This is a genomic window from Erwinia sp. PsM31 (assembly GCF_030433775.1).
GTDB lineage: Bacteria > Pseudomonadota > Gammaproteobacteria > Enterobacterales > Enterobacteriaceae > Erwinia > Erwinia aeris.
Genome location: NZ_JARUWZ010000028.1, coordinates 1 through 57671 on the forward strand (window position 1 = coordinate 1; position 57671 = coordinate 57671).

At 52.7% G+C, this 57671-nt stretch carries 44 protein-coding genes and 2 pseudogenes (1 of these 46 running past the window's edge); 21 read left to right on the forward strand and 25 right to left on the reverse strand.

Annotation, left to right across the window (positions count from 1 at the left end; translation table 11 throughout):
- Window positions 1-501 precede the first annotated feature (501 nt).
- Window positions 502-819 (reverse strand): hypothetical protein, encoded by a 318-nt coding sequence (locus QCD69_RS18075; RefSeq protein ID WP_301253001.1) that lies wholly within the window; start codon window positions 817-819, stop codon window positions 502-504.
- Window positions 820-1562: 743 nt separating this feature from the next.
- On the opposite strand from QCD69_RS18075, the gene QCD69_RS18080 reads away from it, so the two are divergent.
- On the forward strand, window positions 1563-2177 hold the full coding sequence (locus QCD69_RS18080) for a response regulator transcription factor (protein WP_301253003.1): 615 nt from the start codon (window positions 1563-1565) through the stop codon (window positions 2175-2177).
- A gap of 52 nt (window positions 2178-2229) precedes the next feature.
- Here the strand turns inward: QCD69_RS18080 and QCD69_RS18085 are convergent, their stop codons facing one another.
- From QCD69_RS18085 to QCD69_RS18105, 5 genes are read right to left on the reverse strand one after another with little or no spacing between them, the layout of a single operon-like run.
- Complete coding sequence (locus tag QCD69_RS18085; RefSeq protein ID WP_301253004.1) at window positions 2230-7791, reverse strand: ATP-binding sensor histidine kinase; 5562 nt, start codon at window positions 7789-7791, stop codon at window positions 2230-2232.
- Window positions 7788-8174 (reverse strand): response regulator, encoded by a 387-nt coding sequence (locus QCD69_RS18090; RefSeq protein ID WP_253461381.1) that lies wholly within the window; start codon window positions 8172-8174, stop codon window positions 7788-7790. The genes QCD69_RS18085 and QCD69_RS18090 overlap by 4 nt, the downstream gene beginning before the upstream one ends.
- Before the next feature lie 52 nt (window positions 8175-8226).
- Window positions 8227-8472: a DUF1427 family protein gene (locus QCD69_RS18095; RefSeq protein WP_253461383.1), complete on the reverse strand. Its 246-nt coding sequence runs from the start codon at window positions 8470-8472 to the stop codon at window positions 8227-8229.
- A 1-nt stretch (window position 8473) separates the two neighbouring features.
- Entirely contained in the window at window positions 8474-8725 is a 252-nt protein-coding gene (locus QCD69_RS18100) for a DUF1427 family protein (RefSeq protein ID WP_301253005.1), read from the reverse strand.
- 54 nt (window positions 8726-8779) lie between these two features.
- Window positions 8780-9472, reverse strand: a complete 693-nt coding sequence (locus QCD69_RS18105) for a hydrolase (protein ID WP_253461387.1) — start codon at window positions 9470-9472, stop codon at window positions 8780-8782.
- 303 nt (window positions 9473-9775) lie between these two features.
- On the opposite strand from QCD69_RS18105, the gene QCD69_RS18110 reads away from it, so the two are divergent.
- The 4 genes from QCD69_RS18110 to QCD69_RS18125 are packed head-to-tail and all read left to right on the forward strand — an operon-like array spanning window position 9776 to window position 14555.
- The gene (locus QCD69_RS18110) at window positions 9776-11653 is read left to right on the forward strand and encodes an amidohydrolase (protein ID WP_253461389.1); all 1878 of its coding nucleotides are present in this window, start codon (window positions 9776-9778) and stop codon (window positions 11651-11653) included.
- A gap of 2 nt (window positions 11654-11655) precedes the next feature.
- Window positions 11656-12081: a DoxX family protein gene (locus QCD69_RS18115; protein ID WP_369896913.1), complete on the forward strand. Its 426-nt coding sequence runs from the start codon at window positions 11656-11658 to the stop codon at window positions 12079-12081.
- Complete coding sequence (locus QCD69_RS18120) at window positions 12068-13696, forward strand: MFS transporter (RefSeq protein WP_301253007.1); 1629 nt, start codon at window positions 12068-12070, stop codon at window positions 13694-13696. Before QCD69_RS18115 ends, QCD69_RS18120 begins: the two co-directional genes overlap by 14 nt.
- A gap of 37 nt (window positions 13697-13733) precedes the next feature.
- Window positions 13734-14555 carry an alpha/beta fold hydrolase gene (locus tag QCD69_RS18125; protein ID WP_301253008.1) on the forward strand — a complete coding sequence of 274 codons (822 nt, stop codon included), beginning with the start codon at window positions 13734-13736 and terminating at the stop codon, window positions 14553-14555.
- 171 nt (window positions 14556-14726) lie between these two features.
- Here QCD69_RS18125 and QCD69_RS18130 read toward each other — a convergent pair whose 3' ends face one another.
- Entirely contained in the window at window positions 14727-15215 is a 489-nt protein-coding gene (locus QCD69_RS18130; protein WP_301253010.1) for a GNAT family N-acetyltransferase, read from the reverse strand.
- Between the two features lie 94 nt (window positions 15216-15309).
- Between QCD69_RS18130 and QCD69_RS18135 the strand changes: the two genes are divergently transcribed.
- Both QCD69_RS18135 and QCD69_RS18140 read left to right on the forward strand, forming a co-directional pair.
- Window positions 15310-16221, forward strand: a complete 912-nt coding sequence (locus tag QCD69_RS18135; RefSeq protein WP_301253012.1) for a LysR family transcriptional regulator — start codon at window positions 15310-15312, stop codon at window positions 16219-16221.
- A 425-nt stretch (window positions 16222-16646) separates the two neighbouring features.
- A complete protein-coding gene (locus QCD69_RS18140; RefSeq protein ID WP_301253013.1) occupies window positions 16647-16871 on the forward strand; it encodes a hypothetical protein in 225 nt (74 codons plus the stop codon).
- A 240-nt stretch (window positions 16872-17111) separates the two neighbouring features.
- Here QCD69_RS18140 and QCD69_RS18145 read toward each other — a convergent pair whose 3' ends face one another.
- Both QCD69_RS18145 and QCD69_RS18150 read right to left on the reverse strand, forming a co-directional pair.
- Window positions 17112-18623, reverse strand: a complete 1512-nt coding sequence (locus QCD69_RS18145) for a putative bifunctional diguanylate cyclase/phosphodiesterase (protein WP_301253014.1) — start codon at window positions 18621-18623, stop codon at window positions 17112-17114.
- A gap of 659 nt (window positions 18624-19282) precedes the next feature.
- The gene (locus tag QCD69_RS18150) at window positions 19283-19963 is read right to left on the reverse strand and encodes a haloacid dehalogenase type II (protein ID WP_301253016.1); all 681 of its coding nucleotides are present in this window, start codon (window positions 19961-19963) and stop codon (window positions 19283-19285) included.
- A 1397-nt stretch (window positions 19964-21360) separates the two neighbouring features.
- Here QCD69_RS18150 and QCD69_RS18155 point away from each other — a divergent pair.
- Both QCD69_RS18155 and QCD69_RS18160 read left to right on the forward strand, forming a co-directional pair.
- Window positions 21361-22386 (forward strand): tyrosine-type recombinase/integrase, encoded by a 1026-nt coding sequence (locus QCD69_RS18155; RefSeq protein ID WP_253461405.1) that lies wholly within the window; start codon window positions 21361-21363, stop codon window positions 22384-22386.
- Window positions 22387-22739: 353 nt separating this feature from the next.
- Window positions 22740-23723, forward strand: coding sequence for an Rpn family recombination-promoting nuclease/putative transposase (locus QCD69_RS18160; protein WP_253461407.1), 984 nt, complete (start codon window positions 22740-22742; stop codon window positions 23721-23723).
- Between the two features lie 335 nt (window positions 23724-24058).
- Here the strand turns inward: QCD69_RS18160 and QCD69_RS18165 are convergent, their stop codons facing one another.
- From QCD69_RS18165 to QCD69_RS18195, 7 genes are all read right to left on the reverse strand, one after another.
- Window positions 24059-24808, reverse strand: coding sequence for a DeoR/GlpR family DNA-binding transcription regulator (locus tag QCD69_RS18165; RefSeq protein WP_253461409.1), 750 nt, complete (start codon window positions 24806-24808; stop codon window positions 24059-24061).
- Between the two features lie 92 nt (window positions 24809-24900).
- Window positions 24901-26163, reverse strand: coding sequence for a YbiU family protein (locus tag QCD69_RS18170; protein ID WP_301253018.1), 1263 nt, complete (start codon window positions 26161-26163; stop codon window positions 24901-24903).
- Between the two features lie 644 nt (window positions 26164-26807).
- On the reverse strand, window positions 26808-27377 hold the full coding sequence (locus QCD69_RS18175; RefSeq protein WP_253461413.1) for a C40 family peptidase: 570 nt from the start codon (window positions 27375-27377) through the stop codon (window positions 26808-26810).
- A 235-nt stretch (window positions 27378-27612) separates the two neighbouring features.
- On the reverse strand, window positions 27613-27858 hold the full coding sequence (locus QCD69_RS18180) for a YmjA family protein (RefSeq protein WP_253461415.1): 246 nt from the start codon (window positions 27856-27858) through the stop codon (window positions 27613-27615).
- Between the two features lie 399 nt (window positions 27859-28257).
- Window positions 28258-29802: a methyl-accepting chemotaxis protein gene (locus QCD69_RS18185; protein WP_301253020.1), complete on the reverse strand. Its 1545-nt coding sequence runs from the start codon at window positions 29800-29802 to the stop codon at window positions 28258-28260.
- 266 nt (window positions 29803-30068) lie between these two features.
- Window positions 30069-31100: a methionine synthase gene (locus QCD69_RS18190; protein ID WP_253461419.1), complete on the reverse strand. Its 1032-nt coding sequence runs from the start codon at window positions 31098-31100 to the stop codon at window positions 30069-30071.
- Window positions 31101-31127: 27 nt separating this feature from the next.
- Window positions 31128-32105, reverse strand: coding sequence for a DUF1852 domain-containing protein (locus QCD69_RS18195; protein ID WP_253461421.1), 978 nt, complete (start codon window positions 32103-32105; stop codon window positions 31128-31130).
- Between the two features lie 449 nt (window positions 32106-32554).
- Here QCD69_RS18195 and QCD69_RS18200 point away from each other — a divergent pair.
- Window positions 32555-32704 (forward strand): annotated as a pseudogene (locus tag QCD69_RS18200) (GrpB family protein); the annotation flags it as partial.
- A gap of 129 nt (window positions 32705-32833) precedes the next feature.
- Window positions 32834-33847 carry a zinc-dependent alcohol dehydrogenase family protein gene (locus tag QCD69_RS18205; RefSeq protein ID WP_301253021.1) on the forward strand — a complete coding sequence of 338 codons (1014 nt, stop codon included), beginning with the start codon at window positions 32834-32836 and terminating at the stop codon, window positions 33845-33847.
- A gap of 312 nt (window positions 33848-34159) precedes the next feature.
- Here QCD69_RS18205 and QCD69_RS18210 read toward each other — a convergent pair whose 3' ends face one another.
- Both QCD69_RS18210 and QCD69_RS18215 read right to left on the reverse strand, forming a co-directional pair.
- Window positions 34160-34483, reverse strand: coding sequence for an SMR family transporter (locus tag QCD69_RS18210; RefSeq protein WP_301253022.1), 324 nt, complete (start codon window positions 34481-34483; stop codon window positions 34160-34162).
- Window positions 34484-34819 (reverse strand): DMT family transporter, encoded by a 336-nt coding sequence (locus QCD69_RS18215; protein WP_301253023.1) that lies wholly within the window; start codon window positions 34817-34819, stop codon window positions 34484-34486.
- A gap of 448 nt (window positions 34820-35267) precedes the next feature.
- Here QCD69_RS18215 and QCD69_RS18220 point away from each other — a divergent pair, with 448 nt between their 5' ends.
- On the forward strand, window positions 35268-37109 hold the full coding sequence (locus tag QCD69_RS18220; RefSeq protein ID WP_301253024.1) for a hypothetical protein: 1842 nt from the start codon (window positions 35268-35270) through the stop codon (window positions 37107-37109).
- A 165-nt stretch (window positions 37110-37274) separates the two neighbouring features.
- On the opposite strand, the gene QCD69_RS18225 is transcribed toward QCD69_RS18220, so the two are convergent.
- Window positions 37275-38204, reverse strand: a complete 930-nt coding sequence (locus QCD69_RS18225) for a LysR family transcriptional regulator (protein ID WP_253461429.1) — start codon at window positions 38202-38204, stop codon at window positions 37275-37277.
- 123 nt (window positions 38205-38327) lie between these two features.
- Between QCD69_RS18225 and QCD69_RS18230 the strand changes: the two genes are divergently transcribed.
- Together QCD69_RS18230 and QCD69_RS18235 are read left to right on the forward strand one after the other, a co-directional pair.
- Entirely contained in the window at window positions 38328-38894 is a 567-nt protein-coding gene (locus QCD69_RS18230; RefSeq protein WP_301253026.1) for an NADPH-dependent FMN reductase, read from the forward strand.
- A gap of 41 nt (window positions 38895-38935) precedes the next feature.
- Window positions 38936-39460, forward strand: coding sequence for a VOC family protein (locus QCD69_RS18235; RefSeq protein ID WP_253461432.1), 525 nt, complete (start codon window positions 38936-38938; stop codon window positions 39458-39460).
- 263 nt (window positions 39461-39723) lie between these two features.
- Here the strand turns inward: QCD69_RS18235 and QCD69_RS18240 are convergent, their stop codons facing one another.
- Both QCD69_RS18240 and QCD69_RS18245 read right to left on the reverse strand, forming a co-directional pair.
- The gene (locus QCD69_RS18240; protein ID WP_253461434.1) at window positions 39724-40338 is read right to left on the reverse strand and encodes a TetR/AcrR family transcriptional regulator; all 615 of its coding nucleotides are present in this window, start codon (window positions 40336-40338) and stop codon (window positions 39724-39726) included.
- A gap of 150 nt (window positions 40339-40488) precedes the next feature.
- The gene (locus QCD69_RS18245; RefSeq protein WP_301253027.1) at window positions 40489-42465 is read right to left on the reverse strand and encodes a sigma-54-dependent Fis family transcriptional regulator; all 1977 of its coding nucleotides are present in this window, start codon (window positions 42463-42465) and stop codon (window positions 40489-40491) included.
- A gap of 184 nt (window positions 42466-42649) precedes the next feature.
- On the opposite strand from QCD69_RS18245, the gene QCD69_RS18250 reads away from it, so the two are divergent.
- The 3 genes from QCD69_RS18250 to QCD69_RS18260 are packed head-to-tail and all read left to right on the forward strand — an operon-like array spanning window position 42650 to window position 45902.
- Window positions 42650-44098 carry a sugar porter family MFS transporter gene (locus QCD69_RS18250; RefSeq protein WP_301253029.1) on the forward strand — a complete coding sequence of 483 codons (1449 nt, stop codon included), beginning with the start codon at window positions 42650-42652 and terminating at the stop codon, window positions 44096-44098.
- A 14-nt stretch (window positions 44099-44112) separates the two neighbouring features.
- Window positions 44113-45123 carry a Gfo/Idh/MocA family oxidoreductase gene (locus tag QCD69_RS18255; RefSeq protein ID WP_253461354.1) on the forward strand — a complete coding sequence of 337 codons (1011 nt, stop codon included), beginning with the start codon at window positions 44113-44115 and terminating at the stop codon, window positions 45121-45123.
- Window positions 45123-45902, forward strand: coding sequence for a TIM barrel protein (locus QCD69_RS18260; protein WP_301253030.1), 780 nt, complete (start codon window positions 45123-45125; stop codon window positions 45900-45902). Before QCD69_RS18255 ends, QCD69_RS18260 begins: the two co-directional genes overlap by 1 nt.
- 79 nt (window positions 45903-45981) lie before the next feature.
- Here the strand turns inward: QCD69_RS18260 and QCD69_RS18265 are convergent, their stop codons facing one another.
- Together QCD69_RS18265 and QCD69_RS18270 are read right to left on the reverse strand one after the other, a co-directional pair.
- Window positions 45982-46968, reverse strand: a complete 987-nt coding sequence (locus QCD69_RS18265; RefSeq protein WP_253461358.1) for an SDR family oxidoreductase — start codon at window positions 46966-46968, stop codon at window positions 45982-45984.
- A gap of 660 nt (window positions 46969-47628) precedes the next feature.
- On the reverse strand, window positions 47629-48642 hold the full coding sequence (locus tag QCD69_RS18270; protein WP_301253031.1) for a RepB family plasmid replication initiator protein: 1014 nt from the start codon (window positions 48640-48642) through the stop codon (window positions 47629-47631).
- A gap of 1058 nt (window positions 48643-49700) precedes the next feature.
- Here QCD69_RS18270 and QCD69_RS18275 point away from each other — a divergent pair.
- The 4 genes from QCD69_RS18275 (at window position 49701) to QCD69_RS18290 (ending at window position 54482) form a co-directional block, all read left to right on the forward strand.
- Window positions 49701-50297 carry a DUF1349 domain-containing protein gene (locus QCD69_RS18275; RefSeq protein WP_301253033.1) on the forward strand — a complete coding sequence of 199 codons (597 nt, stop codon included), beginning with the start codon at window positions 49701-49703 and terminating at the stop codon, window positions 50295-50297.
- Between the two features lie 775 nt (window positions 50298-51072).
- Complete coding sequence (locus QCD69_RS18280; protein WP_301253039.1) at window positions 51073-52278, forward strand: AAA family ATPase; 1206 nt, start codon at window positions 51073-51075, stop codon at window positions 52276-52278.
- The gene (locus QCD69_RS18285; protein WP_253461366.1) at window positions 52275-53240 is read left to right on the forward strand and encodes a ParB family protein; all 966 of its coding nucleotides are present in this window, start codon (window positions 52275-52277) and stop codon (window positions 53238-53240) included. Before QCD69_RS18280 ends, QCD69_RS18285 begins: the two co-directional genes overlap by 4 nt.
- Window positions 53241-54023: 783 nt before the next feature.
- On the forward strand, window positions 54024-54482 hold the full coding sequence (locus QCD69_RS18290; protein WP_301253034.1) for a hypothetical protein: 459 nt from the start codon (window positions 54024-54026) through the stop codon (window positions 54480-54482).
- A gap of 1030 nt (window positions 54483-55512) precedes the next feature.
- On the opposite strand, the pseudogene QCD69_RS22995 reads toward QCD69_RS18290, so the two are convergent.
- Window positions 55513-55625: pseudogene (locus tag QCD69_RS22995) on the reverse strand (hypothetical protein); the annotation flags it as partial.
- Between the two features lie 87 nt (window positions 55626-55712).
- Window positions 55713-57671, reverse strand: partial view of an efflux RND transporter permease subunit gene (locus QCD69_RS18295; RefSeq protein ID WP_301253035.1) — the 3' portion only. It continues 1137 nt past the right edge of the window; 1959 of the gene's 3096 nt are visible here — the last part of the coding sequence; the start codon falls outside the window, past its right edge; its stop codon occupies window positions 55713-55715.

A 57671-nucleotide genomic window follows, 5' to 3' on the forward strand; every position in this document is an offset into this window, starting at 1 on the left:
TGAGTACGTGGATCGCTGGCGTCGGAAGGCTCGCCGCAGGCCACAAGGGCAAGCGGCAACAGGCATACGGCAAAGGTGGCAGGTTTAAGCCTGTGCATGGGTTCCCTTTTTGATTTAACAGGACGGTGACGGCATTCTCAGACTAGTGACTATTAATGTCAATAGTCACAAAATCAGGGGGCAGGCTTCTCAGTATCAGTGATGGCGGGAGCGCAGCAGCAGCCGGCGTCTTTTAGGGCTGAACCGGACAGATATAAGGCCGCATGACCGGATATATTGCATGTGCAGCCTCGTCCGGCAGCGTTATTCGTTAAAAATCTCCCGCCTGCCGCCCGTTAGCCATGATGCGCTCATTCAGTGGCCGCAGACGTGCTCAGTGTTTGCAATGCGGGCGCCTGACAGAAGATATTACTGGCCGACTGCTACTCAACGGATTAAGGATTACGTGGAATATGCAGACTATAAGGATCCTGCCGGCCTGGGTGAGCTGGCGAAAAAATTTTATTGTTCTGGCATTTCAAACCGGAGGGACTGGTAATTCTTGCGCAGATGCAGGCTCTGATACCCTGGCATAACGCCTCTGATTTCCTTAATCACAAAGCCGCTACTTATCCCGAAAGTCAGGCAGAGAATAAATTTCTTTGCAGGACTGGCGGGATCACAATTAAGACGTTTAATGACGATATAAAACCCTTCACGGATTTTCTCGTCTGGGCTTCTCAGCCATCGGCTAAAAGAGATGAAACGGTTCAGGCCCTGGCCGGCAGCCATGAGTTCTGGAAGCATGATTTCAGCATTGCAGAAGACAGCAAAACGCATGAGCCTCTTTTAATTATTACCCGGGATCCGGGGCTTTATCTTCCGGTTAAAATTCATGCAATGAACAAAAAGAGGTGGCAGAGGTAATTCTTTACGCCTTTAATATCAAAACCAGGTACGAAAAAGGCATTAAAAATAAAAGTGATTATGACGATACTGGATTTTAAACAGGCCTCGAACGTACCAGCAGGACGGAAATACTATCAGCGATTTGTAGGATTTATGGTTATTTTCCGTTCCTGCTGTTCAGTCAGACCGGGGTTAAATTACGCCGGCGTATCTTACGGCTGGCCTGTTTTTTTCTGGTATTGTGCCATTAAATATTTCTGCTATTCCGGAAAGATGGCAAATGAGCATCATGTTCGCTTTCCGTGATGGTTCCCGTTCCGCTGCTGGAGGCAGTTGCACCAGTAGTCAGGCCCGACAAGGCCATACCGGGATTATCTCATTACGCTACTCTGGCAGGCTTTTTTCAGGATTGCCCATCACCATTGCGACGACCAGCCGTACCGCATCTTATAGCGAATAGCGTTTCCGCCTGTGACAGTGAATTAAGCACTAATGCCTGTAAACCCTACAGCAATGTACTTTACGGCTACATTTATGCACCGCGTAACGACAGGCAATAAGGAAAAACCTGAATCGAAACGAACTATAAGTAAGGCTGATTCTACGGTTCATCATTTCATGTTATGTTGCATTGCCTGCAAAAACAGAATTCGTAAGAATCAAAATGGATCTTTATGGATAAAACAATTTATCTTGTCGACGACGATGAATCCGTCATTAGCTCGCTGCAAAATCTTCTCAGGTCGGAAGGCTATCTGATCTCGGCCTTTACCCGCCCGTCAGATTTCCTTGAGCAGAGAGATTATCCTACGCCTTGTTGTCTGATAGTGGATTTGAATATGCCCGGATTTGACGGTTTTGATGTTTCCGTGCACCTTAACGCTCGCGGCCACGTTATCCCCACCATTTTCCTGACCGGCTACGGCACTATTCCGCTCACGGTCAGGGCAATGAAGGCCGGCGCGTTTGAATTCCTGACCAAGCCCGTTATGCCGGACGATTTACTGCGGGTGGTTGCTGACGCGCTTGCGCTGTCTGAAAAAAGCGCGGTTATCTCCCAGGAAAAGCTGGAAATTACCGGTCGATACGCTTCGCTTACTCCCCGTGAAAAAGAGCTGATGCAGTTTGTTCTTCTGGGGCTGCTGAATAAACAGATTGCCGCGGAAATGGGCATCAGTGAAATAACGGCAAAAGTGCATAAGCGCAGGGTAATGGAGAAAATGAAAGTCCGGTCGGTCTCAGAACTTGTCAGAACGGCGGAAAAGCTGGGGCTGCTGCAGGAGATGTAGTCATCCCGGCCCTCTTAAGACGCTCCCGCACGGGGCGGGAGAATATTGAGGCTTACACACCCCCCTCAACCGGCAGGGTAAACCAGAACAGACACCCGCCATCCAGGCGGTTTTCCGCCCGTAGCTCTCCTCCGTGGCGTTTAATTATCTCTTTGCTGATAGTCAGCCCCATTCCCATTCCTTCCGCTTTCGTGGTGTAAAAAGAATCGAAAATCTTTCCTGTTACTTCTTCAGACAGGCCGATTCCGTTATCGGCAACCTCAATACGGATAAGATCGCTGGCGGGATGGGAAGAGGCGATCCGTAAAGTACGCGCGCCGGCATTATTGGCCATCGCTTCAATAGCGTTGATAACCAGGTTAAGCAATACCTGCTGAATTTGTACGCTCTCGCAAAAAACCTCGTCATTTCTGGCAGTCAGATCCAGCTCCAGGGAGACGAAACGGCGTTCAAGCTCGAGCCGGGAGAGAACAATAATGTCTCGCGTAAGGCGATGCATTTTTGCTGGCGCAAACTTTGCAACCTGATTACGCGTGAGCGCCTGAAGACCGTGAATAATATCACCGGCCCTGCGGCCTTCACGGATGATTTCATCAAGGCTTTTGCTGGCGTTTTCCAGATTAGCGGGGTCGCGTTTAAGCCACCGCTGGCTGGCACCGGCGTTGGCCACGATAGACATCAGCGGCTGGTTGATTTCATGTGCGATAGAAGAGGTTAGTTGCCCAACGGTGGTTGCGCGTGCGACGCGCGCCAGTTCCGCCTGAGCGATCCTGACCGCATCCTCTGACTGGCGCTGTGCGGTAATATCCGTAAGCGTGCCGAAATACTCCGCTACTTCCGGCCAGTTTTCATTCGGCTCGCCGATCCCTTTAATGTAACGGCACTCCCCATCATCGCGGACAATCCGAAACTCTGCCTGCATGGTAACGCCTTCACGCACGCTGGTTTCGATCAGCTCTCTGAGGCAGGCAATATCATCCGGATGTACGCGCCGCTGGAACTCGGCCATGGAGGTCGCGACCTGCTCCGCAGGCAGCCCCATGATGCGTTTATATTCATCAGAGATGTACTGGATATCGGGCTCCAGATGCCAGTGCCAGGTGCCGGTATGGCTGATTTTTTCCCCGAGCATCAGCGAGGTCTGGCTGGCGCGAAGCTGCTTTTCAATTTTGCGGCGCTGAATGTTTTCATCGACCAGTTCAGCGTACAGACGGGCCGTTTCCAGCGATACCGCAGCCTGTGCCCCGAGCATGGCAACGATCCTTGAGTGATCGGCGGTGAACACGTCGGGCATTAACCGATTTTCCAGATAAAGCACGCCTACCATCTGCGCCTGTCTGAACATTGGTACGCACATGACCGCCGCGCCGGACGCCACCAGATAGTTATCCTGGCTGAACGGGCTGAACACTTCTGGCTTACCGGTACGGATTTCCTGGCCGGTACGGATCACGGCAGAAAGCACCGAAAGCGGAAGGTCGGTTGCTACGGGCAGCTCCCGCACGATTTTAACCTTAACCCCTTCCGTGGTCGTGGAGGCTCTTGCCTGAATCTCGGGCACATTGCCGTCAATCAGGCGGATCAGCATGCAATGCTGCGCCCCGGCACGCTCCACCAGCATCATCATCAGGATATGGATAAGCCGATCCAGATTGATTTCTTCTGTGAGGGCCCGCATTACGGTCACCATGCTCTGCAAATCGCTTGTGACCGCACTCTGTTCAAAAGATACGGTGCTCAGCGCAGTCCGGGACGTGTGGCTGGCGAGGGCCGGATACTGCGCTTCCAGCTGGCGAACTTTGGCGCCTGCTCCCCAATGCTCCCAGGCCGCCATGGCGCCTTTAATATAGGCATCACCGGCAAACGCCATCTCCCGGGCATACGCCATACGCGCGGCCAGTTCGCAGGCAAGGCCGTTGATATGATGAAATTGCCCCTCATGGGACAGCGTGATAGCTCGTTCAAACTGCTCCGATGCCCGCGCCGTTTCACCTTCAAGGCGAAGCAGCTCCGCGCGCAGCAGCGCCTCCTTGTCTGAAAACGTTTTCGCGTTTTCATTTGACCATGTCACGATCCTGTCGAGGTGCTTCCCTAACTGTAGCCGTAACGCGTCGGTCACAGAGCCGGAGCTGAGCGGTATCGTGACCGAAAGCGCGCTGTAAAGATGAAAATCGAGCATATGCACATGCCCCGGGATCAGCGCGGTAAACGGCTCGGCCTCTTTAAACCACCGTTGTGCGTCGGCGTATTCGTTCGCAAAAAAATGCGCCATCGCTTTATAAAGACGCAACCAGAACTGCATCAGATACATGGGTTCAACAGCATTTTCAGGTTTAACCACCGCCAGCACCGGCGTGACGAAATGATTACCGGTGAAGAGGCCGTCCCTGGGCTTACGCAGAAAAAGAACGTAGTCCAGCTGCATCCCGAGGATCACTTCAACGTCTTTATACTGCGCCTTTCTGACAAACAGCAGTCCGCGCGTAATTGACGTATGCACCCCGTCAAGATGGTCGCCGCGGGCAAGATAGTTCATGATGAGATGGCGCAACGCCAGGCAGGCAGATGTGCGATCGCCCGTTTCCACCCCAACGTCGAAAGCGGCTTTTGCCCGTTCAATGGCATAGGTCAGCGGCATCGTCCAGACGCTGACCTGATCCAGCGGCAGCAGCGTACGGGCTTTAAAACTGACGAAGTCATGCTTATAGACCAGCTCCCGCGCCAGAAGCGTGCTGGCAAAGCCACGACTGTATTCATCATAGCGATCGCCACACACCACTCCGTACCAGGAGAGGGCCAGCGTCGAAGCTCCGCTCAGGCCGTGCGCCATCGACAAATGCAGCAGCCTGCACAGGATTATAAAATGCAGCCGCGGATTAATGAAGGCGGCAAAGGTGCTGGCGCTGGCCAGCAGATCCATCACGGCTTCCGTGTTTTTGCAGGTAACCAGCGGCAGAGAACGGAAACGGGTATAGGGATTTTTCCCTACGTCCTCCTTCAGGACGATCCTTGCTTCATCACACTCTTCCTGAGCCGGGTTGCGGTTCAGCTGGATGCCAAACACCGCAAGCCAGGCGAGCGCCGTTTCCAGCGCAAGCTTGCTGTCCGACTGGCGCATATGAATTTCGGCAATCAGGCAGGCGGCCTCCGCTTTGTCCGCGACTTCACCAGGCGAAGCGTGGATCGCCGCGCTTAATTTCAGCGCGGCTGGCAGATTACCGTTCAGGAACTCACACTCCGCTTCTTCAAGCAAAAATTCGCCGCTTTCTGCCTTACCCGCGCCCTGGTTAAGCAAACGAGCGGTTTGCAGGTAGCGCAGCGCTGAAATATAGTCGCCCATGGTTTTGGCGCGCCTGCCGGCTTTAAGCAGCAGCTGACAGAACCGCGCTGCATCTGGCGTAAGAAGAGAAAGCGTTTTGACAGCAAGCAGATGATGCGCCGCCCGGAAAAGCAAAGCGTTGGTAACATCAAGGCTGGATTCGTGAATGTAATAAAGCGCAGCAGCGCAATGGAAGCTGTCTTTATCTTCATCGTTCAGAAGATTAAGCGCCGCCTCGTGCATGGTGTCATGCATAAAGGCATATCCCGCCTCATTCAGCGTTATCAGCCGGGCCGTGACGGCCGGCAGAAGCGTTCGTTCTATTTCCGAAACGGGAACAGTGATAATCCTGCTCAACACGTCCAGCCCGCCAGCGCTGCCCAGCGACGCCAGCCTGCCCAGAAGATGCCGGGTCGGCAGCGGCAACGAGGTCAGATGCCGCAATACGCTGGCTGCAACGTTCGCCGTATAGTGGCAGTTTCTGAGGGCCTGCGGATCGCAGCTCCATTTTAATGGCGCATGATGGGTAATCAGCCCGTCCCGAACGGCCTGACGAAAAAATCCTCGGGTAGCGAGCGGATTACCGGCCGTTTTTTCGTGGATCACCCGGGCCAGTTCGCTTGTTGCCGAGCTGCGGGTATGAAAAAGTCCCGCAAGCCAGTCGGCGATGTTTTTTTCGGAAAGCGGTTCCGGCGTGATATCGGTAATGCGGACCGCACAGGCCCGTATACGATTCAGGTTGCCGGCGATGGTAGGACAGGGCAGCGAGACGCTGTCACGATAGGTAATCACCAGCAGCAGGGGAATATCTTCGCTTAAGCTCAGCAGATTCTGTAACAGGAGCAGCGTAGCCCGATCGGCCCAGTGCACATCGTCGATAAGCATGACCAGCGGCCGCCCGGAAGCCGTAAACGCCTTGACCAGGCTGCAGGCTACAAGATTGAAGCGATCTTTTGCATCAAGGGGATGCGAGTGCATCTGAACGGCGGCTTTCTGGTTGAGAAGGATGCCCAGCTCGGGAACCAGGTTAACAGCCAGGCCGGCATATTCTCCCAGCAGGCGCGTAATGTGGGTTTTCCAGCGCGTCATTTCCTGGGTGGGAAGGCCCAGCACATGGAGAGTCAGCGTCCTGAATGCGGCAGTAAAAACGGCATAAGGCAGGACAGGCGAATGCTGGTCTGCCTTCACGACGGTAAGCAGCGCTTTCTTATGGCGTAGTAATTTCAGCGCAGATCCGATTAGCGACGATTTCCCTGCGCCGGGCACCCCGCTTATCGCCACCAGACTGTGCTTGCCGCTGCTGCTGACCTCATCAAAAGCCGCCAGAATATCGGTTGCCTGCGGATGATCTGTACACAGGCTATCGGGTGAATAGTCCGCCGGCTGTGAATCTTGTAGCCCGAGCGTAAAAGATGCAATCATGCCGCCCGGCATCAGCGTGGCCGCACACCGGCCGAGATCGGCGAGGACGCCCTCAGCCGTCTGATAACGGTATTCCGGCGATTTGGCCAGCAGCCTGAGAATAATTGATGACAGAATAAGCGGGACGTCAGGACGAATAAGGTGGGGCGGTAACGCTTCCGAGGCAATATGGTGATGCACCCATTCGGCGTGCCTGCCTTCAGCGCTGCCGTAGGGCAGCCTGCCGGTCAGCAACTCATAAAGCACGATCCCCAGACTGTACAGGTCGCTTACCCGACTGACGGGATGGGCAGAGCGGGAAGTGTGTTCCGGGGACATGTACGCCAGCGTTCCACCTGCCACCGGCAGACGAGGATGCTGAAGTAGATCGTTGTCGATGAATGACAGCCCAAACCCGCCAAGATAAACGGTTCCGTTATCGTTATAAAAAAAGTTTGCCGGCTTGATGTCGCCGTGCACCAGCCCCTGCTGATGCATGCTGCCCAGCGTATGGCAGAGCATTGCGGCGCTGCCAAGAAAGTCGGGAATGCCGCCGGGCGGCATACACAGCATATCCGCCAGGGTACGATAATTAAACGTCCTGTAGATCAACGCATAGCGGCCCTTAAAAAGGGTATGCCGCTGGGGCTTCAAAGCCCAGCTTTCCGCCAGGCTGGCGCGAAGGGCATACTCGTTTTTAAGCAGCTGTGTGACGTGGAAAACCGCCTCTTCACTGGCTGCCGTGGCCAGCACAAAGGTTTCGCCGGTGGTGGCGTGTCGGCACAAAAGCCAGTCGATATTGCCCTCCTGCGCCAGCTGGCTAAAAGCAATATCCTCTGACAGCATCACTTCATCGCTTTCTGCGGCATTCAACTCCTGCGGATCCATACTCATTGAGGGGCAGCCTTTGAGGAGAACTCCTGACGGATGTGTTCAAACAACGTATCAATTTCGATGGGCTTTGGCAAAAACGCGATGGCGCCCAGATGAACCGCATACCGCAGCATGTTTTCATCGCCGCTGCCGGAAATGATAATACCCGGCGGCTTTTCCAGCCGCCGGGTAAGATTGATAAAAAGCTCAAAACCATCCATGCCCTGCAGTTGCACATCGATAATAAAAAGCGCGGCAGTCGCCATCGCTGCTTCATCGCCAAGAAGAGATTCTGCCGACTCGAAGGCATCGGTAAGATAACCTTCAGACTGAAGCAGGTTGGTCAGGCCATTGCGGACAGAACGTTCATCATCGACGACGACGATGCGCTGCGGCAGCTGCATGCTATGTTCCTTTATAAAGCTAAGGCCTTGGTGAGGCGCTTCCCTGGAAGGTTTAGTCGCCCGAAGACGGTGGGTTGTCGCCAATTTTATGGTGATACTCATGGCGAAACCAGCGCAGGTTAACGGGCTGACGGCTAAGCAGACGTTTTATCAACGGGATAATATGTTCGCCGATCTGCATGCCTGCCAGGCCTGCCAGCGCAACGAACGGCGGCGCCGGAGAGCTCACGTCCAGAACGGCGTAAATAACGCCTGCCAGAACGCCGACCGCCAGCGAAACAGAATAGGTCTTTAACATATCAGCCTGCCTGTTTTGCGATAAGGGATGGCGATACCGAGCTTTTCTCGGTGACGGCCTGGATGTGTAAGCCAGAGGGTGCCCGGGCTATTGGTACATTGTTCAGCAGCTTTCCGCCCAGCGTGCTGCCGATGACCATGCCCAACAACCCGACAAGCGCCACGGCAGGCGGAGCAGGAGAGCGGACTTTGAGCAGCGAATAAACCAGCCCGATCAGCGCGCCCGCGCCCAGAGAAATGATTAAAGGACTCACAGATCCTCCTTTCCAGGATAGCCGGCCAGCCCGGTAAGGGGCCAGCCGGATCGATTAACGTACCGGTGCGTGTACTGGCGCCAGGGTACGGTGCTCGCTCTTCTGACGAGAAGGCGCTTTGTGCACCATGGTGTAGGCGTAGTCGACGCCGATGCCGTAAGCGCCTGAATGCTCTTTGGCAATGTCCATAACGGCGTTGTAAGTGTCTTTGTGCGCCCAGTCACGCTGCCACTCCAGCATCACCTGCTGCCAGGTCACCGGGATCACGCCAGCCTGGATCATGCGCTGCATCGCATAGTCGTGCGCTTCTTTAGTGGTGCCGCCGGAGGCATCAGCCACCATATAAATTTCGTAATCGCCTTCCAGCATGGCGCACAGCGCAAAAGTGTTGTTACAGACTTCGGTCCACAGGCCGGAAACCACAATCTTCTGCTTGCCGTTGGCCGCCAGCGCATCACGAACTTTCTGGTCATCCCATGAGTTCATTGAGGTGCGCTCAAGAATGTCCTGGCCCGGCAGCGCGTCCAGCAGTTCCGGGAAGGTATGGCCGGAGAAGCTTTCGGTCTCAACGGTGGTCAGTACGGTCGGAATGTTGAAAACTTTGGCCGCTTTAGCCAGCGCAACGACGTTGTTTTTCAGCACCTGACGATCGATCGACTGGACGCCAAAGGCCATCTGGGGCTGCTGGTCGATAAAGATAATCTGGCAGTTCTGCGGCGTCAGTACTTCAAGTTTACGGTTAGTCATGTTTTGGCCCATTGAGGTGAGTGTTCCGAAGGAAATACGGCGGTTAATCAACGGCCCTGAAAACGTTATCAAATGCCGTCGTTACGCCGGGTAACTGTCTGCTCGCAGTGTAAGAACCTTTTTATTTTCAAACTATTATCTATAGGTATAACTATACGAACGTATACTTATCCCTTTGTATAACTAGACGCTCTCCTGGCCTCCTGAACATAATCCAGCCATCCCACCAGCCTGCTTTACGGCAGGAAAATTCTCTGTCCGCAGTGGTTACCGCCGCTTCGGCACTCTCATTCAGGAGCTTTTATGGTTACCCTTGGTAAAGCCGACGTCATTCTCACTAACGGCCGATTTCACACCGTCGATCGCGAAAATCCTGTTGCCGATGCCGTGGCCATCCGCGACGGTAAGTTTCTGGAAGCAGGCAGCCTGGCGGAAGTCATGCAGCATCACTGCGAAGGCACCAAAGTCATCGACCTGAAGGGCCACGTTGCCGTGCCGGGCCTGAACGACTCGCATCTGCACCTGATCCGCGGCGGCCTGAACTACAACCTTGAGCTGCGTTGGGAAGGCGTGCCTTCCGTTTTTGACGCGCTTCGTATGCTTAAAGAGCAGGCGCTGCGCACGCCGTCGCCTCAGTGGGTACGCGTAATAGGCGGCTGGACCGAGTTCCAGTTTGCCGAGCGCCGCATGCCAACGCTGGATGAAATTAACGAAGCGGCGCCCGATACGCCGGTATTCGTTCTGCACCTGTATGACCGCGCGCTGCTCAACCGCGCCGCGCTAAAAGTCGTGGGCTATACCAAAGAGACGCCGAACCCGCCGGGCGGTGAGATCCAACGCGACAGCAACGGTAACCCGACAGGAATGCTGATCGCCCGCCCTAACGCCATGATCCTTTACGCCACGCTGGCAAAAGGGCCAAAGCTGCCTTTAGAGCAGCAGGTAAACTCAACCCGCCAGTTTATGCGTGAGCTGAACCGGCTTGGCCTCACCAGCGCTATCGATGCGGGCGGCGGTTTCCAGAACTATCCGGAAGATTATGCAGTGATCGCCGAGCTGCATGAGAAGCAGCAGATGACCATTCGCATCGCCTATAACCTTTTCACTCAGCGTCCGGGACACGAGCTGGAGGATTTTGAAAAGTGGACGGACATGCTTACGCCGGGCCAGGGCAGCGACTATTTCCGCCACAACGGCGCGGGTGAAATGCTGGTTTTCTCTGCGGCCGACTTCGAAGACTTCCTGGAGCCGCGTCCGGATCTGGCGCCGGGCATGGAGGATGAGCTGGAGCGCGTGGTTCGTCATCTGGTGGAGCACCGCTGGCCGTTCCGCCTGCATGCCACCTATGACGAGTCGATCGGCCGCATGCTGGACGTCTTCGAGAAGGTCAACCGCGACATTCCGTTTAATGGCCTGCACTGGTTCTTCGACCATGCCGAAACCGTCACCCAACGCAATATTGACCGTATTAAGGAGCTGGGCGGCGGTATCGCGGTACAGCATCGCATGGCGTTCCAGGGAGAATACTTTGCCGAACGTTACGGCATCGAGGCTACCCGGCATACGCCGCCGGTGGCGCGCATGCTGGAAACCGGCGTGCCGGTCGGTCTTGGCACCGACGCCACGCGCGTCGCCAGCTATAACCCCTGGACCGCGCTCTACTGGCTGGTCTCTGGTCGCACCGTGGGCGGGATGCAGATGTATGACGTCAATGCCCGGCTGGATCGCGACACCGCGTTAATGTTGTGGACACAGGGCAGCGCCTGGTTTTCTAACGAACAGAATAAAAAAGGCCAGATCAAAGCCGGCCAGCTGGCCGACCTGGTGGTACTGAGCAAGGATTACTTCAGCGTGCCGGATGAAGAGATCAAGGGCATTGAGTCGGTACTGACCGTAGTCGATGGCAAAATCGTTTACGCTGCCGGCGCTTTCAGCAGCGAAGCGCCGCCGTCGATACCGGTATTGCCCGAATGGTCGCCGGTGGTAAAGGTGCCGGGCCACTATCGCAGCGCGCCGCCAGCCACGACAGCGCGTGTGGGAATGCAGCAGATGCCTCATCAGTGCAGCGGCCCGTGCGGCGTGCACAGCCACTCGCACGGTATCGCCCGTGGCGCTAACCTGCCGGTATCCGAGGAAAACGCCTTCTGGGGGGCGCTCGGCTGCAGCTGCTTTGCGTTCTGATAATGATGAAACCTTTATTTTCTCAGCCGCCCCGCATCGATGCGGGGCTGTTCTTCCTGCGCCTTACCGGCTGCCTGCTGTTGCTGTATGTACACGGCCTGCCAAAGGTATTCCATTTCAGCGAAGAACTGACGCGTATCGAGGATCCCTTTGGCCTCGGTCCTTATATGAGCCTGCTGCCGGCTATTTTTGCCGAAGTGATTTGCCCGCTATTTATCCTGGCCGGCGTATTCACACTCCCAGCCTGCCTGTCCGTTATCGGCGTGCTGCTGGTCGCCATGGTGTTTGTTCATCCTGACTGGAGCATGGTGGAAGGTCAGTTTGGCTGGCTGCTGTTGATTATCTTCACCACGCTGGCCATAACCGGCCCGGGACGGTGGCGGCTCGGTGGCGGTACGCGAAGAGAGGTACGTTATGGCGCAGGTTAACGATATTAACGATGTGACCGGGAGCGAGGAGATCGCTCCCGCTCCGGCGATCGCGTCCCCCTGGCAGCCGCTGCGTCAGCCGGTGTTTCGCATGCTGTGGCTCGCCACGGTTGTCTCCAATATTGGCTCATGGATGAACGATGTGGGCGTCAACTGGACTATGCTGACGCTCAGCGCCGATCCGCTGAGCGTGGCGCTGGTTCAGGCGGCAAGCAGCCTGCCTATGTTCCTGTTCGCGCTGCCTTCCGGCGTGCTGGCCGACATTATCGATCGCCGTAAATACCTGCTGTTTTCTCAGCTCTGGGTATTCATCGCGGCAGCGGGTCTGACAGTGCTTTCGTTTACAGGGCACGTCACCCCACTGGTGCTGCTGATCGCCGCCTTCCTGATGAGCATGGGCGCCGCCATGAGTTCGCCGCCTTTTCAGGCCATCGTGCCGGATCTGGTGAAAAAGGCGGAGCTGGGGCCGGCTATCGCGCTGAACTCGCTGGGTATTAACATCAGCCGCGCCATCGGCCCGGCGCTCGGCGGGCTGATCCTGTCTTTTGCGGGGCCGTGGATGGTGTTCCTGCTCAACGCCCTCTCCGTGCTGGGCGTCGCCTGGGTGCTTTACCGCTGGAAAGAATCCCCCAACGTGCAGCGCCTGCCGCCGGAGCATTTCTTTTCGGCGGTGCGCGCGGGCCTGCGCTACGTGCATGCTGCGCCGGTGCTGCGTAACGTGCTGGTCCGCACCGTGGCGTTTTTTGTGTTTGGCAGCGCCGGTTGGGCTTTGCTGCCGCTGGTTGCCCGTCGCGAACTCGGTCTGGGACCCGGCGGCTACGGCATTATGCTGGCCTTTATCGGCGTAGGCGCCATCTGCGGGGCGGTGCTGCTGCCTCGCCTGCGCAAGCATTTCAGCGCCGATCGGCTGATGGTGCTGGCCAGCCTGCTGTTTGCCATGACCCTGCTGGCGCTGGCGTTTATCCGCCATTTCTGGCTGCTCAACGCCTTTGAGTTCTTTACCGGCTTTGCCTGGATCACCGTGCTCTCCACCCTGAATCTGGGGGCGCAGCGCAGTGCGGCAAGATGGGTTAAAGCGCGTGCGCTGGCTGTTTATCTGACCGTGTTCTTTGGCTCGATGACCGTGGGCAGCGCGGTCTGGGGGCAGCTGGCTTCGCGCTACGGCATTCCGCTTTCGCTGTGCACCGCAATGCTGGGGATGGTGCTGGCCAGCCTTACCGTGCTGCGCTGGCGACTGGATAAGGATCCGGATCTGAATCTGGACGTCAGCGAGCTCAGCGAGCCGGTTCCGACGCTGAACATTCATCACGATCGCGGGCCGGTCAGGGTGAGCTACGAATATCAGATCCGCGCAGAAGACGCGCACGCGTTTACGGTCTGTATGCAGGACATGAGGCGCGTTCGCCGTCGCGGCGGCGCCATAAACTGGGCGCTTTATGAAGATATCTTCCAGCCCGGCATTTTCGTTGAAACCTTTGTGGTCGGGTCCTGGATGGAGCAACTGCGGCAGCTTGAGCGCTACACCATGAACGATCGCAAAATTCAGAGCCGTGTTTACGCATTTCACCAGGCCGAACAGACGCCCGTTGTACGGTATCTGATTGCGCCTGAATAACCGCTGCTTTTTCATTCAACATCGCAAGGAAAAGACAATGAGCACGATTAAAACTGCTGACGGTACGCAAATTTACTTTAAAGACTGGGGCAAGGGTAAGCCGGTGCTGTTCAGTCACGGCTGGCCGCTGGACGCGGATATGTGGGACAACCAGCTGAACTTTCTGGCTGAAAACGGCTATCGCGTCATCGCTTTCGATCGCCGCGGCTTTGGCCGTTCGGATCAGCCGTGGACCGGCTACGATTACGATACTTTCGCCTCGGATATCAACGAGCTCATCACCAGCCTTGATTTGCAGAAGGTGACGCTGGTCGGCTTTTCGATGGGCGGTGGCGACGTTGCGCGTTATATCAACAACTACGGCACCGCGCGCGTGGATGGCCTGGTGCTGCTTGGCGCGGTAACGCCCGCCTTCGGTAAGTCCGATGATTTCCCGCAGGGCGTCGACCAGTCCGTTTTTGCCGGCATCCTGGCGGGATTGCGCCAGGATCGCGCGCAGTTCATCAGTGATTTTGCCGTACCGTTTTACGGCACTAATGCCGGCCAGACGGTTTCAGAAGGCGTACTGACCCAGACGCTGAATATTGCGCTGCTGGCTTCGCTCAAGGGCACGCTGGACTGCGTTAAGGCATTTTCCACCACCGACTTCCGTCCGGATATGGCGAAAATCGACGTGCCCGCGCTGGTTATTCATGGCAGTAACGATCAGGTGGTGCCGTTTGAATCAACCGGCAAGCTTGCCGCGGAGATGATTACAGGCGCGCAGCTGAAAGTGTATGACAATGCGCCGCATGGCTTTGCGGTCACCCATTCCGACCAGCTGAACGTGGATCTTCTGGCATTCCTGAAATCCCTTTAAGGACAGCGTAAGGCCTTGGTTTTAGGCTTATACAGGAGCACAGACCGGCTTTTCAGCCGGTTTTTTGCTTCGTGCTTCTCTTGCACGGGCAGCTGCAGACCTGCAGTCGGAAACCGGCACATCCGGAAGGAAATCACCTGCAATAACGTTCAAAGTCGGCCTCGCGCTGGCTCAGAGAGCTTCCTGCGAAGCGAATCTCTCCAGGGCCGGGCCGTCAAGCCGGTATCGAACCCATTCGCTCAGAGGAAGCGCATCAATACTGCGGTAGAAATCTTTGGCTGACTTATCCCACTCCAGAACGTTCCATTCGATCCGGTTACAGCGGCGGCTAACGGCCAGCTGAGCGATATACTGCAACATGGCTTTTCCTGCGCCTCGTCCCCGGTAATCAGGAGTCGAATAGAGGTCTTCCACGTTAAGGCTGTAGCGACCTGGCCAGGTTGAATAGCCCAACGAGATAACCGCATAGCCGGCAATATCCCCCTCAATCTCGCAGAGATAGGCCTCCGCTGCGGTATCGGCAGAAAACAGGAACGTTCGGATTTCGTCAACATCTGGCATAGCCTCCGGCGGGCTTTCGCGGTAAACGGATAAGCCATTTATCATATTACAGATAGCATCCATATCTTCCGGACCGGCCTGCCGAATAATAACGCTCATAAACTTTCTCTCACCAATATAGTTTGCTGCCTGCAAGGATAATCGGTATTGTTCGATGAAATAAGTGCAATAAAATCAATGGCAGGTGAATTTCATGCATCATGTACTACGGCGTCTTGATCTCAACCTGTTGCCGGTTTTCGATGCTGTTTACCGACACCGCTCGGTCAGGCTTGCCGCCGCTGAACTTGCCATGAGCACTTCAGCGCTGAGCCATGCTTTGACGCGCCTGCGTGAATTTCTCAAGGACCCGCTATTTTATCGTGAGGGGCATAAGATGTGCCCCAGCGTATTTGCCTGCCAGCTGGCGCCTTATATAGCGGGATCGTTATCCACGCTCAATCAACACCTCAGCCCGTTACAGCCCTTCGATCCGCTTGCAAGCACGGAAACGTTCAGAATTGCCGTGACGGATTACACCGCCTTTTGCATATTTCCCGGGTTAATGAAGGAAACAGAAAAAATGGCGCCGGACATTACTTTCGAGTTGTGCCATTTGCCATATAACCCAGCGCTAAAGGAACTGCTGGCAGGCGAAATTGACCTCGCGTTGAGTTTCAGCGAAGCGAATGAGGGTAAACATCAGGATTTAGAGGAGGTTGATTTATTTAGCGATGAGTTTGTCGTTATCAGTAATGTTAATCGACTCAGCATGACGCTGGAGGAGTACCTGTCAGCAGGGCACGTAGTGGTCACCCCGTGGAATGAGAAAAAAGGTTTACTGGATGCACACCTCGCGCGTCTGGGGCTGGAACGCAGGATCTCCCTGAGAACGCCATCGATGCTTGCTTCGCCACATATTATTGCTGAGAGCGATCTGTTGATGGCCATTCCTGCCTTTGTAGCCAGCAAGATTGCCGAGCTGGCCAGTATTAAAACCTTTCCCTTACCTTTTTATGCGCCTCCTTTTACGGTAAAAATATATTCTCACAAACGAAGCGGTAAAAAATCATCTACCGACTGGCTTAAAAAAGTTATTTTGCAAAGCATAAAAGAGAAAAAATAGCTTAAAACCTTCCATACGAGGTTGATGGTTTAGCATTACCCTGACTTAATTTTAAGAGCCTGCTCTGATATCTTTTTCCCCGAGGCGGCGGAGTTAGTAGCAAGGTAAGGGTTTTCATTCCAGCAATAAACCTGGGGAATAGTGTATTACAGGAAAAACGGCCTGATTTTTATTACTATCCACCGTAAAACACCGGCCGTTTTTTTTGCTTCTCTTTATTTAGAGGGCACCCGGGTTTTCTACGCAGATAGACGAATAATTAAGCCATGCGCATAAAACAACGTCAATCCGGTTTTGTTTGCTGCGCAAAAGCGTAACGGCAGGTAAGCAAGTTTTAGATTTATGCATTTTGACGACGCGGCGTGCGCGGATTGACTATGCTCAGAAGCGTTCAGGCTTCCTCCACTTACTCCAGGAAAAATATTATGAAAAAATTATCTGTAATCGCCATCACTGCCGGAATGCTTTTGGTTATGAGTTCACAGGCTGATGCAAAAGGGTGCCTGAAAGGAGCCGCTGCTGGAGGCGTGGCAGGCCACGTTGCCCATCATGGCGTAGCTGGTGCAGCAGCAGGCTGTGCGGTTGGCCATCATATGGCTAAAAAGAAAGAAAAAGAAAAAGAGGCAAACAGCAAGCAGGAGCAGAAATAACAGCCAGGCCGATCAGATGTTTTTCGCCATTCGGCGGCGATCGCATAACAACCGCGCCACAGCGGTGGCATTATCCGTCGCTTTCAGGCAACGGGTAATGCCAATGACATCCGAACCGACGCGTAGTTAGCTAATGCTGACGGCTATCTGTCAGAGCTGCTTTGACACAGCAGCCAGACCGCCTTCTTTTCGATCCAGGGCGTCAGGGAAAAGGCTGCCCGCTCTGGGGGGAGGCCCGTCTTATGGCGCAGATATCAGCTTATCGGTAAAACATGCCTGAACACTCGCTGTGGTAAGCAGAGCGGCGGCCCGATCTGCCGGTACGGGCCGGCTGAAAAGATAGCCCTGGCCGTAATCACAGCGTCGTTTTTGCAGCCACTCGAGAGTAATAGCGTCTTCAATTCCTTCTGCCGTCACCGTTACCTTCAGCTCCTGACACAGCGCCAGCAGGGTTTCCACTACCTTTTGCTGCTGCGAGACGCTCACAACGGTGGAGATAAACGAGCGGTCAATCTTGATCCGGGTAATACCAAGGCCCAGCAGAACCGACATATTGGAGTAACCAGTGCCGAAATCATCCAGCACCACGCCAATACCGTCGTCCCGCAGGGCACGAATAGCTCGTCTGGCCTCTTCTGAAATGGTCATCACGTTCTGCTCCGTCACCTCCAGCTCCAGCTGTACCAGTGCCGCTTGCCGCATAATGCCGGACAGGCGGTCCGTCAGCACCGGGTTGAGCAGCTGCTCCGGCGTGATATTCAAAGACAGATGCAAACCTGCCGGCCAGCCTGAGGTGATGCGAACGACGGCCTGCAGCAGTTCAACAGTCAGAGTGTCCATCAGGCCCAGCTTTTCCACTACGGGAATAAACACCGCAGGTGCAATAACCTTACCGGGGCCGGGTATCCAGCGCGCCAGGATCTCGAATCCGGTAATGCGGCCCGTTTGCAGGGAGACAATAGGCTGCAAAAAAGGGACGATGGTATGGCTTTTGATAGCCTCGGTAACGTCGTGCTCGAGCTTTTCCCTCTGGAGAAATCGTTGCTCCATATCCGGTGAGAAATGGACCAGATGCAGCGTTTTGTCCCGTTTCGCTTCGTACATGGCCAGGTCCGCCGCCCGCACCACGCCAGAGCTTCCGCTACAGGTTGAGCAGGCTACGCCTACCGACAGGCCCAACATGGTATCAGGCCCGGTCCGGATCTCCGCAGCGCGCTGACGGAGGGTTGCAGCAGTTCTGACCGCCTCTTCAGGCTGCCCGCCCCCTGAAGTCATAGCAAATTCATCACCGCCGATGCGGAATACATGGGTTTCCGGGCCGGCAGCTTCTGCCAGCAGGCCTGCCAGAGAAATCAGCGTGGCATCCCCCTGATGATGCCCGTTCAGGTCGTTGATGCTTTTAAAGTCGTTTATGTCGAGTAATGTCAGAAAATAAGGCTGCCCGACCGCTTCAAGCTGGGCAATACGAGCGCTGAATGCTCTCCGGTTACCCACGCCGGTCAGCTCATCGGTGTCGGCCAGCCGAAGGGCATTTTTTTCAGCGGCAAGCATTTTGCGTATGAGCCTGCCGATCAGCAGGCCAGGAATGATCATGGCCAGCAGAGCAAAGGCAGAGGACGTCAGGATAAACCTGAGCCTTTCGCTGGTTTCAAAATCGGCGCTATAGCCCAGACCGAGCAGCACGGAAATCTGCGCCTCAAGTCCGTACTCCCATAAGGTGGAAAGCAAAAATATGGTTACAATATTAAGCATTGCTAACCATAAAAGTTTCAGGTGCATCCGAGAACCCCGGCAATATAATTAGTTGAATATTCAGTAGTTATCACTAAAAAACGCAATTTAATTCCGCATAATATTGATGGCATGCCGGAAATCATGTTATTTATAATGAAATAAATCTATTGGAATAAGCATTTACCTCTGGCAAGTTGCAGACGCCCTGCCCATCCTTTGCCAGGCGCGATAAAAGAAACCCGATCCTATATCGGCAGAATTTGCCAAATTAACAGACCATGTCGGTAAATTTTATTCACTATTGCAGATTGGTGCTGTAAATTTGCCTTATCAGGCGAAACGGCCATAGAAAAAGTCAGGCTATTGTCGTGAAGAAAATAACCGCTACCGATGACTTTTTCGGTTTCTGTTTCAGGTCCCGAGAAGGCGATCGGGTAAATATGCTGATGTAATCCGCACAGAGTTATAATGATTATGATTTATAACTCAAGAGACTGCTTAGATTTACCTTTAAAATGTCGATAAAATAAAAAGCAAAGGCCACCCATTACCAGGTGGTTTTAGAAAAACTTATCTTACTTCACCTAAGGGAATATTTAATTCTTGTTCAGGTCCTGAAATCCGCAATCCATTTTCAGGCCAGATTACGGATCCCACGCTTAAGCGGCCAATGCCATTTACTCTGGCCTATCAATAATGATGATGCGATGAGCAACGGCGATAAGATCTTTTTCAACAATATCAGGCTGTTTGCCAACGCGTAATACCGCATTGCCCGGACGAGCAACCAGTGCACCTTTCCAGCCGCAGGCTGTTGCGCCCAGGATATCCCAGGTATGCGCAGCGACAAGCCGCAACAAATCGGCATTCACGCCGAGCCTCTGTGCCACGCTGGTGTAATTCTCCGTGGCCGGTTTGAAACGTTTGATCTCTTCAACCGAGAACTGCTTTTCAAAAAAGTGAGCAAGGCCCGATTGTTCCAGCACCTTCTCGCCAGCCTGAGTGGATGAATTGGTGAGCGTCACCAGACGAAATCCGGCTGCCCGCAGCATTTCCAGCGCGGGCAACGCATCCGGGTGAGCAGGAAGCGTCGCCAGACGCTTCCGGAATTCATTTATGTCTTGCTCTGAAAGTATGGTACCTCTTATCTCAGCCACCATTTGCAACACGGCTACAGCAAGCTCGCCAAAGGGCATGTAACTGCCGCTGAGAGTAAGCGACTGGGAATAAATGATTAATTCAGAGAACCATTGGCGCAAAATTCGTTCGTCACCAAATACCCTTTCAAAAATGGGGTTCAGCGCCCCTGTATCCAGAAGCGTTTCATTGACATCAAAAACTATTATCTTATTGCACATTATTTCCCCCTCTGATTAAAGGTTAAGTGTAGATGCAGATTGCGTGATGGCAATATTTTGGAAGTATTGTATCGGTTGACAGGGAGCACTTTCCGCTTAAAAATATAAGTCACCCTTCCAGTTTTCACTAAACATATATTAAGGATGTGTTTATAAATTATATTGTAGTTATTTTTATTTGGAAAATTACATCTGAACGAAGAAAGCGTTAATACCTATGGACGTGATTATCCTTTCCTGTTTGTTCAGAAAACCGGACATCCTGAATACAATGGTTTTATGTAAATCACCATAGAGATTTATTATTTTCAGGCATTTAAAATTTCTCATTTTACCTGTTAGCGGCTGCTCAAAAAAAGCAACACCGACTGTTGATATTTACAGGAATGCGCTGACAGATAACGGGATTATAAATCCGTTAGTTAACGGCATTGCCAGCATGGTGGAATCAAGAGCAGAGGGTAAAGCGCTATTACCTCCATTTAACTCTCCTGGTTCAAATCCAAATCATGAAATTGAAACCTATAATTACTTTGTCGGCCAGGATAATCAATCTGTTAATCTGCATTCTGGCGGGCACCAGCGTATACAAAAGGTAACTAAATAAAGCGCGTTCACTCTGATGGTGGCAGAACAACATCAGGATAGCAACATCTCATTTTCATAGATAAAAAACCAAATAATTCATGATGTTATTTTTTTTATAAAGTTAAAAAAATAAAATTAAAGGGTGGCTTTTAGAAAAGACGATTTTATTGCCGACCTGACTATACCTGTTTATAAAAACCGGCCCATGTATACAGGGGAATGGAATGATAATCATGTCACAAAAATTGAGATCGTTCGCAAAAAATAATGGCGAAGCCTTTTTATACTTAGCAACCGATGCAAACTGGCATCATCTTTATAATAATATGCACTGGGAAAGCGATACATTACCTTATCAAAGCTAAGCTTATTCTGAAAAAATCAGATTTTTTAATCATCCTTATCATGAGTCCTCTGTACCAACGGCTATCCTGCTTTAGCCCAACGAATGACTATTGTGGGAAAAAACCGGCTCCGGCATTAACGGCAACAGGCTATCAGCGGTAGCGCCTGTTTTAACCAACCGTTATCACTTTGGGTGATTTTTAACCTTTCAGCCGCCTTCAGCCGTAAATTAATGACTTTATATAATGGGACTTATATAAAGTCAGGACATCAGGCCCGGAAGCAGGTATGCTTTTCCAGGCGGGTTCACAGCAAAAAGCGACTGTGTATCTCTCGGCATACGTGATTGAAATGCAGCCTGTAAACTGGCATCGCTACGTAAATTATTAGGGGATTAGCCCCTCTTACTCATGCAGAATCCACGTAGCGCGATCGGAAAAAATTGAGGAGATTATCAGACGAAAATGGGTGAAATCATAGCCAACGGTATGGTATCGGCCCTTACCGCCGATGAAGATATTGCAGCACGGCTAAAAGAGTTCGTGCAGGACAAAGATGCCTTTTCATCCAATACCTGGCGGCAGCTACTTAGCGTGATGCGTGTCTGCTATCGCTGGGCCAGGGAGAATGCACGCACCTTTTTGCCTATGACTGACGCCGATCTTCGCGATTATCTCAATTTCCTACAGCTGACAGGGCGAGCTTCTTCGACGATTGCTACTCATGCTTCACTGATTTCGATGTTACACCGTAACGCCGGATTGACGCCACCAAACACTTCGCCGATCGTTTTCCGTACTATCAAAAAGATTAACCGCGTGGCTGTCGTAGGCGGCGAGCGTACCGGTCAGGCGATCCCTTTCCGACTCGCTGACCTGATGAAGCTTGATAGCCTGTGGTTTAATTCCTCTTTACTGAGGGAGAAACGCAATCTGGCTTTCCTCCATGTTGCGTATAATACACTGTTGCGCGTCAGCGAACTCTCCCGCCTTCGGGTCCGCGACGTCACCTTTGCCGATGACGGACGCATTATTCTTGATGTGGCCTGGACAAAAACTATCGTACAGACGGGCGGACTGATTAAGGCACTCAGCAATCTTTCTACCCAGCGGCTGATGGAATGGATTGCGGCTGCGGGGTTGGCCGCAGAACCGGATGCTTTCCTGTTCTGTCCGGTTCATCGTTCTAATAAAGCGGTAATGATCGCCGAGCGGCCGCTCAGCACCCCCTCTTTTGAAACTATTTTCGCCCATGCCTGGCGAACGTCAGGGCATTCAAAATCAGCGAAGCTGAACAAAAACCGCTATGGCGGCTGGAGCGGCCATAGTGCCCGCGTCGGTGCAGCGCAGGATATGGCGAAACAGGGCTATGCCGTGGCGCAAATAATGCAGGAAGGAACCTGGAAAAAACCGGAAACGTTGATGCGCTATATCCGTAACGTTGATGCTCATCAGGGAGCCATGGTGGATTTAATGGAGAAGAAACCCTGATTTGCCCGCTATGCAGTTGCGCCGCCCCCCTGACGCTGGCGCATAAAATGCCCGTTAGCGGTCCAATCCTGACAGGCATTTTATCCACAGAAAAAGTGGATAGCCTGTGCACAGAAAAGTATGGTTTTATGCCAGCGGTCGATTATTTACAGTAATCCCTGTGGATGGCCCAGCCCGACAAAGAGTTTGAGCTACCGCCTTTTAAGCCTGCTGTTGTACCAGCCAGGAGGCGGTTGTACTATACAACCGGTTAATTAACAGGGATTTTCCAATCAAATAAGGGAGGGGGCTGATGAAAGCTTTACGGTCAATGTGCAGCCAGTCCGTTCACCACGCATGCAGTAAAAACAATTATGTCTGATAAAAAAGCAAAGGGCGGAAAGAAAACCTCTCCAACGCCACACGACCTGGCATTCAAACAGTTCCTGACCCATCCCGATACCGCGCGGGATTTTATGCAGCTGCATCTGCCGTCAGAACTGCAGGCCGTTTGCGATTTCAACACGCTAAAACTGGAGTCCGGGAGTTTTATTGAGGAAAATCTGCGCCCCTATTTTAGCGATGTGCTTTACAGTCTGAAAACAGCTGCAGGTGACGCCTATGTGCATGTTTTGATTGAGCATCAGTCCACACCGGACAAGCACATGGCCTTCCGGCTTTTCCGCTATGCAATAGCGGCTATGCAGCGCCATCTGGACGCCGGTCATAAAAAGCTGCCGCTGGTGATCCCGGTTTTATTCTATACCGGCCGGCGCAGCCCCTATCCTTACTCCACGCGCTGGCTGGATGAATTTGCCGATCCGGTGCAGGCTGAAAAGCTCTATAGCGGTCATTTCCCCCTCGTCGACGTTACGGTTATACCTGACGACGAGATCATGGAGCACCGCAGTATGGCGGCCCTGACGCTGCTGCAAAAACATATCCACCAACGCGATCTGGCCGAGCTGCTGGATCGGCTGGCGACGCTTCTGCTGAAGGAACATGTTACAGGACAGCAGCTGGCATCGCTGATAAACTACCTTATACAGGCAGGCGAAACTTCAGACGCAGAGGCCTTTGTACGTGAACTGGCACAACGGGTGCCGAAACATGAGGATGCACTGATGACCATCGCGCAACAGCTTGAACAGAAAGGCATTGAAAAAGGGCGGGCCGAAGGTATTCAGCTCGGCCGACAGGAAGGCAGATATGAAGGCAGGCTTGAAGGAAAGCTCGAAGGCAAGCTAGAAGGAAAGCTTGAAGTAGCCCGCACTATGCTGCAAAACGGCCTCGATCGTAACACCGTGATGAAAATGACCGGTCTTGGCGAAGAAGAACTGGCGCGGATCAGGCATTAATGGTGGCAGGTGCTTAGGCCAGGGTTACGATCGCTGCGGGTGCCGAAAAAATGTACCCTGTTGGCTGGCTGTGCAATACGCCAGGCCGCGTTATTATACCTGGCTCCGACGTATTGCATTGAAAAGTATGCAGAAACCGCACCTGAAATCACTTTTCGATTTAAATTATTCCACACATCCCGCATGCTATACCTGCCTTCAGCACCCGATTTTCCCAATGACCAAATCCAAACGGGCACGTAGGTTTGTATAGCCCAATCCGCCCTTACTAAACCTCTTATAGCGTTGCAATATATCGCGAGAGAAAACGGCGCTGCCTGTCGATAAACCCAGGCTCAGACGGGACCAATAATATCCAGACGCAGCCCCTGCGCCTGAAGAATTTCTTTGCAGGTATCGGGTAAATCAGTATCGGTGATGACGTGACTAAAAGGGTGTTCAGGGGCGAGCGGATACGGATGGATCTGACCAAATTTCGACGAGTCGGTCAGCGCAATAGTATGGGTGTTTTTAGCCATCAGGGCGTTAACGACATCGCAGCGCAGCATATTACGACCGGTAAAACCGGTCAACGCGTCCCAGCCATCTATGCCGATAAAGACCTTATGGAAGTTGAGGTGCTGGATACAAAGTCGGGTCAGCGGCCCTACCACGGATTCGCTGCTTTTTTGATACAGGCCGCCAAGAATAATAACCTCCCCACCCGTCTCCCTGAGCAATCCGGCAATATAGTGGCTGACCGTAATAATGGTAATGTCCCGTCTTTCACTCAGCTCCCTGGCCAGCAGCGCGTTGGTACTGCCTCCCTCAATGAAAACCGCCTCTCCGGCATTCACCAGTGAAGCCGCATGCTCTGCGAGACGTTTCTTGACGGCATAGCGGGTGCGCATCCTTGCGCCCACATCATCACTTTCAGGCGCAACGGCCGATCCGTGCACGCGACGCAGAAAACCGCCTTTTTCCAGCACGTTCAGATCCTGACGTACCGTTACCTCGGAAACACCAGTGATTTGAGAAAGTTCGCTGACGCTGACGCTGCCGCGTTCACTGACGAGCTGAATAATATTCTGATGACGTACGTTCATGGTGCCTGCCGGTAAGCTTTTTTAGCAAGCTTACCAGAAAGACAGGCCGCTACAAATGCTGCCGATCCGCCGAAAGCGGGTCGGCAAGGGTCTCATTCCAGTCCGAGACTGCGGCGCCCGTTCGCGTTCAGCTTTTCAGAGGTGAAGCGACCTTTCCAGGTGACTTCATAATCTTCCTGTGGAAAATCGGCGGGCGATTCGCCTGATGCCAGCGCCTGCGCAACGGCGGCCGCGCAGACGGCGTTCTTGTCACAGAGAGGCGCGGCCGGGATATACATTACATTTCCCCAGCCCTGCTGATTTTCTACCGGGGCAACGGAATGAATAACATCACAATGCCACCAGACTGAATCCCCTGCCTGGAGTGAAGGTATTGAGCACAATCCCTGAATCAGTTCAGGATGCCATTTTTCCGACACCGGCAGCACTTTCCCGGGCGCAACGCCGCACAGCTCCTCCTCCGGGACATCTTTCAGTAGCGGGCGCAACAGCAAATAAGCCATTGCTTCGGGTACCGGCACGACATGCAGCAGCCCCTGCCCGACCTGCATATCAGAAAGCGCCGTCCAGCCCTGAAAGGTACGAAATGCCGAACATTTTGTTGTGGTGCCGGCCTGGTACTCATAAACATCGGTACGCCAGGCTGCGTCCCACGGATCGTATTCATTAAAACGGTTCGAGAAAATTTTGCGGAACACTTTTTGATAAGCAGGAAGCAACCACCGCTCCAGCGCGCCTGAATCTGTATGCGCACCCAGCCCTTTTGAGGTTGTGCCCGGCAGACGACGTCGTATGCGGTCGGGATAGATGATGTTCACATCAGGCTCAAACCAGCGTATACCTGCCGATTCGAATTTCCAGAGCCGGTTCAGGAAAGCCTGAGTTTGCGCCATGGCGTCGCTCTGCCGCGCTTCCATCTGAGCCGGAGACCAGTAAACAGGGTAGATTTCAGGGCGTGAAGCGTCGAGGCTACCGAAAAAGTTGTCACCAGGCCCCTGGTACACGCCATCGAAATCGTTGGCGTCCAGGTAGTCGAGCATCGATTTATCCCATCCCAGCGCCTGCTCACGGTTGAAAGTTTGCCTGACCACCACACACCCCCTGCGGCGAATATAATTCCTGGTCTCTTCCGAAACACGTCCTGCGGCAATCTCTTGCAGGCTGACTTCCGGCCATGCGGAGCCCTGCTGCTGTTCTTCGGTACGTGCCGCCTTGAGCTCGCCGACAATCTTCGCTCTTACCTGTTCGAATAATCCTTCCACATCGCCAATTTCTTCCCTGAGCGCCTTTTTCATCAGGCGTATATTTTGCTTAGCGTCTTCTGGTTGATCGACTGAAGTGAAGCTGGTGTCCATGGTGCTCTCCGCTGCTTTCGCCATCTTTGTTTCGAGTGAAACAAATATAACCTTCATTCACAATAAAGAACCAGTATTCAACATCTGTTTAACAATGAAAGTCTGATGAAGATCACATTAAAGGGCTTAAAAACAGCGCAAGGGCATTTGGATGAAGGGTAGTCAGTAATAAAGAAGGGTTATCGGCCGTGTTTAAAGAGCATTTTTCACTGTTGTGCACGGCCGAAAGGCCCGTAAGCGGAGGCATAAATGAACGCGCTGTCATAAGCATGGATCGGGGAAGCTACGAAGAAAATTCATCAGTTGATAAGTCTGGTTCTGGAAACTGACCCATTATTTCCTTATCAGGCTGGTGCCCATTTATTATCTCTTACCAGTGCGGTGTTGTCAGATGACAGCCAGTGGAAGGCGCGGAGGTTTAAAGGATCTTCAGCCGGGAGGGAGAGCGAGGGGGAGCCATTGTCTGTAACATCGGCAGGTGCGGAGAAGATTAAACAAATATTTTCGACGGTTTGTACTGCTCAGCATAAAGAAGTCTGTCAGGAAAAATCTGTGTCACAGCGTGGTCCTGGCAGCCCACGCTATGATCCTGTAAATATTTTTCCTGGCCCGAAGGCTTATATATTGCAAATCCAGAACCGGCGTTAATTTTTAGCCAGAACGTTCTTATCGTCTTCATCATAATTAAATGATATCCGGGCACCGTGTTCGTTCGGCAGCCTGCGCGCTTCCAGAAATACCGATTTCCAGTAAACGTTATCCAGTGACGATCGCATTACGCCACGGCTGGCCGAAGCGTGAAGGAAATGCCGGTCCGTATCATAAAAGCCTACGTGCATCTGGCGGTTAATACGGAAAAAGACCAGGTCGCCAGGCTGCAAACGATCGGGCTGGATACGTTTTCCCATATGGATCAGCTGGCTGGTGGTGACTCGCTTCATGGGTAAATTGAACCGGTCTTTAAGGGTTCGCCAGACAAAGCCCGAACAGTCCACGCCGGAGAGTTCCGTACCGCCCCACTGGTAAGGCGTCCCTTCCCATGCGTACATCTGGTCATGTAATGCCGCGATAACCGGAATAAGATCGGGTTCGCCAGCGCGATGGGTGGTATCGGGACTATTATCGTTCGCTTCATCGGGCTTATGGGAAGAACAGCCCGCCACAATCATCAGCGCCAAAACCGTTATCGTGCGAAGGGGGAGTAATGGTGGCATCTTTTCCTGTCCGGATCCTGAATTTTAGCCCTGAATAACGGGGTAAATAACGGTTAAATTTGGCTTAATATCATCGGTTCGTTATTGTTATAAATCATTCGTTTTTACTTAAATTTACAGCGATTTATTTCCGATAAATATTATCACACAGGGGTACTAATTTTCGCTCAGTAAAGTTATCTGAAAAAATTGCTGCCGACACAGACAAGCAGCCTTAACGGCTGCTGTGACAAAACTACTCGTTGCCCCACTGATTAAGAAACGAGGCGATATCATCGATACGGCTCTCGTTGATACCGGCTTCTTTAGCCATCTCTTTCTGCGCGTCTTCACCGATCTCTTCATTATTTGATAAGCGATCGAGCAGCAGCTGGAAATAGTGCGCCAGGGATTTACGCTCTGCCTCAGCCACGGGTGCTGCGCATTCTGTCGAATACTCATCCACGATGTCGTAGTATTTAAGCGGGATTTCATCGTTCATAAGCTACTCCAGATATTTAATTTAACGTCAATTTTAGCTGCTTTCTGCATCGTCCGGGCCGATTTCATTACTGCTGTCAGACGACAAATGTAAGAATGGCATCACCAGGCACCGGCCCGGCCTTAAAGATTGCTAAGATTAACACGTAGCATCCTGTTTTATCTCAATAATTTTACTGCATTCGTCCAGCCTGTACACCGGCATTGACTGGCCGACACAAGGGCAACGTTGCGCGATCGGCTCCGGTTTCAGGCCCGGCATTGGATATCCTCTTGAGAGGCGTCATGACCCGCCGTGCACGCAGTCAAAGGACAGAAGAAAAGCGTCGGGGATGGTTTATCGGTTGCATAGCGAGCCAGCCGGGAGCGGCTTTTTAGCCTGCTCCCGGGGCTCTCCTCTTCAGACGCGGAAGGTATCCACCATTCCTCTCAGGGCATGAACCTGCTCCGCCAGCGATTGAGAAGCGGTCGTGGACTCCTCTACCAGCGCGGCGTTGCTCTGGGTTACGCCGTCCATCTGGCCAACGGCCACGGTCACCTGAGAAATGCCCTGCATCTGCTCGTTTGAAGCCAGCGCGATTTCATCCATTGCCTCAGCCAGCTCGCTGACCTTCCCGGTCACGCTCATGATATTTTCCGCAGTGCCGTCGGCCACTACCACGCCAGCCTCCACCATGGTCACCGCGTTTTCAATCAGGCCTTTGATGTCCCGCGCTGCCGTCGCGCTACGCTGCGCCAGCGTGCGGACCTCGCTGGCCACCACGGCAAATCCCCGCCCCTGTTCGCCAGCGCGTGCGGCTTCAACCGCCGCATTCAGCGCCAGAATATTCGTCTGGAAGGCAATGCTCTCAATGGTGCCGGTAATATCGCGAACCTTCGCCGCGCTGGCAGAGATATCGGCCATCGTTTCGGTCATCTGGCGCACGTTTTTTTCACCGTCACGGACAAGCGCGGCCGCCTCCCGCGCCGATCCAGCCGTATAAGTGGCGCCCGCCGTGTTGCTTTTCACCGTCGCGGTTAACTCTTCCATGCTTGCGGCCGTTTCCTGCAGCGCAGCTGCCTGCTGTTCAGTACGGGCCGAGAGTTCGGTATTCCCTCTGGCGATTTCATCAGAGGCAAGGGCTACGGAAGCCGAAGCGTCCTTAATCCTCGATACCAGTTCGCCCAGGCGATTCTGCATTCGGGCGAGCGATGCCAGCATGCTGGTATTATCGCCGGGACGAAGCATGACCTGAGACGTCAGGTCACCGTCGGCTATCGCTGCCGCCAGTACCTGCGCCTGCGCCGGTTCACCGCCCAGCTGGCGCATCAGGATCCGTATAGTCATGAAACCGGTGCCGCCAGCAAGCAGCACAGATACCAGCACCAGGCCGACCAACAGAAGCCCGGCACGACGGCTTTGATCGCTGCTGCTTTCCACGGCGCTGCGGGCATTTTGCATCTGCACCTCTGTCAGGGTATTGAGGGCTTCCTGCAGCGACCGCTGCGCCGGGCGAGAGACGGTCATCAGGTAAGTCACGGTCTCCTGCTGCAGATTCTGCAATCCAAGCTGACCTGCCTTTTCAAAGCTTGCCAGCGCCGGCCCTTCTCTTTCCACTATTTTCCGGTATGCCTCCCGGCCCGCCGGTACCGAATCCGTTTCCATCAGCCGACCCAGCTCCTCACGGTTTTTGAGGAACAGACGTTTCTGGGTCTGCACGCGGTCCCATTCGGGCGCCATTTCCTTCGGGTCGGTCAGCAACGCCAGGTTTCTTACCGCGATAGACAAATCACGTACGCTGGCGCGCATATCCAGCGCAAGCTGGAACTTTTTCATTTTGACGTTTACCACGTCACCCATATCGTCCCGGGCGTGGTTAAGAGCATTGATAGCCACGCCGGCGCAAATGACCAGCAGCAGTACCATGAGGCCGAAGCCTCCGACAATACGGGTTGAAACTTTCATGGGAGAATACCGAAAGGCAGATGATTACTGTTTGTATCGTCATCGTGAAGAAACTCTTGAGAGTACCGATTAAATTATGTGGTGTATTTCACAATGCGCAGGTAAAGGTTGCAGACAGGGAGCGCTGAATGATCCGGGATGAACAGGAGATAGCTGGGAGACGTCCTGGCAGGGAATAACGTTGCTGAATACGGTATTTATCACTCAGTCCGGCTGGCATGGCCCAATCCGGACTGAGTTTTCAGAAAATTAGCTGGTCAGCAAGGTTACCTGGCCAAAATTTCTCTACGAACGATTTCTGCGCCGGCGCTGAGGGCATTCAGCTTGCCCCTTGCTACCTGACGGGATAAAGGCACCATGCCGCAATTGGTGGAAGGATAAAGCTTGTCGGCATCGACAAACTGGAGCGCTTTACGTAGCGTATTGGCTACTTCTTCGGGCGTCTCAACGGCATTGGTCGCCACATCGATAGCCCCAACCATCACCTTTTTGCCGCGGATCAGTTCGATAAGATCCATTGGTACATGAGAGTTCTGGCATTCCAGCGAAATGATATCGATAGCCGACGTTTTCAGCTTAGGGAAAACCTCTTCATACTGTCGCCACTCTGAACCCAGCGTTTTTTTCCAGTCCGTATTGGCTTTAATGCCGTAGCCATAGCAAATATGCACGGCGGTTTCACATTTAAGCCCTTCGATGGCTTTTTCCAGCGCGGCAATTCCCCAGTCGTTAACCTCATCAAAAAAGACATTAAAAGCCGGCTCGTCAAACTGGATAATATCGACACCGGCCGCCTCTAACTCTCTGGCTTCCTGATTAAGAATTTTGGCAAATTCCCAGGCCAGCTTTTCGCGGCTTTTATAATGGCTGTCGTAAAGCGTATCGATCATGGTCATAGGGCCGGGCAAGGCCCATTTAATAGGCTGTTGGGTTTGCTGACGTAAAAATTTAGCATCTTCAACGAATACGGGCTTTTGCCGGGTCACCTCGCCCACGACCGTAGGAACGCTCGCATCATAGCGATCGCGGATTTTGACGATCTGACGTTTTTCAAAATCAACGCCGCTGAGATGCTCAATAAACGTCGTGACAAAATGCTGGCGCGTTTGCTCGCCATCGCTGACGATATCAATGCCTGCCTGCAGCTGATCGTCAAGGCACAGGCGAAGGGCATCCTGCTTACCCTCAATCAGTTCCCGATCCTGCAATTTCCAGGGTGACCAGAGCGTCTCCGGCTGCGCAAGCCAGGAAGGTTTAGGTAAGCTGCCAGCAGTAGATGTCGGTAAAAGCTTTTTCATAAAAGATGACCTTATATTTTCGGTTTATCAAAGAGCGGAATTGGCAGACCACTGCTCAAGAATAGTCTGGTAGGGTTTAATGAAGTGCTCTTCAGTAAACCTGCCCTGCTCAACAGCCAGCTGGCTGCGCTCTTCTCGATCATAAACAATTCGGGTTAACGAATAATCCTGGTGTGTCAGGTTGGGCTGATACAATGCCCCTGCGGCGGAATTAGCATTGTAAATCTCAGGCCGGTAAATTTTTTGGAAGGTTTCCATCGTGCTGATCGTGCTGATTAGCTCAAGATTGGTGTAATCACTGAGCAAATCACCATGAAAATAAAAGGCCAAAGGCGCAACGCTGTTGGGCGGCATGAAATAGCGCGCCTGCAGCCCCATTTTGGCAAAATAGATATCGGTCAGAGAAGGCTCATCCTGCTGATATTCAAAGCCCAGTACAGGATGCTGATTAGTCGTGCGGCAATAGGTGTTTTTAGTGGAAACGCTCAGGCATATCACAGGCGCTTTATTAAAATTTTCCGTGTAGGCCGCTGAATTAACGAAGCGTTTAAATATATTACCATGCAGCTTGCCAAAATCTTCGGGGATAGTAAATTCGGGCTGGCTTTTATTGTGCTCCGGCAGCCAGACGCTAAAGTCGTAATCGCGTACGTAAGAGGAAAAGTTATTGCCTACGATACCATCGATACGTTCACTGGTGCTTTTATCAATAATGGTAGGTTTTAATATTTCAATCACCGGAAAGGCATTGCCTTTCACTTCAACGTTTAACTCAGCGGAAATAATTTCAAGCTCAACGGAATAGCGATCCGCTTTGGGATTATCCCAGTGCGCCAGCGCATTGAAGCGATTATCAATCATCACTAAAGCGTTACGCAGATTCTCCTGACGTCTCTCACCTCTCGCCAGATTGGCAAAGTTGGTGGTGATGCGCGTACTCCCGGAGGGGTTATAGTTTTCGTCGAAACGAAGGCTTTTAATGGTAAAGGTAAACGCTTTGTTCATGGCCGTCTGGTATCCTGGTTTGTTATAAATCTGATTTATTTGTTGCCTTTCAGGGCATCCCAGATTTCATATTATCTAAAGTTATTAACAATCCATACTTTATGCCTGAGTCGCTGGTTGAGGAAAAGTGATTTGTTTTCAATGAACATGAACCTTCTTCATGATCAAAACTGAGACAGGACTACCGTTGCGCAAAGATCCCTGTCAAAGAGGATGCACAGCTGGCAGCCGGGTGGCGGCCCGCTAAGCATGTACCGCATTTTTTCTGGTTCACCTGCTTCTCGCTGCCGCCCTGGAGAGAAACAGAGCGTTTCCGTGTGCAAGCTACAATATGGGGCATGGTAATAAGCAAAAAACCTTCCTGTCGGCCGGTCTGCGAGCCAGGCATCCAGCCTTCATTAAGGCGATATCCAGGCAATGGGGAAGAGCAAACATGCAAAAAGTAAGGATTGTTGCAGTGGCCTGCGCGCTGTGAAGCGGAAAGCTTGCTGCTACAGATAACGCTGAATAACGTCATTGCGCAGATCCATCACATTGGCAGCACGTCAGTACCGGGTTTAGCCGCTAAATCCGTTATAGATATATTGCTGGAGGTGGCCGGACGGACAGCTTAAACGCTTTTTATAATTCCACCAGTGTAACAAAAGGCCCTCTTCGACAGCGTGGCCCTGTAATTATGTTTAAACTGGGTTATTACATAAAACGCATGCCCAAACAGGAGATCCCCGATGAAAGCAATACAGCTTAAAGCCCCCGGCGGCCTGGATAACATTATCGTGTCAGATATTGACGATCCGGGCAGGCCCGGCAAAGGTGAAATTCGGGTTGCGGTTAAAGCCAGCTCGCTAAACTTTCATGATTTAATCGTCGCAACCGGGCAGTTTCCTACTGAAGATGGACGGATCCTGCTGTCAGATGGTGCGGGAATAGTAGAGGAGGTTGGAGAAGGCGTTGAAGCGTTTAAAGCAGGCGAACACGTGGTTTCTACATTTTTTCCCAACTGGCTGGCCGGCAAGCCTGTACCCACCGTGGGCGGCTTTGCGCACACGCCCGGCGACGGTGTTGATGGCATGGCCAGTGAATACGTTGTACGTTCGGAAAACGCCTTTACCCATGCGCCGAAGGGGTGGAGCCATACAGAGTCAGCCACCATCACCACCTCGGCTTTGACGGCCTGGCGGGCGCTGGTAACAGACGGGCACCTTAAGGCAGGAGAAACGGTGCTGGTTCAGGGAACCGGCGGCGTCTCCGTCGCTGCTTTACAGATAGCTAAAGCAATGGGGGCCAAAGTCATTGCTACCTCATCCTCCGATGAAAAGCTCGCCTTTGTGCGCGAACTGGGCGCTGATGAAATTATCAATTACAGAACAACGCCTGCATGGGGAGATAAAGTTCTTGAGCTGACCCAGGGGTTTGGCGTAGACCATGTGGTCGAAGTAGGCGGACCGGCAACCCTGAATGAATCCCTGAAATCGATCAAGGTAGGCGGTCATATTGCGCAGATTGGTATCCTTTCAGGCGATGAGGCTGCCTTGTCTGTCCTTTCCCTTCTGGCGAAGCAGGTGCAAATTAAAGGCGTGATTGTGGCAAGCCGCCAGGATCAGTGTGATTTTGTTAAAGCCCTTGAGATAATGAACAAGAAGCCGGTAATCGATCGTGTTTTTAAATATGAGGAGCTTGGCGAGGCTTTCTCTTATCAGCAAAGCGGCGCTCACGTGGGTAAAATCTGCGTTGAATGGTGACGTTGCTGGCCGTAAGGAAGCCATTTCCTTACGGCCGTCACCTGAAACACTGACTGATGCCGTGAATAACCGCGCGTTGGCGCAGGCAGTCAGGCTACTGCGGGCGCTCCAGATGTATAACAGGCTTGCCGCCACGCGCGTGCGGTAAACGGCATAATTTTTTCTTGCGTTACTTTACCCAGGCGTCAGTAGCCCGAAAGATGCGGTGGCTGCCACTCTGGCGCCTTAGCGGACACAGAGGCAGGGCAAGAAGCGCCTGCCAGCTGGGTGAGTTGAAGCAAAAGAGAGTATCGTGGCAGGCTTAAAATATTATCACCCAAGCTCAAGCAGCAGCAGGCCTGCCGTAATCATAAGCAAGCCAGCGCACGCTTTGCGACCAAGAGGTTGCCTGAAAATAATCCATCCGGACAGTGCGGTTAAAAGAATGCCGCAGCCTCCCCATATGGCATACGCAGTGGCCATCTCCAGGCCTTTCAAGGCCTGCGCTAACGCAGTAAAGGATGCAAGAATAAGCAGTATGCCCACTGCGCCCGGAATCTTTTTGGCCATACCGGCCGAACGCTGAAGAAAGACGTTAGCCGTTACTTCAAGCAGGATGGCTATCGCAAGATAGTAATAGGGGATAAATATCGACATTTATTCATTCTGCGCATTTTCTGCGATATTAACGACTACAACGCCCCCCAGCAACAGGCCAATTCCCGTAAGCTGAAGTACGCTCAGATGCTCTCTGAAGAAGAAGCTGCCAATAACGGCTATCGCGAGCAGACCCAGTGATTCCCAGGTTGCGTAAGCTACCGCAAGTGAGATTTTTTTCAGCGCAAGCGCCATAAAAGTAAAAGACAAACCGATGGCGAAATACATAAACAACATGCCCGTAAGATTGCCTTGCGTCGAATATAATTTCATCAATATAACGCTGCTTACTTCAGACACTATTGCCATTAAAAGAAAAAACCAGGCCCGGGGCACATAGACTCCATATTGTGGTGATTTGAATCCAGCTCGCTAGTGTACACCGCAACGGCACGCTGAGGGCATATCCCTAAAAATTATAAATCAGACACAGGACGAAAGGTTATTCAGCAGAAACGGCGAACGTGATAACAATTTTTTATTGAGCATGAGCAACGATGCATGCTTCGGGCATTCTGCGTTTGCTATTGGCGACCTGGCGCCGATCACAGATGGTGAGCCTGATAAACAAATGCTTGAGGTTTTACGGCAAAAACACATTACGGTGCTTTAGCAGGATGATGAATTGCTTCAGGTTGATTACGGGGTGTATCCGTACAGAAGGCCAGATATGGCGCACACAGGGCCTTTGAGGTTATTTTTTCCGATGGTGATGGTTGATAAAGGAACAAAATAAACTTTCCAACCACTTTAATAGTCCTCACCAATATGAACAAAGAAAGCCATGTATATTTCCGGTCATAAACATACTCATAATCAGCCTCCTGTCAGTGACTCACCTTCCAGTAATACGTCTGCAGATGAAAGTCGCCTGACAGCGGGCGCGGCCTCCGCCCGTGACAGCGAACCGCCTACAGAGCCCTCCTCTGAGGCGAAACAGCACGGTCATCATCCGGAAGCAGACAAGGGGATTTCCGGCAACAGAAAGTTGCTTGTGGGATACAAAGATGCACTGTCCCGTAGCATGGTGGAAGGCGATAAAAAACATCTGGCCAGGTTTGACAATAATCTCCGTCCCCCATCGGTTTTGCTGCCGCGCGCAGCCTCGTCACCAGATGTCATTCATGACAGCGATGTCCTGAATGATTTTCGCAGACAGGCTTCTGAGCGTGGAAGACGTTATGGTGCCAGTGCAAAGACCGTTGGGAAAAATCAGGAAGCCTGGATCGATAAAAAAACAGGGAAGGGAATACTCAGCGGCACACTCTGGCCCCATGATGAAGCGGTATGGAACACCATACCGGATATCAAAAATCAGCCTTCCGCTGTATTCATGCCGGGTTATGCCGTGGGCGATCGGTATTCTGCCATTCTGACAATGCTGACGTATCCGGAAATGAAGCTCACCATCGGCTACAGCGAGAAGCAACCGGTACTGCCTGCTGAAAAAAAATACGCCATGGAAGCATTTGAAATCATTACGGATGCCCTGAAAAAGTCTGGCGTGAGTCAGGAAAATATCAACAAACGGCTTTCCGTAGTGCGCTATGACGGTGAAACCCCGCTGAACCACATTAGCGGCAGTTTTAACGATCCGGAGAACCGGAAAAATTTCACCACGGTACTGGGAGAAAAATCCGCCATTTGTGAACCACAGAATGCCTCACCCGACAGCCATCTCTTCCATATCTCCGCAACGACGGTAATGATGGCAAAACACTGGGAAGACAATGATGATCCGGTGCGTTCCGGCGCTGAAATCAGAAAGCTGGTTTATGGCCTGGTTAATGAAGAGGCCCGGGCAGAGCTTGACAGCCTTGTTGACAGCACGATTAAGGAAACGGGCCTGAAAGATAACTCCGTCTTATTATGGAAAACAAACAAGCCATTTGAGACGCCGGTTCGTGACGCCGCCTCTGCCCGTCAGAAAGAGGCGTTTGCCAATCCCCGTATGTTTGAGCTTATCCACGCTGCGCTGGAAAAGCAGGGAACGCCGGTAGCCTATATCGGGGACGGCTTCCGAAATGAGTACAAAAATCGCATTGAAGATCGCCATCCCTGGGAAAATCGCAGTACGCCCGACCTCAGCAAATTCTGGCAAAAATCTGCGCTTCTGAAAGAGCGTGTCAATCAGTGGTATTTTCTTGATCGGATAATGCAGAAATCAAACGGGAAAGCCTTCATCGGCGTGCGCAGCGGCGCGCTTGAACCGCTGAGTCTGTTAGGGCATAACGTCGTTTACCTTGAACCTAAATCCCTGTTCACGCCTGAACGCCATGCTCCCTGGCAGGGACGTATCCCCTATAACCGTCTGATTACAGAGGCATCAGCGGGGTATATTGATAATGACACGGAGGTGGAGCTGAAGAATCTGGGTAAGGAAATTGTTGCTGACAACCTGAGGGCCAAACTTTCTCTTGGGCCGGGTGACGGCGATCGGCAAGCCCTTGTCAAAAGCCTGTCGGAAAATAATCTTGCTGGCAGGGAGAAAATTGACCGGCATGACCGCATTGAAAATAATATCGCACAAGGCATTCTTTCACCGGCAGAGCTCAGCCTGATGTTGCGTATGGTCGAAACCGGCCAGCCTGCGCATTTACTTATGGACAGTGAGAAAAGCGGATAGCCGTCATCTTTTATTTGCCGGGTCTTATAAGCAGGCTGACTGCTGAGCTGCCGACGTAAAGTGATGACGGCGCAGCTGCGTGTACCCGTATACGGGACGGCCAGAATATAAGCCTGCCGAAAGTGAGTAAACAGGCGTGAAATCAACTGCGTATTAACAAAAACGCTACCTGAGCTCGCCGAAATAGCCCTCGTCGGCTTTTTTCAGCAGTTCGTCCACAATAATCCGGACTTTCGGAATGAGATGGCGCGTCCGGGGCCAGACTACGCTAAGCGCAACCGGAACCGGCATGTGATCGGCCATGATGGTAACAAGATGGCCGGCGGTGATATGGCTGCCCACCATCGACTCCGGAAACTGCGCAATCCCCGCCCCTGCCAGACAGGCCAGCAGCATGGCATCGCCGTCGCTTATCTGATGCGCCGTACCGGATATAAACTTTATTTCCCGCTCTGCCACCGGACGTAGCCGCCAGGCAAGGGGCGCCCCGCGCCGGAAGCCCATTATGCAGCGGTGCTTTTTCAGCGCTTCAATGTCGTCAGGCACGCCGTGTTGTTCAAGATAACCGGGGGACGCGCACAGGAAAAGACGCTGCCGGCTCAGGCGCCGGGCAATCAGCTCATCCGTGCTCTGCAGTTCGCCCAGGCGCAGCACCAGATCCACCCCCTCCTCAACCGGATCGATAAGACGGTCATTAAAGGTCAGCGCCAGCCGCAAAGCCGGATAGCGGGCTGTCAGCTCCAGCAGTATCGGCATCATCAGGTTGCGACCAAATGATGCCGGCATATCGATACGAACCGTGCCCGCAGGGTTGTCCTGACGTCTGCTGAGCATGTTTTCAGCAGAGTCCAGGATTTCCAGCGCCGACAGGCAGCTTGTCAGATAGGCTTCTCCATCGCTGGTCAGGCTCAGTTTACGGGTTGAACGGTGGAACAGCCGTGTACCCAGCCTTTCCTCCAGCCTTGCCACGCTCTTGCCGACCGCGGATTTTGTGATGCCCAGCTGCTCTGCGGCCTCGGTAAAACTGCTCGATTTTGCCGTGATAACAAAATTCGTGATCCCCCGCAGGGATTCGGCCGTTAATTCGGTAGACATAAAGTTTACTCACTGGCGACTTATAGCGTGTTTATCGATGTTTAATTCTATACCAGACTGAAGTCAGCATATAAACACACGACCGGCCACGGCCGGAAAATTCGTCTGAACCGGGAAATCGTTATGTCACAGACAAAACCCCTTACGTTCGTGTCCCTGCTGGGCAGCCTTCGGGCAGGGTCTTTCAATGCGGTTGTGGCGCGAAATCTTGCTGCGCTGGCGCCGCCAGGCGTGGACATCAGCCCGCTCGGCTCTGTGGGCGATATCCCGCACTATGATGCCGATCTGCAAGCCCAGGGATTTCCCGAGACCGTGATGGCAATGGGCAAAGCGATCTCGGCAGCGGACGCGCTGATTATCGTCACGCCTGAATATAACTATTCCGTGCCGGGTGCCCTTAAAAATGCCCTGGACTGGCTTTCACGCCTGTCCGACACGCCGGTTGCCGGCAAACCCGTCGCCATACTGACGGCCTCGCCCGGTGCCATAGGCGGCGCCCGGGCACAATATCATCTGCGTCAGATCCTGGTCTTTCTGGACGGCAGCGTCCTGAACAAGCCTGAAGTGATGATTAGCCAGGCTTCATCCCGGCTCGATCCGCAAAGCTGCACCATAACGGATGCGGATACCCGCAGCCTGATTGCGGCTCAGCTCAGCGCGCTGGCAGAAATGGCGGTAAAGCAGAGCTGAGCAACACCTTTACCCTGTCTGTAAAATCTTTGGAGGAAATTATGTCTACCGGCACCGTTCGCGGTATGGACCATGTTGGCATCACCGTTTCTGATATTGAAGAAGCAACCCGCTTCTTTTCAGAAGCTTTTGGGGCTGAAGTTATCTACGACTCCGTGTCGCCCTCGGACGACGACGTGAAAGGCGAAGAGACGGAAAGTATCCTGAACCTGTTTCCGGGAACCAGAATCACCACGGTCAGGATGATGAAACTACAGCACGGCCCCGGCCTTGAGCTGTTTGAAATGCAGGGGCCGGAGCAGCATCAGCCCGTACGGCCCAGCGATTACGGCATCCAGCATTTTGCCGTTTACGTTGATGACATTAACGAAGCCATCGGCCTGTTTGAGCGTGCCGGCGGGAAAATGTTTACGTCTCCGCAGCCGCTGATGTTTCCGACCGAGGCAGGAGACAATAACTTTTTCTGCTACGGCCGGACGCCCTGGGGCAGCGTAATTGAATTAATCTCACTGCCTTCCAGGCTTCCCTATGAAGAAAGTACTTCCCTGCGACGCTGGAAGCCGTAAATATCGTGGTTGCGCAGGCCTGACTTTTTCTAAAAGCCAATAACGAGGGGCAATTCACCGTTGCCCCGACTCCCGCCGCATCTCTCTGCTGAGCGCTTTTAAGGTCTGTCAGCGCCTCTTGACGCAGCCTGGCCGCGCTGGCTGTCGCCATGCGCGGTCAGCAGGCAGGCGGGCAAAAAGGGATCGGGCCAGCGCATAAGTTATCTTATTTAATAGCAGCATAAGTGCGCCCTTCTCTGAGCCATGCCTCAAAAAATAGGCAATCAAGGCGCAAGGCTTCTCAGCACCAGCGCAGCCAGGCGGCTGGCATCTTCTTTGGCCGTATCAAGGGCGGCCTGCAGCTGCACCGGATCGGCGTAGGGCCTGAGCACCAGATAAACAGCGGCAGCCGTTTCGTCCAGCGGCGTTTTACGCTCAAACTCTCCCGCCTCGCGCCCCTCGCGCAGAATGGCAACGGTGGTTTCGCGCAGCCAGGCTTCATACCGCTCTGCCGACGACCAGCGATCGCGCGAAGCCGCAGCAGCGATATCAAAAAGGCGGCGTTCCCGAAAAAACAGCTCGCTCCCCGCCACCGTAAGCGTCTGAAAAAGGCACTGCATTTTCTCCGTGGCCGAAGGCGCCTCTTCCAGCGCGGCGTTCAGACGTTGGGTTATCTGCGTAAGGCAGCTGGCGCAGATGACTTCACCTATCTCCTGTTTTGAACTGAAGAACTTATAGATATACGCCTTGGAGAAGCCCACCGAGCGAGCCAGATCGGACACGGTGGTTTTCTCAAAGCCGTAATGGCTGAAGTACTCCATGGCGGCATTGACAATCTGGTCACGAAGGGTGTGATCGGACGGGCCGCGCGTGGCGGCAGGAAGTTTTTGTTCAGTCATTTTTTTTAGCTTCGCTCAGTGAGCTCCCGTTAACGAAATGTGACCGCAATATAGTCTGGTCACCATTTTAACGTACATCGGGCCCGCTTAGTGTTTTTCCGGCACTGACGTTGTACGCGCTGTGCAACTGTGCCGTCATGCTTCACCAGCCTACACCGGGCTGCGCATGTTTTTGCGCAGGGCAATGAGATCCACCTGCCACTGATTTAATTTATTGTAAAGCGCAGTGCGTGAAATTCCCAGAAGCCGGGCCGACTGACGCATATTTCCCTTATTTGCACTCAACACCTCGAGCACGTGCTGACGCTCTTTTTCATGCAGCGAAGCCTGCCCGGACGCTGGCTGAGCAACAGGATCTCCCTGTCGCATCTCCTCGGGCAGATCCTGCTGGCTGATTTCCATCCCCTCGCATAAATTCACCATCCGTTCGACCAGGTTTTCCAGCTCGCGCACGTTGCCGGGCCATTGCCAGGCCTGTAAACAGGCCATCGCCTGCGGTGAAACAGCCGGGGCGATGCGCTTCAGCCGGTTACAAAGCGCCTGAATGAAAGTATTTACCAGGCCCGGAATGTCTTCACGCCGCTCGCGTAGCGGGGGAATATTGAGGGAAACAACATTGAGGCGATAGTACAGATCGCGGCGGAAAGCGCCTTTCTCCACGGCATCGGACAAATTACAGTGGATAGCGGCAATAATACGGACGTTGACCTTAAGAGGATGCGCGGCGCCAATACGCACCACTTCGCTTTCCTGGATCACCCGAAGCAGGCTGGTTTGTGCTTCCAGCGGCATTTCGCCAATTTCGTCGAGAAACAGCGTTCCGCCGTCGGCAAGCTCAAATTTTCCGGCCGATCCGCCTCGCCGCGAGCCGGTAAATGCGCCATCAGCGTAGCCAAACAGCTCGCTCTGTACCAGATCCCGCGGCAGCGCGCCACAGTTCAGCGCCACGAAAGGCTCCTGCTGGCGCGGGCCGGCATTATGGATCGCCTGGGCAAACAGCTCCTTACCCGTGCCGCTTTCACCCGTCAACAGCACGGTGCTGTCGGTGCGGCTACTGGCCCTTGCCTGCTGAATAGCCTGCTGCAGCGGCAGCGAATAGCCGCGGATCATATCGAACGTATAGCTGGCGCTCACGCCCATCACCCGCCGGGTAATGGCGCGGATACGCTGGTTTTCGCGCAGAGACAATACGCGCCCGCCGTCAGGCGCGGGCATCAGTGAAACCAGGCAGGAGACCGGCTCTTTGCCGCCGGGCATAAAAAGCAGCTCGCGATCGTTACAGAAAGGCAGGCTGAGCAGCGAGACGTCCTGCGGACGCAGCAGCGCATCAATGGATCCCGCTTCCGGATCGAGGCCACAAAAAATCTGGCGGGCATAGCGATTAAGCGTTTTGATGCTGCCGTGGCGGTCACAGACGATTACCCCTTCATTCAGCGTTTCCAGGATAGATTGCTGCTCGGCGAGCAAATGACGCAGCTGCAGCTGTTGGCCTATCGTCTCCGCCGCTGCCTGAACGGTGCCCAGCGTGTGCGTGTTGAACTTATCCGGCGTGGCGGTAAGCGTCAGTACGCCAGCCAGCTTGCCGTTCTTATCGCGCACCGGCGCGGCGGCGCACTGCCGATGCCTTCTACGCAGATCCAGCTTCCAGTTTTCACCGCTTAACACGTATACCAGCCGCTGTTCGATCAGGCAGCGCGCGGTACAGTTGGTGCCCAGCACCTCCTCACGCAAAATGCTGCCAACGGGCGTCAGATCGGCACCGCAATAATACAAGGTTACCCCGTCAGCATCCGTCAGGTTGATATGGCCGTCCGGATTATAGGCCAGCAGGTTTTCCATAATGCTGCGCGCAACCTGAATCATCTCTGCATTTTGTTCCAGGATAGCGGCCAGTTCGTCTGGCGATGGGGAAATATAGCTGAACGTTTCCGGATCGATATTAAGCGCCCGAGAACGCTGCCAAGAATGCAAAATGCTTTGCCGCATCCAGCCCGGCTGTTTGCCGCCCGTAAAGCTGTGCCAGCCTTGCCACAGCAGGCTGTCCCACTCCGTGACTTCCGTGCTGTCCGGCAGGCTGAAGATAGGATCGCTCTCGTCTTTAAAGGGTAGCCGGCTCAGGTTTTTCATCTACACATCCTTTCAGGTCTGGAATGTCCATTTTATTTACATGTTAAGTTGACATGTAAATTTTGTTTCCAGTTTGTGATCTCTAACTGTGTGGTACTTCACATTACAGGCCCCTACCGGTTGGCATCCCCTTTGCAATACCTCTTACAGACACGTTGAAAGCGTTAAAAGGAAAGGGGTTGTGATGCGTAAACATAATATCCGGTTGATTCTTTTCATCTGTTCCATTGCTTCACTCAGCGGCGTGATCCTTGGCTATGACGCTTCGGTGATCTCCGGCGTAATTGAGCCTTTAACAGAACATCTCAACCTTTCTGCGTGGGAAAGCGGCTGGGCCGTTTCAAACGTTATTCTGGGGTGCGTGGCGGGCGCATGGGGCGTGGGATACGTTTCAGACCGTATCGGGCGCAAGTCCACGTTGATTATTACCGCCGTACTCTTTGTTATTTCCGCCGTGGGATCCGCTCTCGCCCATTCGCTGACGGGTTTTGTGCTCTATCGACTAATTGGCGGGCTGGCGGTAGGAATGGCGTCAGCGATTACCCCTCTCTATATCGCGGAAATCTCCCCCAAGGACTGGCGCGGCCGTATGCTTGGCCTGCAGCAAATGCTGATGGTTGGCGGCCAGGTCACGGTGTATATCGTTAACTATCTGATTGCGCGCGGTATGCCGCATGCCTGGATCGTCAGCGAGGGCTGGCGCTGGATGCTGGCTTCCGGCGTGGTGCCCTGCGCGCTGTTCCTGCTGCTGGTGCCGTTGATGCCGGAATCTCCCCGCTGGCTGGCGCTGAAAGGTAAAACGGATCGCGCTCGCCAGGTGCTGACCCGCCTGTCCAACGCGCAACACGCCGAGCGTTTACTCACGGAAATTCTGGCTTCTTCTCAGGACGCACCTGCCCAGTCCAGCCAACGCGGCATCCTGCGCGACCCGCGTGCACGCTACATTTTGCTGACAGGCTGCGCGATCGCCATTTTGCAGCAGGTTTCCGGTATCAATATCCTGCTTTATTACGCGCCGTCCCTGCTGCAGAACATTACCGGCAGCACCCAGGATTCGCTGTTCCAGAGCATTTTTCTGGGCGTGGCGCTGCTGGCGGGCGTGGCAGTCTGTCTGAGCACCATCGACCGCTTTGGCCGGAAGCCGCTGCTGCGCTGGGGCGCAATAGGATGCGCGCTGTGCCTGATGTTCACCTCATGGGCGTTTATCGCGCAGCATGACGGCATGCTGCCGGTGATTGGGCTGGTGGCTTTCGTTCTGATTTTCGGGCTGTCGTGGAGTCTTGGCGCGTGGCTGCTAATTTCAGAGATTTTCCCTAATCGCATGCGCGCCGTGGCGATGGGGTTCGCCTTCTCTTCCATGTATGTGGCGAATTTTATCGTCACGCAAAGCTTCCCCATGATGAACCGCAGCGCCCTGTTGATGACGCATTTCCACGGCGCTTTTCCGCTGATGCTGTGCACGGTGGGATGCCTGGTAGCGTTCTGGTTCGTACAGCGCTTCCTGCCGGAAACGCGTGGCGTCTCTCTTGAACATATCGAACCGCTGATGCTTTCCAAATCCCGCCGCTTCGCAGCCAGGGCGACGCGGCCCGCTGAACAATCTTCCCTGCCCGACTGGGCAAACACTAAATAATAAGGAGTGCTGTGATGATGAAAACTGTACGAGTGGGACTTATCGGTGCAGGAAGGATGGGCAGTTTCCATGCTGAAAACCTTGCCTGGCGCGTGCCGGGCGCGACGCTGGCGGCCGTAGCCGATCCGCAGCCCGGCGCGGCGGAAAAGCTGGCGCAAAAGCTCGGCGTGGCAAAAGCCTACAGCGATCTTCATGCGCTGTTGCAGGACCCGGACATTGACGCCATTGCTATTGCTGCCCCCGCGCGTACTCATGCTGAATGGGTCATAGCGGCCGCCAGCGTGGGAAAACACGTCTTTTGCGAAAAGCCGATGGCGGTAACCCTTGAGGAAGCGGACCGTGCGATCGCGGCGGCCAGCCATGCCGGTGTGGTATTGCAGGTCGGCTTTAACCGTCGTTTTGACGGCGGCTTTGCCGCTGCGATTGCGGCGGTGAAATCGGGCGTGAACGGCACGACTCAGTTAAGCCGTTCGGTCACTCGCGATCCGGCCTTGCGCGATCCGGCCCCCATCCCGCAGTGGACCATTTTTCTTGAAACGCTTATCCATGATTTCGATACGCTGCTGCATTTTAACCCCGGCGCAAAACCGGTGGAGGTTTACGCATTGGCCGACGCGCTGGTGCGTCCGGATTTTAAAGACAAAGGCCTGCTGGACACCTCTGTAGTGACTATCCGCTTTGACAATGGCGCCATCGCGACGGCGGAAGCCAATTTTCAGGCGGTCTATGGCTATGACGTCCGCGGTGAAGTCTTTGGCAGCAAAGGCATGCTGCAGGCGGGCAATATCAACGCTACCAACTGCGTGCGCTATCACGAGGGCGGCATTGTTATTGAAACTTCCCGCATGGATTCCGAGCTGCTGCGTGAAGCCTATGTGACGGAGATGGCCGAATTTGCGCGCTGTATCCGCACCGGCGAAACGCCGCGTGCTACGGGCAAAGATGCGCGTAACGCGCTCGAAATTGCGCTGGCCTGCATTGAATCAGTTAAACAATGTCAGCCCGTCAAACTGGACGCACGCTAATGAACAGCTATCAGCTTTCCGTTTGCGCCGAAATGGTCTTCCTCGATCTGCCGTTTGTGGAGCGGGTAAAGCGTATTCATGCGCTGGGGTTTGGTGTCGAAATCTGGGGATGGGCCGGTAAAGACATTGATGCGCTGGCCGCCACCGGCGCGCGCTTCACCTCCATGACAGGCTATCTCAGCGGTAATCTGACCGATGACGACGATATCCGGCAGCTGCTGCAAAGCGCTGAAGCCTCGCTGGCGATCGCAGAGCGGCTACGGTGTCCGGCTTTAAATCTTCACGGAACCGGTCTGGATGACAAAGGATTACCGGTAAAACCGGTCGAGGTGGTGACTGGTGCGATGTGGCTTAAGGCTGTGGAAACCTTACGTCAGCTGGCGCGAATGGGCGAACGCGCCGGACGAATATTTACGCTGGAAAACCTCAATCTGCCCGTTGACCATCCGGGAACGCCGTTTGCGTTGGCGGCCGATACGCTGGCGCTGGTCAGCGCCGTTAACAGCCCCGCGCTGAAAATGAATCTCGACCTGTATCACGCACAGATCGGCGAAGGCAACCTGATTGAGCTGATCCGTAAAAGCCAGAAACATATCGGTGAGATTCAGGTAGCTGACGTACCGGGCCGTAAAGAGCCCGGCACCGGTGAGATCAATTACAAGGCGGTGGCGCGAGCGCTTCGGGAGATTGACTATCACGGCACGGTCGCGCTGGAAGGCTGGGCATCGGATGATTCGGCAGCGGCGCTGGAGGCCTTCCGCGAGGTCTTTACGCAGTAGTTTTCGCGGTAACTGGCGCTCTGTAAGCGCCTTTTACTCAAAAATTGCGATATGCTCACCTCCTGCCCGTGCAGAGGCTTTAACGGCGCCGCAAGCTGCGTAATCCCAGCCAGGCCACGGCAGCAACGCCCAGAATGGTCAATCCGGGGTTGTTGACGTTCAGATTAAGCGCACGCTGCTCCGCTTTTTCATCAAAACGGCCGTGACTGCGGTGCAGTCCTTCGACGGACTGATGCAGGTTATCCGGCCGGCCAGCGACCTCCGGCTCCTCGGTAATCTGGCCGCTCCAGCCCTGTTTTGCCATCATACGATCCAGCAGGCCCGGGAACAGCATATTGCCCACGATGGACTGGAATGTGGAACGCCCGACCCACACTTCCCGCGGCGCATGGCGCGCGGCTTTAAGAATGGCTCTGGCGGCGACCTCCGGCTGGAAAATGGGCGGCATAGGCTGAACGGTGTTGCCCATTTTGTTACGCGACCAGTCAAACTGAGGGGTATTAACGCCCGGCAGATGCACCATAGTCAGCCGAATCGAACTGTTGTTATGCAGCAGCTCGCTGCGCAGCGAATCCGTAAAGCCCCTGATTGCCGCTTTGGCCGCGCAGTAAGCGGACTGTAGCGGAACCGAACGATAAGCGAGCGCTGAGCCTACCTGTACGATAATCCCCTCGTCACGTTCCCCCATCAGCGTTAGCGCAGTACGGGTGCCGTGAACGCAGCCCAGATAGGTCACATCGGTGACGCGCTGGAATTCTTCGTCAGTAATTTGCGTAACGGGCGCCAGCACGGTCAGCATGGCTGCGTTAACCCAGACGTTGATCGGACCAAGTTCGGCTTCGATTTTACGACCGGCCGCCAACAGCGCGCCGCCGTCTGCCACATCTACTGCCGCGCCCGATGCCTGTACACCAAACAGTTTTAACTCTTCAATAGTCTCTTTTACGCTTTGTTCACTACGGCCAATCACCGCTACCGCATAGCCTGCTTCAGCAAAGGCCTGTGCGCTGGCGCGTCCTACGCCAGAAGTCCCACCTGTAATTACCGCTACTTTTTCCTGCAACATATCTGGCCCTCATAAACCGCTGCGTCACAGCCGTCTGATAAATAAAAAATGATAAACGCACGAATTTTCGTTAACAGAGTATGGCAGGCTGCTGAAAAATAGCTGGTTGATTGCAGAACAGGGATCAATAAATGGAAGGAACGCCTGCTGTCCTGCCGCATTGTGCGCACGAAGATGACTGTAGTCAGCGAGCTCCCGAGAGCAGTCCATCTCGAGCGATATAAAGCATTAATATCATTTCGTAGGTGACCAACCGCCGCTCTCAGAATGAAGAAAACGCCCTTCCTGGTTTCTGCCGGGCAGTTTCCGCTTAACCACTGAAGCGAGTAAAAAGGCGTAAACTTTTGACCACTGCGGAAAGTAATAAACCACTATGGGGAGTAATAACCACTATAGTGAGTAAAACGGCGGTAAAAATGTATCCACTCTGGTGAGCGTGACCTTTAATAGCGAGGCGTACAGCGTGTCTGGCTAGAGTCATGTTTTGGTAAAGCCAGGCAGGAAGGTATTTGAGCCTGACTTGCTTAACGCTGGCTCAACAACCACTGTAATGAGATCCGCCTCTCATTACAGTGGTTGCTTATCCGACATAACGGTGACTTACAGGAGCAAACTGACGCTCATCGCAGTGGTTGCTGGCGCTTTTGCTCTCCACAGTGGTTACGGTTTTTTACCGCTACGGATCTTTTCTAACAGTTCCAGCTCTTCTCGCGAAAGCATAACCATTTCGCCCTGGGGTACGGTTTCCTCAATCTCGTCCTCAGGCAAATCGGGCAGGCCAAGCGGGATTTCTGCCGGTCTGAGCTTTGGCCGCCGGTAGTGGATGACGAAATAGACGATTTTGCCTCGCTTAATCTCTGTGTAGTCCAGGTAGCCGATCTCCCTCAGCTGCTCCATCGCTTTACGGACGGTCGCGTTTTGCGTGATGGTACGCGAAGTGAGGTTCAGGCGAGCGCGCAGGCGGGCCATGGATATGGGCGCTGGTGAAGGCGGCAGGCTTTCGATAAAAGTATAAAGGGCCTGTGCAGACTCTTTACGGGACAGCTCGTTGATGGCTCTGAGCTGAAGAAGCACCTTTTTATCGAACTGATAGAGCTCAAAAATCTTGGGATCGGCCTGGAGAGTAACACTGTCGGTTTTAGTGCTGTATTTGGCTGACTGCACCAGATGCGTGACGTAATACTCCCCTTCTTTGTTGCTGAACTGAATAGTATTGGTCGCAATGCGGGTCAGGGAAGCATCCAGACGGCTTCTCAGCTTCGCTGAAGAGCGTACAGAAGGGATGCCGCACAGTTTAGCGAAATCGACGAACGGCAGCGTTACGCTGTCTCCCAGCACCTTATATTTGGCAAAGGCATGGATAATGCCGACCCAGGTTTTGAAATCGTTATCCATATCAAGCCGGGCACCGGTTATCCTGATATTTTCGTACCCTTCGGATTTAACGATCGACAGCTGTTTCAGCTCGTCAGTGACATCCATGGTCGACATCTGGTTTTTTCTGCCCCGCGCCGTCGATTTAAGCGTGGGTACAAACAGCCCAAGCCGCATCAGCGCCACCGGCTGAACGGTATTGTTACTGTTAGGAGTCAGGTTGATAACCTCTCCCGTCTTCTTGTCGGTTTCACAAAAAGCTGCATCTATCTGACTGATTTCTTGTTCTTTTTTCGGCATTTTACAAACCCGTGATATGAACAAGCGATATTCGCCGTTACTGGTTACAGTGGATACTAACACTCACCGTAGTGGTCAGGCTACTTGCTATAGTGGATTTATTACTCTCTACAGTAGTTGTTTTACTTACCACAGTGGTTAACGATCCCTTCTCAGGCCAGTTACGGCAGGCCTTGCGAAGCGCGGGGATCTTTATGGGTCTTTCTGGTTCTTTATATGATCTGTTATTGGATCGAACCAGTGGATAAAAAAATCTTATTTTCAGGAGCCTGTGGATAGCTATGGGTTAAAGCTGTGTCCGGATAATACAAAGGTTCAGCAAACCCGCTACAGGCAATGCTACAGCGGCAACTGCTTAATCATCAGTTATCTACAGGCAAATTGGCATGATACTCACTACAGTGGTTTTTAACTACTGTCCAGCGTGGATGTTTTACTCGTTATAGCGGTTATTTAGCTTATTACAGTGGTTATTTTGCTCACCACAGTGGATAGTAACCCCCTTCCAGGACAGGCCAGATAAGGGCTGAGCGACTCCGGGGATCTCTTAGGGATCTTAGAAGGATCTATTCAGGATCGATTGATTGGATCTGGCCTGTGAATAATAAGGAAAAACTGGCTATCACTATTGGTACACTACGCCTCTTACCACCTTTTGATGTTCGATATCAAAACTAAGACCGCAACATGGTCTGACTGATTTGAAAAAAATAGATAAGTGCTTTCAACTGGCAGCGACTTTTCACATATGCAAGGGGATCACAGCGGATAAAATGTACTAATTAACATTGGCTTTAGTTGCACATTAAGGCACCGCTAAAAAAGCAATATATGCATTGAGAGAACCCATGCCACAATAATCAGCTACGCTGACAATACTTCCCATGCCAGGATTTTAACCTTGCGCCCGGGAAACCAGACTCTCGTTTTTAATGCGTTATGCCCTGACTGACCGCCTCTGGCTAACCGCTTGTGACTAAAAGCTTATATTGCGGTTTGCTGAATAAACGAGAATTCAAAAAACAGGGTCTGATATACGCTCAACATGGGGAAGGCTTATGATTGTTGTGGATTCACTGGAAGCAGGCAAAGGCAACTGGATCAACAAGCCCGATAACTACTCACTGGAAAATGGAAAACTACAGTTAACTACCGCGCTCAACACGGATTTCTGGCGTCAAACCTATTACGGTTTTCAGCGGCATACCGGACATGCGTATGGATTTTACGTGGAGAACGACTTTACCCTTCAGGTAAAAATCATGGCGAATTTCTGCCATCTGTATGACCAGGCAGGTATTTTTTTGCAGGATGACGAACATCATTGGGTTAAAGCTGGGATTGAATTTAATGACGATCTGTCATCTATAGGGTGCGTGGTTACGCGTAAAACCTCTGACTGGTCAACCGGTCTTTTTCCCGGCGATCCGCAAACTTTCTGGATGCGCACTACGCTGGAAAACGAGGCCTTAAGGATCCAGTATTCGACAGATGGTAAAAAATGGCCGCTGCTGAGGCTATGTCACTGGCCAGATATAAAAAATCGTTTTATCGGCGTGATGGGCTGCACCCCGGAGAGAGAAGGACTTGAAATAACATTTGACGAGTTCAGGCTCGGGTCTCCTTTGAGTAAATCGCTTCACGATTTGACATGAATTCGTATCAGGATCCCGGCAAAAAAGCCATAACTTTGTTCAGGCTATAAGAGGCGAACAGAAAAAACTTACGCTAAGGCTGCAGGCATTTGCATTTAATGCAGGGTATCAAGTATTTCTTGGCTTAATGTTTGCCATTCTTTCTACCCTGGTCCGTTTGTGCTTCTGCAGGAAAGGTATCCCACAAATGATTTGAGTTCATTCTGCCGATCCTCCGGATGCAGACGGCAAGACTTACTCTCCGGCGCATCCGGAAGCTATTTCACCAGTCCAAACCCCAGCGGTTTCCTGAATTGCGGTAACTAACAGAACTTTCTACGCACGTTCATCGGATCTCTCTTAATGATATCGAGCTCCCAGAGGTCGTCGTTCAGCAGTTTGCAGGACAGGTTAACCCTGATGGAAACGACATCATAACGAGGCGCATGCTCAACCACTCACTGTTGTGATGGACAACATTGAGCTTGCACCGGAAAGCGTGCCCACTATCGCTAACAACGTAACGCATGGAAAGGCGAAATGCCTTTTTCATCCTCATCACACATTCGCACCATTGTTTGCCCTACCCTGGATTCAATGATGCCGGTTTACGCCGGATAGCAAATCTTTCTATAGCGCTTCCAGGCCACCTGATTTCAGGTTGAGCGTCAATTAAAATGATTACGTACAATTTTTTTTTGCCTGGCTATTTTTTGTTGTACGTTGGCCGGGTGTATGTACAATTGTTTTTGCTGAGATGCCCGTTCAGGCAAGGGATTATAACCGAGGAATAATGATGAAACGCGATTACGGTGGTGTTGGTACGATAGCTTTGAGAGCAAGTTCTTTACTGCAGGCGATGAGCCGGGATATTGAGGAGCAGCGGAAAGAGTTTAACCTGACAGAGTACCATCAGACTTATACTCGCAATGCAGTGGCAAAGCTACCTAAACTGAGCCGCCGTATCGTCGAACAATCCATGAAAGAAATGGAAGAACAGGGTTATGATTTCAACAAAAAGCAGGTCGGTAACGTTGAACAATATGCATTAACAATTCAAAACGTTATAGATATCTATGCGCATCGCAAAATTCCTAAATACCGGGATATACATCAGGAACCTTATGTGATTTTTGTGGTAAACCTGAAAGGTGGGGTATCGAAGACCGTCAGCACCGTAACGTTGGCACATGCACTACGTGTACATCAGGATTTGTTGCGTCATGATTTGCGGATTCTGGTAATAGATCTCGACCCTCAGGCATCAAGCACCATGTTCCTGGATCATACCCACAGTATCGGGTCGGTTCTTGAGACTGCTGCGCAGGCTATATTGAACGATCTTGATGCGGAAACATTACGCGAAACCGTCATCCGCCCGACGATCATCCCTGGCGTGGATGTGATACCGGCATCCATTGATGATGGTTTTGTGGCCAGCCAGTGGGAGTCACTGGTTGCAGAACATCTGCCCGGCTCAAAGCCTTCTGAAGTCCTCAGGAAAAAAATCATTGACCGTGTTGCTGACGACTACGATTTTATTTTTATCGATACCGGCCCTCACCTCGATCCGTTTTTGCTTAATGGCCTGGCGGCCAGTGATTTACTGTTGACGCCCACTCCACCGGCACAGGTCGATTTCCATTCGACGCTTAAATATCTGACCCGCTTACCTGAAATGCTGGAGCGCCTGGAAGAAGAAGGCGTCGAACCGCGTTTAAGCGCAAATATCGGGTTTATGTCCAAGATGACCAATAAGCGCGATCATGAAACGTCACACAGTCTGGCGCGGGAAGTTTATGCAAGCAGCATTCTGGATTCATCCTTGCCGCGCCTGGATGGTTTTGAGCGCTGCGGTGAATCATTCGATACGATAATAAGTGCAAATCCGGTGTCTTATCCCGGTAGCGCAGAAGCACTAAAAAAGGCCCGTACAGAAGCCGAACGTTTCACAAAGGCGGTTTTTGACCGAATTGAGTTCATCAGGGGAGCCGCAGAATGAAAAAGGTATTAGCACGCGGGCGTGTACTGGGAAACAGCAGTTCTGAGTTTGCCAAAATGCTCGAAGGGGAAGGTAATTTCAGGACCTTTACGCTTAAATCAGGTAAAACCGCAAAATTTGTCAGTACCGTTGTGTTTAGCGGAGATATCGAGGCTAAAACATTTGTTGACTCAGCTGTTAACGGGCGTGATCAAACCATGCTTACGCCTGAATCAGTTAGTGATATCTCGCGTACCATTAAGCTGCAACAATTTTTTCCGGCTATCGGTCGCGAAGTCGGTGGGCGTATCGAAATATTGGACGGTACACGCCGGCGTGCCGCATGTATTTTTAGCCAGACAAAATTTGACGTACTGGTCACCAAAGACGAGCTCAGCATTGCAGACGCGCGCCAACTGGCTATTGATATCCAGACAGCACGGGAACACAGTTTACGCGAGCTGGGCAAACGTTTTGAGATGATGTACGACAAAGGTATGTCCAAGGACGAAATAGCACGAGCGGAAAATATCTCTCCAGCTAAAGTTACGCGCGCGTTCCAGGCTGCTGCGGTTCCTGATGAGATGGTCGCCGTATTTCCCGTGATCAATGATATCTCCCTGGCTGACTACCAGTTGCTTCTCAAGGTGGCTGAAGATGCTAAAAATAAAGGAATGCCTGTTGCTGAACTGATGAAAAAGGTCAGGCAGCAGATTGCAGAGACTGAGGGGGCAAGTACGGATAAAGCGAAAATTATTGCGATAATTCGTGCTGAAAGTAAGAGTTTAAAACAGGCAGTGGGTAAGCAGGTTGAAACAGTAAAACTGCGCGAATTTGCCGATCGTCGTCAATATGCCAGAAAGAAAACTGACCTGAAAAAACGTCTGGTAGTCTACGAGTTCTCCCGAATTTCACCTGCTTTACAGGCGGAGATTGATGAGGCAATAAAGCAAATAATGGAAAAAATGCCTGGCGGTGAATAGAAAGTTTATCGAGTGCCGGGCGATCCCGGCATCGTCTGCCAGTCAAATTGTCCCGCCAAAAATTCGTATGTAACTGACTGAATATTAATTTTTTTCTCGGATCCTTTCATACTGAAAGTCCCGAGGTTTTTTTCTGAGCCTACAGATAACTTCATCAGCGAAGAGGTTGAGCGGCGTGTATTTGGAAAGCATAACTGTCTTAAATAGTATCATTTATGCCGCGCCAGAATGCATCGCTCATTATGCAGCCACTCATAAAATTGTCCCGCAGAATTTATGTACTTAACTTTATGATAAATAAATTATTTTTTGATTTCTTTCATATTGAAAGTCCCACTATGATCTTCTGTTTTGGTTTGTAGATTTCGTATTAATCCTTGCCTGTAGTGCACCAGTTGCGGTTTCGACGCTGCGCCCTCTGCTTGCTGCGGGCAGATTTGTCGGCATCGCATAGGTCGGAACACAGACAACTTTAATGCGGCAGGATGTCTTTATGCACATCACACTTTTTCATGCATTGGCGCTTGTCACAAATATATCTGCGCTGGAGAAGTGGGCATTATGTGACTTAAGGGTGCAGATATATGTGCCTTCAATGTGGAACGAGCAAGCATCTGAGCTACACACTATGGGCATAAGAGGATACGTATTTATCTGGCAGCCAGGATAGTTGTAAGTTTCCAAAGCCACGACTGGCACAGAAACCGGGATCTAATTAAGCTCTGGCAGACGGGATATGTACTCTATACGCGTCACAACGATCCGGATTTCAAACCAAAACCGATGCGCATACATGCGCGTTCTGAAAACCGCCAGGTGCTGGATGTCCTGTCCCACACACTGGTTGCAAACTGCGATTACAATCCCGACAGCGATTATCCGTCTGAAATCATGGCGCCATTGAAGCATATCGATGTGGCAAGGGGTATGCTTCAGGTTTATGAAAACGGACGTAAAGCCTGTAACAGCCCGCCTGAAGCTTTATCAGTACATGAACAGCTGCGCTACGTTATCGTGCTGCACGAGAAGGATAATGATAGCGGCCCGAACAAGCCATTGCGTCTTTGGTTGTCTGAAAAATTTTTGCGTTATGCGGCATCTCTGGAGAAGAGAGCCGTGCCTGACCTGGCCAGTTCCGCAACTAGGCTATCAGTACAGACCTGGCGAGGTAGGAGCAGGACAAAGTCATCAGGCAGGCGAGCCGGAAAAACGCAGCCGCCAGAACGGGGAACGTCTGGATGAACTGCTGAATGAAACGGCAGGGCAAGTTGGTTCCCTTGCGGTAGCCAAAGCGGGCAGAAAGAACGGCCATTACCATACTGGGTCGCCTGATCATCGAAAATAATGGTTCAGCAGGTCATCGCGCTGGAATCGGTGCTGAAAAGCGAACAGCCGAGGCGCCTGAATACCGATCCGGAACCCTATACTGTCCTCCAGCCTTAACATTGCCCTTTATTAACTTACTGCAGTCGGGCGCGGTTTTGCGCTGGCACCGTAACATAAATTCAGCTTTGTCAGGTTTCACTAAACTAACCCCTTTTCTTATGCCTTTTACCGCATGAGTAGGTCATGTTGAAACCGAAAAATGGCGAAGGGGCATCTGAAAAGCACTTAACTTCGATACATGAGATTAGCGTCAAAAAGTAGGGCCGGTCAGCTATTAATTTCGAATATTAATACTTAACACAGCATGCCCTTCAAAAAGGGAGTATCTTTCGTGCGTCAGAGACAGCACTAAAAAGGTCGCTCTCTCCACTTAGTTACCGGCATAAAATCTCGCTCTATTAAAAAACTTTCGCAGTAGCTATGAAAATTAAGGTAGTAAACTGTATACGGATGGCATCGTCCATAACAGAATTAGTTACAGCATCCATAAAGTCTTTTGGTAACCTCTGCGTACATCCCGATACCCGGATCCGCTTCTCCCCACTGAGAAGCCGTACCGCTCCGGGCCATAGGCTTGGGACAGACTTGGCTTTAAATAGTATGCTGTAACTAAAATCAGTACTGCTTTAAGATGTGTCGCTTCAGATTTCGTGTACACGCCCGTAAGTGCCTCACAGCACTAACGCGGAGATAGAGGCCTTGCCATGATCACCCCGATGGCGCACAAGGGGTTCTTCACCGGTACTGGCAGCTCTGACTTTGCAGCGAGGAGGGTTGGTGAAATATGTCAAACCGTAGCCGCCTTTGCCGGGCTACGGTACTACTCACCGACAAAACGGCATTTAAAATCTCCTGACGCTTTCAGGCGACATCAATGGATTGGTATCGAAAGGCTTGTTATACCCGAGCGCTCCTCAGAAGCCTATACCAGACCTTATAAGTACCGCATCCGGGAGGACTGACAACGCCGCTGCCGGTCACGACAATGCGCTTTTGAATTTCAGGCGCCACAGGTTAAACCTCCTCACTCAATTCGATATAGTAAAGGGCGTGATCCCTTCTTCAGAGATCACGCCTGATTAAGCGCTATGGTCGCTTCAAGGCTTCTTCGTCAGCAGAGGTCGGTTTATCAGGACGAATGTTGAACCAGATTGCGTACATAGCGGGCAGGAACACCAGCGTGATGATGGTGCCGCCCAACGTACCGCCAATCAGCGTATAGGCCAGCGTTCCCCAGAACACGGAATGCGTCAGCGGAATAAATGCCAGAATGGCAGCCATTGCCGTCAGTAACACCGGGCGGGCGCGCTGTACCGTTGCCTCCACCACCGCATCAAAAGGTGCCAGCCCTTCCTGCTCATTATGGTGGATCTGTCCTGTCAGGATCAGGGTGTTACGCATCAGGATGCCCGACAGGGCAATCAGTCCAACCAGTGCATTAATGCCAAACGGCTGGTTAAAGAGCAGCAGCGTGGGCACTACGCCGACCAGTCCCAGCGGCGCGGTAAGAAAGACCATCACCATCGCTGACATCGACCGCACCTGCAAAATGATGATTAGCAGCGTCATGGCGATCATAATCGGGAACAGCGGCGCCATCGCTTTCGTCGCTTTACCGGATTCTTCAATCGATCCCGCCTGCTCAATGCGGTATCCGGCCGGAAGCTTATCGATGACCGGCCGCAACGCTTTCATCATTGCCGTAGAAACATCCGGCGGCTGCAGGTTGTCGGCGATATCTCCCCTTACGGTAATGGTCGGAGTACGATCGCGACGGCGCAGAACAGGATCTTCCATTCGTACCTCAACCTCGCCTGCCTGAGAGAGCGGAATGCGCTGGCCGGAAGCCCCCACTAAGGTAAAGCCCGCTATTTTTGCCGGATCGAGCCGGATATCACCTGCAGCCCGTCCCATCACCTGCACCGAACGGATATCCTCCCGCACAGAGGTGATCGGAACCCCTGAAAGCAGAAACTGAAGCTGCTGCGCAACCGCGTTTGTTGTCAGCCCTACCGCCTGAAGGCGGTCCTGATTAAGCGTGAAATGCAGCGTCGGTACCCGTGACCCCCAGTCGGTGTTGACGGTTCTCATCATCGGGCTGGCCTGCATCACCTTCTCTACCTTATCTGCAATTTCACGCAGGGTGGCGGGATCCGGCCCCATAACCCGGTAGGCCACCGGATAAGGTGAATACGGACCGAACACCAGTTGCGTCACGCGTACGCGCGCCTCAGGCGCCAGACCGCCGGCTGCCGCTTCGCGCAGGCGGAACTTAAGCGCCTCACGTGCATCCTGGCTGTCCGTCAGCACGACAATTTTCGCAAACGACGGATCGGGAAGCTCGGGCGCCATGGCCAGATAAAACCGCGGCGGCCCCTGCCCGATGTAGGAGGTGACGATTTTTGTCTCTTTCTGCTTTCTCAGCCAGGCTTCAATTTTCGCCGTGGTGGCGCTGGTCTCCTCAACAGAGGTGCCATAAGGCATCTGAACCTCAATCAGCACCTCCGGGCGATCGGAAGTGGGGAAAAACTGTTTTTTCACCAGCCCCATCCCGAGAACAGCAACGGCAAAGAGGGCAATAACGGTGCCGGCCACCAGCCATTTTTGCGCGATAACGCGGGTCAGCACCCGTCGAAAGCGGTTGTAATGACGGGTGTTGTAGAGGGCCGTATGCCCTCCCTCTACCGTTTTGATTTGCGGCAGCATCTTCACGCCCAGATAAGGCGTAAACACCACCGCCACAACCCAGGAAGCAATAAGGGCGATACCTACAATCCAGAACATATTGCTGGTGTATTCACCTGCTGTGGACTGTGCAAAACCGTTAGGCATAAAACCAACGGCGGTAACCAGCGTGCCGGCGAGCATCGGGGCGGCTGTGTGGCTCCAGGCATAGGCCGAGGCTTTGATCCGGTCATAGCCCTCTTCCATTTTCACCACCATCATTTCAATGGCGATGATGGCATCATCAACCAGCAACCCGAGCGCAAGGATCAGCGACCCCAGGGTGATACGGTCAAAGTTTTTGCCGGAAGCCTCCATCAC

What these genes read in the sequence shown, in the direction of transcription:
- QCD69_RS18075 (WP_301253001.1), bottom strand. Translation starts at nt 819, where the DNA reads ATGCGTTTTGCTGTCTTCTGCAATGCTGAAATCATGCTTCCAGAACTC.
- QCD69_RS18080 (WP_301253003.1), top strand. Translation starts at nt 1,563, where the DNA reads ATGGATAAAACAATTTATCTTGTCGACGACGATGAATCCGTCATTAGC.
- QCD69_RS18085 (WP_301253004.1), bottom strand. Translation starts at nt 7,791, where the DNA reads ATGAGTATGGATCCGCAGGAGTTGAATGCCGCAGAAAGCGATGAAGTG.
- QCD69_RS18090 (WP_253461381.1), bottom strand. Translation starts at nt 8,174, where the DNA reads ATGCAGCTGCCGCAGCGCATCGTCGTCGTCGATGATGAACGTTCTGTC.
- QCD69_RS18095 (WP_253461383.1), bottom strand. Translation starts at nt 8,472, where the DNA reads ATGTTAAAGACCTATTCTGTTTCGCTGGCGGTCGGCGTTCTGGCAGGC.
- QCD69_RS18105 (WP_253461387.1), bottom strand. Translation starts at nt 9,472, where the DNA reads ATGACTAACCGTAAACTTGAAGTACTGACGCCGCAGAACTGCCAGATT.
- QCD69_RS18110 (WP_253461389.1), top strand. Translation starts at nt 9,776, where the DNA reads ATGGTTACCCTTGGTAAAGCCGACGTCATTCTCACTAACGGCCGATTT.
- QCD69_RS18115 (WP_369896913.1), top strand. Translation starts at nt 11,656, where the DNA reads ATGATGAAACCTTTATTTTCTCAGCCGCCCCGCATCGATGCGGGGCTG.
- QCD69_RS18120 (WP_301253007.1), top strand. Translation starts at nt 12,068, where the DNA reads ATGGCGCAGGTTAACGATATTAACGATGTGACCGGGAGCGAGGAGATC.
- QCD69_RS18125 (WP_301253008.1), top strand. Translation starts at nt 13,734, where the DNA reads ATGAGCACGATTAAAACTGCTGACGGTACGCAAATTTACTTTAAAGAC.
- QCD69_RS18130 (WP_301253010.1), bottom strand. Translation starts at nt 15,215, where the DNA reads ATGAGCGTTATTATTCGGCAGGCCGGTCCGGAAGATATGGATGCTATC.
- QCD69_RS18135 (WP_301253012.1), top strand. Translation starts at nt 15,310, where the DNA reads ATGCATCATGTACTACGGCGTCTTGATCTCAACCTGTTGCCGGTTTTC.
- QCD69_RS18140 (WP_301253013.1), top strand. Translation starts at nt 16,647, where the DNA reads ATGAAAAAATTATCTGTAATCGCCATCACTGCCGGAATGCTTTTGGTT.
- QCD69_RS18145 (WP_301253014.1), bottom strand. Translation starts at nt 18,623, where the DNA reads ATGCTTAATATTGTAACCATATTTTTGCTTTCCACCTTATGGGAGTAC.
- QCD69_RS18150 (WP_301253016.1), bottom strand. Translation starts at nt 19,963, where the DNA reads ATGTGCAATAAGATAATAGTTTTTGATGTCAATGAAACGCTTCTGGAT.
- QCD69_RS18155 (WP_253461405.1), top strand. Translation starts at nt 21,361, where the DNA reads ATGGGTGAAATCATAGCCAACGGTATGGTATCGGCCCTTACCGCCGAT.
- QCD69_RS18160 (WP_253461407.1), top strand. Translation starts at nt 22,740, where the DNA reads ATGTCTGATAAAAAAGCAAAGGGCGGAAAGAAAACCTCTCCAACGCCA.
- QCD69_RS18165 (WP_253461409.1), bottom strand. Translation starts at nt 24,808, where the DNA reads ATGAACGTACGTCATCAGAATATTATTCAGCTCGTCAGTGAACGCGGC.
- QCD69_RS18170 (WP_301253018.1), bottom strand. Translation starts at nt 26,163, where the DNA reads ATGGACACCAGCTTCACTTCAGTCGATCAACCAGAAGACGCTAAGCAA.
- QCD69_RS18175 (WP_253461413.1), bottom strand. Translation starts at nt 27,377, where the DNA reads ATGCCACCATTACTCCCCCTTCGCACGATAACGGTTTTGGCGCTGATG.
- QCD69_RS18180 (WP_253461415.1), bottom strand. Translation starts at nt 27,858, where the DNA reads ATGAACGATGAAATCCCGCTTAAATACTACGACATCGTGGATGAGTAT.
- QCD69_RS18185 (WP_301253020.1), bottom strand. Translation starts at nt 29,802, where the DNA reads ATGAAAGTTTCAACCCGTATTGTCGGAGGCTTCGGCCTCATGGTACTG.
- QCD69_RS18190 (WP_253461419.1), bottom strand. Translation starts at nt 31,100, where the DNA reads ATGAAAAAGCTTTTACCGACATCTACTGCTGGCAGCTTACCTAAACCT.
- QCD69_RS18195 (WP_253461421.1), bottom strand. Translation starts at nt 32,105, where the DNA reads ATGAACAAAGCGTTTACCTTTACCATTAAAAGCCTTCGTTTCGACGAA.
- QCD69_RS18205 (WP_301253021.1), top strand. Translation starts at nt 32,834, where the DNA reads ATGAAAGCAATACAGCTTAAAGCCCCCGGCGGCCTGGATAACATTATC.
- QCD69_RS18210 (WP_301253022.1), bottom strand. Translation starts at nt 34,483, where the DNA reads ATGTCGATATTTATCCCCTATTACTATCTTGCGATAGCCATCCTGCTT.
- QCD69_RS18220 (WP_301253024.1), top strand. Translation starts at nt 35,268, where the DNA reads ATGTATATTTCCGGTCATAAACATACTCATAATCAGCCTCCTGTCAGT.
- QCD69_RS18225 (WP_253461429.1), bottom strand. Translation starts at nt 38,204, where the DNA reads ATGTCTACCGAATTAACGGCCGAATCCCTGCGGGGGATCACGAATTTT.
- QCD69_RS18230 (WP_301253026.1), top strand. Translation starts at nt 38,328, where the DNA reads ATGTCACAGACAAAACCCCTTACGTTCGTGTCCCTGCTGGGCAGCCTT.
- QCD69_RS18235 (WP_253461432.1), top strand. Translation starts at nt 38,936, where the DNA reads ATGTCTACCGGCACCGTTCGCGGTATGGACCATGTTGGCATCACCGTT.
- QCD69_RS18240 (WP_253461434.1), bottom strand. Translation starts at nt 40,338, where the DNA reads ATGACTGAACAAAAACTTCCTGCCGCCACGCGCGGCCCGTCCGATCAC.
- QCD69_RS18245 (WP_301253027.1), bottom strand. Translation starts at nt 42,465, where the DNA reads ATGAAAAACCTGAGCCGGCTACCCTTTAAAGACGAGAGCGATCCTATC.
- QCD69_RS18250 (WP_301253029.1), top strand. Translation starts at nt 42,650, where the DNA reads ATGCGTAAACATAATATCCGGTTGATTCTTTTCATCTGTTCCATTGCT.
- QCD69_RS18255 (WP_253461354.1), top strand. Translation starts at nt 44,113, where the DNA reads ATGATGAAAACTGTACGAGTGGGACTTATCGGTGCAGGAAGGATGGGC.
- QCD69_RS18260 (WP_301253030.1), top strand. Translation starts at nt 45,123, where the DNA reads ATGAACAGCTATCAGCTTTCCGTTTGCGCCGAAATGGTCTTCCTCGAT.
- QCD69_RS18265 (WP_253461358.1), bottom strand. Translation starts at nt 46,968, where the DNA reads ATGTTGCAGGAAAAAGTAGCGGTAATTACAGGTGGGACTTCTGGCGTA.
- QCD69_RS18270 (WP_301253031.1), bottom strand. Translation starts at nt 48,642, where the DNA reads ATGCCGAAAAAAGAACAAGAAATCAGTCAGATAGATGCAGCTTTTTGT.
- QCD69_RS18275 (WP_301253033.1), top strand. Translation starts at nt 49,701, where the DNA reads ATGATTGTTGTGGATTCACTGGAAGCAGGCAAAGGCAACTGGATCAAC.
- QCD69_RS18280 (WP_301253039.1), top strand. Translation starts at nt 51,073, where the DNA reads ATGAAACGCGATTACGGTGGTGTTGGTACGATAGCTTTGAGAGCAAGT.
- QCD69_RS18285 (WP_253461366.1), top strand. Translation starts at nt 52,275, where the DNA reads ATGAAAAAGGTATTAGCACGCGGGCGTGTACTGGGAAACAGCAGTTCT.
- QCD69_RS18290 (WP_301253034.1), top strand. Translation starts at nt 54,024, where the DNA reads ATGCGCATACATGCGCGTTCTGAAAACCGCCAGGTGCTGGATGTCCTG.